43 protein-coding genes and 2 pseudogenes (1 of these 45 only partly in view) are annotated in these 42,841 nt (G+C 64.9%); 26 read left to right on the top strand and 19 right to left on the bottom strand.

Going from position 1 to position 42,841, the window contains the following annotated elements; translation table 11 throughout:
- The 9 genes and pseudogenes from FFS09_RS15725 to FFS09_RS15690 form a co-directional block, all read left to right on the top strand.
- Positions 1 to 111, top strand: a 111-nt coding sequence (locus tag FFS09_RS15725; protein ID WP_502703735.1) for an ABC transporter ATP-binding protein C-terminal domain-containing protein, incomplete at its 5' end; no start/stop codon positions are given.
- A 26-nt stretch (positions 112 to 137) separates the two neighbouring features.
- Positions 138 to 1,067 carry a branched-chain amino acid ABC transporter permease gene (locus tag FFS09_RS15720; protein ID WP_137919833.1) on the top strand — a complete coding sequence of 310 codons (930 nt, stop codon included), beginning with the start codon at positions 138 to 140 and terminating at the stop codon, positions 1,065 to 1,067.
- 30 nt (positions 1,068 to 1,097) lie between these two features.
- Positions 1,098 to 2,174: a branched-chain amino acid ABC transporter permease gene (locus FFS09_RS15715; protein WP_137919832.1), complete on the top strand. Its 1,077-nt coding sequence runs from the start codon at positions 1,098 to 1,100 to the stop codon at positions 2,172 to 2,174.
- A gap of 60 nt (positions 2,175 to 2,234) precedes the next feature.
- A complete protein-coding gene (locus FFS09_RS15710; protein ID WP_137919831.1) occupies positions 2,235 to 3,560 on the top strand; it encodes an ABC transporter substrate-binding protein in 1,326 nt (441 codons plus the stop codon).
- 49 nt (positions 3,561 to 3,609) lie between these two features.
- On the top strand, positions 3,610 to 4,419 hold the full coding sequence (locus FFS09_RS15705; protein WP_137919154.1) for an ABC transporter ATP-binding protein: 810 nt from the start codon (positions 3,610 to 3,612) through the stop codon (positions 4,417 to 4,419).
- 31 nt (positions 4,420 to 4,450) lie between these two features.
- Positions 4,451 to 5,698 (top strand): phenylacetate--CoA ligase family protein, encoded by a 1,248-nt coding sequence (locus FFS09_RS15700; protein WP_137919830.1) that lies wholly within the window; start codon positions 4,451 to 4,453, stop codon positions 5,696 to 5,698.
- 98 nt (positions 5,699 to 5,796) lie between these two features.
- Positions 5,797 to 6,024: pseudogene (locus tag FFS09_RS31145) on the top strand (TetR/AcrR family transcriptional regulator); the annotation flags it as partial.
- Positions 6,025 to 6,167: 143 nt separating this feature from the next.
- On the top strand, positions 6,168 to 6,491 hold the full coding sequence (locus FFS09_RS31140) for a hypothetical protein (RefSeq protein WP_252374390.1): 324 nt from the start codon (positions 6,168 to 6,170) through the stop codon (positions 6,489 to 6,491).
- Positions 6,470 to 6,847, top strand: coding sequence for a molybdopterin cofactor-binding domain-containing protein (locus tag FFS09_RS15690; RefSeq protein WP_252374387.1), 378 nt, complete (start codon positions 6,470 to 6,472; stop codon positions 6,845 to 6,847). The genes FFS09_RS31140 and FFS09_RS15690 overlap by 22 nt, the downstream gene beginning before the upstream one ends.
- A 117-nt stretch (positions 6,848 to 6,964) precedes the next feature.
- Here FFS09_RS15690 and FFS09_RS15685 read toward each other — a convergent pair whose 3' ends face one another.
- Positions 6,965 to 7,945: a Bug family tripartite tricarboxylate transporter substrate binding protein gene (locus FFS09_RS15685; RefSeq protein WP_137919828.1), complete on the bottom strand. Its 981-nt coding sequence runs from the start codon at positions 7,943 to 7,945 to the stop codon at positions 6,965 to 6,967.
- 30 nt (positions 7,946 to 7,975) lie between these two features.
- Positions 7,976 to 8,533, bottom strand: coding sequence for a MarR family winged helix-turn-helix transcriptional regulator (locus FFS09_RS15680; protein ID WP_137919827.1), 558 nt, complete (start codon positions 8,531 to 8,533; stop codon positions 7,976 to 7,978).
- A 100-nt stretch (positions 8,534 to 8,633) separates the two neighbouring features.
- Here FFS09_RS15680 and FFS09_RS15675 point away from each other — a divergent pair, with 100 nt between their 5' ends.
- From FFS09_RS15675 to FFS09_RS15660, 4 genes are all read left to right on the top strand, one after another.
- Entirely contained in the window at positions 8,634 to 10,274 is a 1,641-nt protein-coding gene (locus FFS09_RS15675; RefSeq protein WP_171020049.1) for a UGSC family (seleno)protein, read from the top strand.
- Between the two features lies 1 nt (position 10,275).
- Entirely contained in the window at positions 10,276 to 11,199 is a 924-nt protein-coding gene (locus FFS09_RS15670) for an NAD(P)/FAD-dependent oxidoreductase (protein ID WP_171020048.1), read from the top strand.
- Between the two features lie 112 nt (positions 11,200 to 11,311).
- On the top strand, positions 11,312 to 12,292 hold the full coding sequence (gene trxB / locus FFS09_RS15665) for a thioredoxin-disulfide reductase (RefSeq protein ID WP_137919824.1): 981 nt from the start codon (positions 11,312 to 11,314) through the stop codon (positions 12,290 to 12,292).
- Between the two features lie 114 nt (positions 12,293 to 12,406).
- Positions 12,407 to 13,546, top strand: a complete 1,140-nt coding sequence (locus FFS09_RS15660; protein ID WP_137919823.1) for a porin — start codon at positions 12,407 to 12,409, stop codon at positions 13,544 to 13,546.
- 75 nt (positions 13,547 to 13,621) lie between these two features.
- Here the strand turns inward: FFS09_RS15660 and FFS09_RS15655 are convergent.
- Positions 13,622 to 13,939 (bottom strand): annotated as a pseudogene (locus FFS09_RS15655) (S-(hydroxymethyl)glutathione synthase); the annotation flags it as partial.
- A gap of 39 nt (positions 13,940 to 13,978) precedes the next feature.
- A complete protein-coding gene (locus FFS09_RS15650; protein ID WP_137919822.1) occupies positions 13,979 to 15,088 on the bottom strand; it encodes an S-(hydroxymethyl)glutathione dehydrogenase/class III alcohol dehydrogenase in 1,110 nt (369 codons plus the stop codon).
- 163 nt (positions 15,089 to 15,251) lie between these two features.
- On the opposite strand from FFS09_RS15650, the gene FFS09_RS15645 reads away from it, so the two are divergent.
- Positions 15,252 to 16,259 (top strand): GlxA family transcriptional regulator, encoded by a 1,008-nt coding sequence (locus tag FFS09_RS15645; RefSeq protein WP_137919821.1) that lies wholly within the window; start codon positions 15,252 to 15,254, stop codon positions 16,257 to 16,259.
- A gap of 20 nt (positions 16,260 to 16,279) precedes the next feature.
- Here FFS09_RS15645 and FFS09_RS15640 read toward each other — a convergent pair whose 3' ends face one another.
- Entirely contained in the window at positions 16,280 to 17,218 is a 939-nt protein-coding gene (locus FFS09_RS15640; RefSeq protein WP_137919820.1) for a LysR family transcriptional regulator, read from the bottom strand.
- Between the two features lie 116 nt (positions 17,219 to 17,334).
- Between FFS09_RS15640 and FFS09_RS15635 the strand changes: the two genes are divergently transcribed.
- The 6 genes from FFS09_RS15635 (at position 17,335) to FFS09_RS15610 (ending at position 22,336) form a co-directional block, all read left to right on the top strand.
- A complete protein-coding gene (locus FFS09_RS15635; RefSeq protein ID WP_137919819.1) occupies positions 17,335 to 18,321 on the top strand; it encodes an FAD-binding oxidoreductase in 987 nt (328 codons plus the stop codon).
- A 10-nt stretch (positions 18,322 to 18,331) separates the two neighbouring features.
- On the top strand, positions 18,332 to 19,378 hold the full coding sequence (gene gtdA / locus FFS09_RS15630) for a gentisate 1,2-dioxygenase (RefSeq protein WP_137919818.1): 1,047 nt from the start codon (positions 18,332 to 18,334) through the stop codon (positions 19,376 to 19,378).
- 39 nt (positions 19,379 to 19,417) lie between these two features.
- On the top strand, positions 19,418 to 20,113 hold the full coding sequence (locus FFS09_RS15625; protein ID WP_137919817.1) for a fumarylacetoacetate hydrolase family protein: 696 nt from the start codon (positions 19,418 to 19,420) through the stop codon (positions 20,111 to 20,113).
- A 65-nt stretch (positions 20,114 to 20,178) separates the two neighbouring features.
- The gene (locus tag FFS09_RS15620; protein WP_137919816.1) at positions 20,179 to 21,444 is read left to right on the top strand and encodes an aromatic ring-hydroxylating dioxygenase subunit alpha; all 1,266 of its coding nucleotides are present in this window, start codon (positions 20,179 to 20,181) and stop codon (positions 21,442 to 21,444) included.
- Complete coding sequence (locus FFS09_RS15615; RefSeq protein WP_171020047.1) at positions 21,441 to 21,929, top strand: aromatic-ring-hydroxylating dioxygenase subunit beta; 489 nt, start codon at positions 21,441 to 21,443, stop codon at positions 21,927 to 21,929. The genes FFS09_RS15620 and FFS09_RS15615 overlap by 4 nt, the downstream gene beginning before the upstream one ends.
- 14 nt (positions 21,930 to 21,943) lie before the next feature.
- Positions 21,944 to 22,336, top strand: a complete 393-nt coding sequence (locus tag FFS09_RS15610; RefSeq protein WP_137919815.1) for a non-heme iron oxygenase ferredoxin subunit — start codon at positions 21,944 to 21,946, stop codon at positions 22,334 to 22,336.
- A gap of 118 nt (positions 22,337 to 22,454) precedes the next feature.
- On the opposite strand, the gene FFS09_RS15605 is transcribed toward FFS09_RS15610, so the two are convergent.
- The 5 genes from FFS09_RS15605 to FFS09_RS15585 are packed head-to-tail and all read right to left on the bottom strand — an operon-like array spanning position 22,455 to position 28,148.
- Positions 22,455 to 24,089 carry a class I adenylate-forming enzyme family protein gene (locus tag FFS09_RS15605; protein WP_137919814.1) on the bottom strand — a complete coding sequence of 545 codons (1,635 nt, stop codon included), beginning with the start codon at positions 24,087 to 24,089 and terminating at the stop codon, positions 22,455 to 22,457.
- Between the two features lie 2 nt (positions 24,090 to 24,091).
- Positions 24,092 to 25,072, bottom strand: coding sequence for a Bug family tripartite tricarboxylate transporter substrate binding protein (locus tag FFS09_RS15600; RefSeq protein ID WP_137919813.1), 981 nt, complete (start codon positions 25,070 to 25,072; stop codon positions 24,092 to 24,094).
- Between the two features lie 30 nt (positions 25,073 to 25,102).
- Positions 25,103 to 26,347 (bottom strand): thiolase family protein, encoded by a 1,245-nt coding sequence (locus tag FFS09_RS15595; RefSeq protein WP_137919812.1) that lies wholly within the window; start codon positions 26,345 to 26,347, stop codon positions 25,103 to 25,105.
- A complete protein-coding gene (locus tag FFS09_RS15590; protein ID WP_137919811.1) occupies positions 26,344 to 27,336 on the bottom strand; it encodes a fumarylacetoacetate hydrolase family protein in 993 nt (330 codons plus the stop codon). Before FFS09_RS15590 ends, FFS09_RS15595 begins: the two co-directional genes overlap by 4 nt.
- Positions 27,333 to 28,148: a cyclase family protein gene (locus tag FFS09_RS15585; protein WP_137919810.1), complete on the bottom strand. Its 816-nt coding sequence runs from the start codon at positions 28,146 to 28,148 to the stop codon at positions 27,333 to 27,335. Before FFS09_RS15585 ends, FFS09_RS15590 begins: the two co-directional genes overlap by 4 nt.
- Positions 28,149 to 28,254: 106 nt before the next feature.
- On the opposite strand from FFS09_RS15585, the gene FFS09_RS15580 reads away from it, so the two are divergent.
- From FFS09_RS15580 to FFS09_RS15560, 5 genes are all read left to right on the top strand, one after another.
- Positions 28,255 to 28,941: a TetR/AcrR family transcriptional regulator gene (locus FFS09_RS15580; RefSeq protein ID WP_171020045.1), complete on the top strand. Its 687-nt coding sequence runs from the start codon at positions 28,255 to 28,257 to the stop codon at positions 28,939 to 28,941.
- 271 nt (positions 28,942 to 29,212) lie between these two features.
- Positions 29,213 to 30,472, top strand: coding sequence for an acyl-CoA dehydrogenase family protein (locus tag FFS09_RS15575; RefSeq protein ID WP_137919808.1), 1,260 nt, complete (start codon positions 29,213 to 29,215; stop codon positions 30,470 to 30,472).
- A gap of 22 nt (positions 30,473 to 30,494) precedes the next feature.
- Positions 30,495 to 31,514, top strand: a complete 1,020-nt coding sequence (locus tag FFS09_RS15570) for a zinc-binding alcohol dehydrogenase family protein (protein ID WP_137919807.1) — start codon at positions 30,495 to 30,497, stop codon at positions 31,512 to 31,514.
- 143 nt (positions 31,515 to 31,657) lie between these two features.
- Positions 31,658 to 32,638, top strand: a complete 981-nt coding sequence (locus FFS09_RS15565; protein WP_137919806.1) for a Bug family tripartite tricarboxylate transporter substrate binding protein — start codon at positions 31,658 to 31,660, stop codon at positions 32,636 to 32,638.
- A 34-nt stretch (positions 32,639 to 32,672) separates the two neighbouring features.
- Positions 32,673 to 33,521 carry a GntR family transcriptional regulator gene (locus tag FFS09_RS15560; protein ID WP_137919805.1) on the top strand — a complete coding sequence of 283 codons (849 nt, stop codon included), beginning with the start codon at positions 32,673 to 32,675 and terminating at the stop codon, positions 33,519 to 33,521.
- Here FFS09_RS15560 and FFS09_RS15555 read toward each other — a convergent pair.
- Genes FFS09_RS15555 through FFS09_RS15535 form a run of 5 tightly spaced genes read right to left on the bottom strand, consistent with a single transcriptional unit; the run spans position 33,442 to position 37,955 of the window.
- Positions 33,442 to 34,455, bottom strand: a complete 1,014-nt coding sequence (locus FFS09_RS15555) for a YeiH family protein (protein ID WP_137919804.1) — start codon at positions 34,453 to 34,455, stop codon at positions 33,442 to 33,444. The two genes, FFS09_RS15560 and FFS09_RS15555, sit on opposite strands and share 80 nt — an antisense overlap.
- A 10-nt stretch (positions 34,456 to 34,465) precedes the next feature.
- Complete coding sequence (locus tag FFS09_RS15550) at positions 34,466 to 36,094, bottom strand: 3-(methylthio)propionyl-CoA ligase (protein WP_137919803.1); 1,629 nt, start codon at positions 36,092 to 36,094, stop codon at positions 34,466 to 34,468.
- Positions 36,095 to 36,104: 10 nt separating this feature from the next.
- Positions 36,105 to 36,482 (bottom strand): hypothetical protein, encoded by a 378-nt coding sequence (locus tag FFS09_RS15545; protein ID WP_137919802.1) that lies wholly within the window; start codon positions 36,480 to 36,482, stop codon positions 36,105 to 36,107.
- Positions 36,479 to 36,934, bottom strand: a complete 456-nt coding sequence (locus FFS09_RS15540; RefSeq protein WP_137919801.1) for a hypothetical protein — start codon at positions 36,932 to 36,934, stop codon at positions 36,479 to 36,481. The genes FFS09_RS15545 and FFS09_RS15540 overlap by 4 nt, the downstream gene beginning before the upstream one ends.
- Position 36,935: 1 nt before the next feature.
- Positions 36,936 to 37,955, bottom strand: a complete 1,020-nt coding sequence (locus FFS09_RS15535) for a zinc-binding dehydrogenase (RefSeq protein WP_137919800.1) — start codon at positions 37,953 to 37,955, stop codon at positions 36,936 to 36,938.
- A gap of 105 nt (positions 37,956 to 38,060) precedes the next feature.
- Here FFS09_RS15535 and FFS09_RS15530 point away from each other — a divergent pair, with 105 nt between their 5' ends.
- Positions 38,061 to 38,996, top strand: a complete 936-nt coding sequence (locus tag FFS09_RS15530; protein ID WP_137919799.1) for a LysR family transcriptional regulator — start codon at positions 38,061 to 38,063, stop codon at positions 38,994 to 38,996.
- A 46-nt stretch (positions 38,997 to 39,042) separates the two neighbouring features.
- On the opposite strand, the gene FFS09_RS15525 is transcribed toward FFS09_RS15530, so the two are convergent.
- The 4 genes in view from FFS09_RS15525 to FFS09_RS15510 are tightly spaced (at most 49 nt apart) and all read right to left on the bottom strand, a layout consistent with a single transcriptional unit that may run on beyond the window.
- Entirely contained in the window at positions 39,043 to 40,047 is a 1,005-nt protein-coding gene (locus FFS09_RS15525; protein WP_171020044.1) for a Bug family tripartite tricarboxylate transporter substrate binding protein, read from the bottom strand.
- Between the two features lie 31 nt (positions 40,048 to 40,078).
- A complete protein-coding gene (locus FFS09_RS15520; RefSeq protein WP_171020043.1) occupies positions 40,079 to 41,146 on the bottom strand; it encodes a TauD/TfdA family dioxygenase in 1,068 nt (355 codons plus the stop codon).
- Positions 41,147 to 41,195: 49 nt separating this feature from the next.
- Positions 41,196 to 42,374 carry a zinc-binding dehydrogenase gene (locus FFS09_RS15515; RefSeq protein ID WP_252374386.1) on the bottom strand — a complete coding sequence of 393 codons (1,179 nt, stop codon included), beginning with the start codon at positions 42,372 to 42,374 and terminating at the stop codon, positions 41,196 to 41,198.
- 37 nt (positions 42,375 to 42,411) lie between these two features.
- Positions 42,412 to 42,841: the final stretch of a Rieske 2Fe-2S domain-containing protein gene (locus tag FFS09_RS15510; RefSeq protein WP_252374385.1), read on the bottom strand. It continues 767 nt past the right edge of the window; 430 of the gene's 1,197 nt are visible here — the last part of the coding sequence; its start codon lies beyond the right edge, outside the window; its stop codon occupies positions 42,412 to 42,414.

Raw genomic sequence — 42,841 nt, 5'->3', positions numbered from 1 at the left:
TCCGACCGCGTGGTGGTGCTGGACTACGGCAAGAAGATCGGCGACGGCACCCCAGAGGCCGTGCGCAACAACGAGGAGGTCATCAGTGCCTACCTCGGTACGAGTCACTGAACCGTCCCCTGAGCGAGAACAACAACATGGCTTTCTTTCTTGAAGCACTCCTGGGCGGCCTCATGGCAGGCATGCTCTATTCGCTCGTGGCCCTGGGCTTCGTGCTGATCTTCAAGGCCTCGGGCGTCTTCAACTTCGCGCAAGGCGCGATGGTGTTGTTCGCCGCGCTGGCCATGGCGCGCTTCTCGGAATGGGTCCCGCAGTGGACCGGCATCGAGAGCCAGGTATTGGCCAACGTGGTCGCTTTTGCATTGGCCGCTGCACTCATGTGGCTTGTGGCCTGGTTGGTCGAGCGGCTGGTGTTGCGCCATCTGGTCAACCAGGAAGCCGTGACCCTGCTGATGGCCACGCTGGGCATCAGCTACTTTCTCGACGGCCTGGGCCAGACGATCTTCGGCTCGAACATCTATCCCATCAACGTGGGCATGCCCAAGGACCCGCTGGTCCTGTTCGAGAGCACGTTCGATGGTGGTGTGCTGCTCAACCTGGAAGACATCTACGCGGCCAGCGTGGCCGCTTTGCTGGTCGCCGCGCTGTCGCTCTTTTTTCAGAAGACCGCCACGGGTCGCGCGCTGCGCGCTGTGGCCGACGACCACCAGGCGGCGCAGTCGATCGGCATCCCGCTCAACCGCATCTGGGTCATCGTCTGGTTCGTTGCCGGTGTCACCGCTCTCGTGGCCGGAATCATCTGGGGTTCCAAGCTGGGCGTGCAGTTCTCGCTCACCACGGTCGCCCTGCGCGCGTTGCCGGTGGTGATCCTGGGCGGCCTCACGTCCGTGCCCGGCGCCATCATCGGCGGCCTGATCATCGGCGTGGGCGAGAAGCTCTCCGAGGTCTACCTCGGACCCTTCGTGGGGGGCGGCATCGAGATCTGGTTTGCCTATGTGCTGGCGCTGGTGTTCCTGCTGTTCAGACCGCAGGGCCTCTTCGGTGAAAAGATCATCGACCGCGTCTGACACACAAGAACAAAGCAAAGAAGGCACACCATGCTCTATCGTGAAAACGGTCAGTTCAAGACCTCCTACGGCACCGACCAGCAGATCTTCCCGATCGCGCAAGACCGCTGGCTGATCTGGGCCCTCATCGCCTTGGCCTTCATCGGTGTCCCGATGCTGGCGGATGAGTACCTGCTGCGCGCCATCCTGATTCCCTTTCTGATCATGTCACTGGCGGCGCTGGGCGTGAACATCCTGGTGGGCTACTGCGGCCAGATCTCGCTCGGCTCGGGCGCCTTCATGGCCGTGGGCGCGTACGGCGCCTACAACTTCTTCATGCGCCTGCCCGGTTTGCCGCTGATCCCGGCGCTGATCCTTGGCGGCTTGTGCGCCATGGCCTTTGGCATCCTGTTCGGCCTGCCGAGTTTGCGCGTGCGCGGCCTGTACCTCGCGGTGGCCACGCTGGCCGCGCAGTTCTTCGCCGACTGGATGTTCCTGCGCATCAAGTGGTTCACGCTGGACACGCCCTCGGGTTCGGTGTCGGTGTCCAACCTGCAGGTGTTTGGGCTGTCGCTGGAGAGCGCGGCGGCCAAGTATGTGTTCTGCCTGGCGGTACTGGCGGTGATCGCGCTGCTGGCCAAGAACCTGGTGCGCAGTGCGATTGGCCGCGAGTGGATGGCGATCCGCGACATGGACGTGGCCGCCGCCGTGATCGGCATCCGCCCGATGTACGCCAAGCTCAGCGCCTTCGCGGTCAGCAGCTTCATCATCGGCGTGGCCGGGGCGCTCTGGGCCTTCGTGCACCTGAGCGCCTGGGAGCCGGCGGCCTTTTCCGTCGACGTCTCGTTCCGCCTGCTCTTCATGGTGATCATCGGTGGCCTGGGTTCCATCATGGGCAGCTTCTTTGGCGCCGCCTTCATCGTCGTGCTGCCGATCTTTCTCAACCAGGTTCTCCCGGCCGCCGGGGCGCTCGTGGGCGTCGAGATCTCCACGGTCGCGGTTTCGCACGCGGAGTTCATGGTCTTCGGGGCCTTGATCGTCTGGTTTCTGATCGTCGAGCCCCATGGGCTCAGCAAGCTCTGGTCACTCGGAAAACAAAAGTTGAGGATCTGGCCGTTTCCTCACTGACAACCTGGGGAGGTTGACGAATCCGGCCACGCGGAACTTACACAACATCTGGAGACACCCATGAAGAAAACCTGCGCGACGTTCGCGACGGTATTGGCAATGCTCGCCTCGAGCCTCTCAACCAACGCTATCGCCCAAGACAAACAACAGTATTTCCCCTTGCTCACCTTCCGCACGGGCCCGTATGCGCCCAGCGGCTCACCGTGGGCGAACGGCTTCGTCGACTACTTCAAGCTCGTCAACCTCAAGGGCGGCATCAACGGCGTGCGCGTTGCGTGGGAGGAATGCGAGACCGGCTATGCCACGGACCGGGGCGTGGAGTGCTACGAACGCTTGAAGGGCAAGAACGGCGGCGCCACGGTCTTCCAGACCATGTCCACCGGCATCACGCTGGCCTTGACGGAACGCGGCATGGCCGACGGCATTCCCATCCTCACGCCGGCCTATGGCCTGAGCGAGAGCGCCGACGGGGAGGTCTTCAAGTGGAGCTTCCCCATCGGGGGCAGCCACTGGACGTCCGCCGACACGCAGATCCAGTATGTCGCGCAGAAGGTCGGTGGCCTGGACAAGCTCAAGGGCAAGAAGATCGCCCTGCTGTACCACGACAGCCCGTATGGCAAGGAAGCGATCCCCGTGGTGACCGCGCGCGCCAAGAAACACGACTTCGAGTTGACCACCATCCCGGTGTCGCATCCCGGCGTGGACCAGAAGGCCGCGTGGTTGCAGATCCGTCGCGCGCGCCCCGATTTCGTGCTGCTCTGGGGTTGGGGCGTGATGAACTCCACCGCGCTGAAAGAAGCCCAGTCCACCGGCTTCCCGCGCGACCGCGTGGTCGGTGTCTGGCCTTCCGGCTCCGATTCCGACGTGAAGGAAGTGGCGGGTGCCACGGGCTACAGCGCCGTGCTCGCGCTGCCCGGCCCGGGGTTTGATTCCGCCATCGCCAAGGAGGTGCGCGAGAAGTTGCACGCCAAGGGCCAGGGCTCGGGCCCGAAGGAAGAGGTGGGCGAGGCCCTGTACATGCGCGGCTTGATGAATGCGATGGTGGCCGTGGAGGGCGTGCGCCGCGCGCAGGAGAAGTTTGGCAAGGGCCAGGTGATGACGCCGGCCCAGGCCCGGTGGGGTTACGAGAACTTGCAGATCAATGGCAAGCGACTCGCGGAGATCGGCATTGCCGATGTGATGCAACCCCTGGCCACCACCTGCAAGGACCACATGGGCCCATCCGCGGCGCGTGCCTACACATGGAATGGTTCCAAGTGGGCGGTGAGTTCCGAGTGGCTGCACGCGGACCCTGCGGTGCTCGATCCCCTGATCAAGACCGCGGGCGACAAGTACGCGAGCGAGAAGAAGCTCACGCGCCGCGTCGCGGCCGATTGCCAGAGCTAAACCGAACCGTGGCGGCTGGCGTGCCAGCCGCCATTCGCAAGGAATCCCCATGAGCACACCCACCACCGTCCTGAATGTCAACGGCATCGAGGTCATCTACAACCACGTGATCCTCGTGCTCAAGGGCGTCTCGCTCAATGTGCCCGACGGCAAGATCGCGGCCATCCTCGGCGGCAACGGCGCGGGCAAGACGACCACGCTGCGCGCCATCTCCAACCTGCTCAGAGGCGAGCGCGGCGAGGTCACCAAGGGCAGCATCGAGTTGCGTGGCGAGCGCATCGAGAACCTGTCTCCCGCCGACCTCGTGCAGCGCGGCGTGGTGCAGGTGATGGAAGGGCGGCACTGCTTCGCCCACCTCACGATCGAAGAGAACCTCATGACCGGCTCCTACACGCGCAAGAGCAAGGCCGAGGTCGCGGCGAACCTGGAGAAGGTCTACACCTACTTCCCGCGCCTGAAGACGCGGCGCACCAGCCAGGCCGCCTACACCTCGGGCGGTGAACAGCAGATGTGCGCCATCGGCCGCGCGCTCATGACCAACCCCAGCGTGATGCTGCTCGACGAGCCCTCGATGGGCCTGGCGCCGCAGATCGTGGAGGAGGTGTTCGAGATTGTGAAGGACCTGAACCACAAGGAGAAGGTCACCTTCCTGCTGGCCGAGCAGAACACCAACATGGCGCTGAAGTACGCGGACTACGGCTACATCATGGAGAGCGGTCGCATCGTGATGGACGGCGTGGCCAGCGAGCTGCGCAACAACGAGGACGTGAAGGAGTTTTATCTCGGCATGGGTGGCGGTGAGCGCAAGAGCTTCAAGGACGTGAAAAGCTACAAGCGCAGGAAGCGCTGGTTGGCCTGAGCATTCAACACATCCCTGAACGGGTCTTTTCATGAACGAATTCTTCGACGCCCTCGAGACCCGATCGCCCGAACAGCGCGAGCGCGAACAGATGGGTGCCCTGGCAGATCAGGTGGCGCATGCCCAGCAACACAGCACCGCCTTCGCCGAGATCCTGAGCGGCGTCAACGCGGCAGCGGTGAACAGCCGCTCGGCCTTGGCGCAACTGCCCGTCACGCGCAAAACCGAGCTGATCGAACGCCAGAAGGCCCTGCGCGCCCAAGACCCCTTCGGTGGTTTCTCGGCGTTGCGTAGGGGTCCGGCCATGGGCCGCGTGTTCGCCAGCCCCGGCCCGATCTACGAGCCCGAGGGTGCCACGCGCGACTACTGGCGCGTCGGCCGCTGCCTCTATGCCGCGGGCTTTCGCACCGGCGAGCTGGTGCACAACGCCTTCAGTTACCACATGACCCCGGGCGCCTTCATCTTCGAATCGGGCGCCCATGCCGTGGGCTGCACCGTGTTCCCGGCCGGGACCGGACAAACCGAACAACAGCTGCGGGCCATTACCGAACTCAAGCCAGAGGCCTACACCGGCACGCCCAGCTTCCTGCGCATCCTGCTCGAGAAGGCGCAGGCCGAGGGCGTGGACATCGGCAGCCTGCGCAAGGCCGTGGTGGGCGGCGAGGCGCTGCCGCCCAGCCTGCGCGACTGGTTCACCGAGCGCGGCGTGGCGGTCTACCAGAGCTATGTCACCGCCGACCTCGGGCTCGTGGCCTACGAGACGCCGGCGCGCGAAGGGCTGGTGGTCGATGAAGGCGTGCTGGTCGAGATCGTGCGCCCGGGCACCGGCGAGCCCGTGCCCGACGGCGAGGTCGGCGAGCTGGTGGTCACCACCTTCAGCAAGGCCTACCCGCTGATCCGCTTCGGCACGGGCGATCTCTCGGCCATCCTGCCCGGGGCCTGCCCCACGGGGCGCAGCGCGCCGCGCATCAAGGGCTGGATGGGCCGAGCCGACCAGACCACCAAGGTGCGCGGCATGTTCGTGCACCCCTCCCAGGTGGCCGACATCGCGCGGCGGTTTCCGCAGGTGGCCAGGGCGCGCCTGGTGGTCAGCGGCGAGATGGCCAACGACCAGATGTGCCTGCGCGTGGAAGCCAGCGAGGCCGACGGCGGCCTGCAGCAGCAGATCGAGGCCGCCGTGCGCGAGGTCACCAAGCTGCGCGCCCAGGTCGAACTGGTCCAGCCGGGCTCCCTGCCCAACGACGGCAAGGCCATCGAGGACAACCGCAGCTACGCCTGAAGTCCAGGCGCTCGCGCGCATGCCACGAGATGGGTCTCTGCCGTGACCGCTCGCGTCGATGGTAGGCTTGAACATCTTCATCGACAGCCCGAGATTCCATGCCATCCAGGACGACGCGTTCCAGTGATTCTCCAAAGCAAGAGCCGCGGCGAGCCAGTGGCCGTCCATTCGCGGACGCCACGGTGGGGCGCGACACCATCCTTGATGCCACGGTCCGTCTGCTCAAAAGCCGAACACCCGAGCAACTGAGCATCTCGGAAATCGCGACCGAAGTGGGGGTGACGCGCACGCTGGTGCGCTACTACTTTTCGGATCTGAGGGGGCTGTTGGGCGAGGTCACCGAGCTCCTCATGAGCGAACTGCAGGACCGCATGGGGAAGGCGCTCAAGATGCGGGGAACGGTCACGGAGCGCGTGCACCAGCGTTTGCTGCTTCGGCTGGAATTCATGCGCGAGCACCCGCAGTTCGGGTGGCCGCGTACACCAACGCCGAGGGCCGTGCGTTCGACATCGCAGGGAGCACCGGCATGTCGCAGGCATTGGGCCGCAACCTCACGCCCGGCCAGGCCTTGGCCATCGACGCCTTCCGATCGGCCGGCATCGGCGGTGGGTACCGATTCGAAACGCTCCCGATTTCCATCAACGCCCTGCTCACGCGATCGACGCTGCAAGTGGGTGCGGCCCGCAGCGCCATGAATGCCGCGGACGTGGGCCTGGCCTGGAGTTCAACGTCTACACGGGACGGGGGGAAAGCTTCCAGACCTTCGTCGCGATGGTCATCGAGCTGTCGGTAAGACAGGGCACGGTGCGGGTGCGGCGCGCCGTCTGTGGCATCGATGCGGGGCGCGCGGTCAACCCGGGCTTGATCAAGGCCAACGTGGAAGGCGGCATCGGCTTCGCCTTGACCAACACCTTCAAGAGCAAGCTGACCTTCAGCAAGGGCGCGGTTCAGAAGAGCAGCTTTCACGACTACCCCTTGCTGCAGCTGGCCGAGATGCCGCGCGTGGAGGTGACCCTTCTGGAGAGCGACCGACCGCCCCAGGGTGTGGGCGAAGTGGTCCTCGGGCCCACGGCGCCTGCCGTGGCGGTGGCCATGTTCCAGGCCACCGGCCGGCGGTTCCGCTTGATGCCGCTGCCACAAACCGTGTAGTTCACACCAAGGGACGAAGTGCCTCCACGGCGCTTCGTCCCATGCAATTGCGCAACCAGTCCAGGACGCTTGCCGCATCCCCCACCGGTGCAGGCCGTGGCTCAGCGTCGAGAGCGGCTACTCCTTCTTGTAGCCGATCTCGGTAACGACTCGGCCCCACTGCTCATACGAGGTACGCAGCGACTTGGCAAAGCTCTCCGGCGTGGATGAGCGCGGTTCCCAGGCACCCTTTCTGAATTCCTCCTGGACCTCCGTTGATGCAAGTGCCTTGGTGATCGCGTCATTCAACCGTGTGACCACGGGTGCCGGAAGGTTCGCCGGGCCGAAGAACCCGATCCAGCTCTCGATGTCCAGTCCGGTGATGCCCTGCTCCCGCATCGTCGGCACATCGGGCAGCAACGGTGAACGCTGCGCTGCTACCGTGCCAATGATGTTGACCACGCCGGCCTTCACCAGCGCCAGTGCCGAGGGCGCCGTGGCGAACTGCAGCTGGACCTGCTGGCTGTAGAAATCCTTGCCCACGTCGTTCGACCCCTTGTAGGGAATGTGCACCATGGCCAGTCCAACTTGCTTGGCGAACATCTCACCGAACAGATGCGACGATGTTCCCGTACCGAAGGAGGCGTAGTTCAGTTGGCCAGGATGCGTTTTTCCGTAGGCCACCAGTTCCTTCACGCTGCGCACCTGCATGTTCTTGTGCACGACGAGGACCAGCGGTCCCAGCCCGCCCATCGATATGGGCGTGAAATCCCGGAACGGATCGAAGCTGATCTTCGCCATGGTGTGCGGCACCTGGGCCAGGGCTGAAGATGGTGCATACAAGATCGTATGCCCGTCGGGCGCGGACTTGGCCACTTCCATATTGGCGATCGTCATGCTCCCGCCCGGCTTGTTCTCCACCGTCACGGGCACGCCGAGGTCTTTGGACATCTGCAGACCCAGCACGCGTGCCTGCGCGTCTGACGGTCCGCCGGCCGGCAACCCCACGATGATGCGCAGCGGCTTGCCACGAATGGGGAAGTCGGCCGCGTGTACCGCACCGACACAAGTGGCTGCAACCACAAACGCTTTCGTGAGCGCAATCTTCCAGCAGTTCATCTAGTCTCCATTTTTTTGGGCCATCGAGGATCAAGAGGTATCGGCCAGGTCATCCTCTTGCAGCAATGCGGCAGTGAGCTTGCTCAGTGCCGCGTCGAGCGCCACGCGCTCGGATTCGTTCAACAGACACAGCAACCTCGCCTGCTCCTTGAGCGCGCGCGGCAGCACACTTCGCATCAGCTTGCGGCCGGCGGGCGTGATCGCCACGATGCGCCGCTTGGCATGCACCGGATCGGTGTGGCGCTCGGCGAGGCCTCTCTCGAGCAGAAGCGCCACCGCGCGGCTGATCGCCGCCTTGTCCATCAGGCTGGCCGAGGTCAGCTGACGCATCTCAATCGAATCGTGGCGGGAGATGCGCGACAGCACCCGCCATTCGGGTTGCGAAAGACCAGCAGGCTCCAGGTAGGCACGGATCGTCAGCCGTTGAACCAAGGTGTTCAGCCGACCCAGCCGGTAGCTCAGATAGTCCTCCATGGCGATGCCTTCACCGCTCTCGGACACCTCGCGCCAAACGGAATCTTTTCTGTTTTCCATATTCATTGTTGCTTTCTCAACATAAACATTAGAGGCTTTCTTTCTTTCAGTCAATCTATTTTTTCCTATACAGATGCCATGGTACAAACCCTGATGACAACATCATTTGCGCAAAATAACCTATCAAGTGTTGTTTCATCAACATAAGATCATCATGAGCCTCCTACGCGTTTACGACCCCACTGGCTACCCACCCTCCATCACACGCAAAACGCCTGCGCCGCGCCCGGACAGCCTGGATGGACGCACCGTCTATCTTGTAGACAGCCGCTTCGACGACTCGGCCAAGTTGCTGGAACAGATGCAAGTCTGGTTCGCCCGCCACATGCCCAGCACGACGACCAAGCTGGTCCAGATGGCCAGCTATTACGGCAAGGACGATCCGATTCTGTGGGAAGAGATCAAGGGGGCCAATGGTGTCGCGATTCTCGGCGTAGGCCACTGCAGTACCTGTGCGCCGGCTGTTTCGACGCATGCCGTGACCTTGGAGACGCGCTATGGGGTGCCCGCCGTCGCGGTGCACACCGACAAGTTCGTGAAGGTCGTCCAATCCACTGTGCGCATGGCCGGCCTGCCGCAGGCAGCGCTCGTCTTCGTGCCGCAACCCGTCATGGGCCGCACCGAGGCCGAGTTGGCCGCCTATGTGAACGGCCTGGACCCGCATACGGGCCGCCCCGTCATGCGGGAGGTCATGGAGGCTTTGACCGCCGGCCTGCGCGAACCGCGGGCCGAAGAACTGAAATACGAGCGCAACACCGCCCGATGGCTGGAACCCGCAGACGAAGAGAGCCTTCACGCACTGTTCCTGCAGAACCGCTGGACCGACCAGTTGCCCATCGTCTTGCCGACGGAGGAACGTGTGGCGGCCATGCTGGCCGCCACACGCCGCAAACCCGACGAGGTGGTCGGCCGTTTGCAGCCCACGCCGAACCGCGGCTTGTGGGAATTCACGGTAGAGAAGGTGGCCATCAATGCCGTCATGGCCGGCGCCAAGCCGGCGTACTTTCCTGTCATTCTTGCGCTGGCTGCCTCGGGTGTCACCGCGCGCGGCAGCACATCAAGTTCTGCCGCGGCCATGGTGGTAGTCAACGGGCCGATCCGCGCACAGATCGGCATGAATTGCGGCGTTGGTGCCATGGGTCCGTACAACCATGCGAACGCCACCATCGGCCGCGCCTATGGCCTGCTGTCGCAGAACCTGCAAGGCGGCTCTGTTCCTGGCGAGACCTACATGGGTTCATTGGGCAGCAACTACACCTACAACAGCATCACGTTCGCCGAAAACGAGGAGCGTAGCCCCTGGGAACCGCTGCATGTGCAAAAAGGGTTCGAGGCGCAGGACAGTGTGGTGAGCGTGTTCACGGGGTGCCGTTCTACCACCTTCAGCCTGGGCCTGCGCGAGCAGCACTGGCGCGAGCACGTCAAGGACATGCTGCTGGGCACCGATGCGATCACCGCCCCCACGCTGCTGCTGGACCCGATCGTCGCGCGCCAGTTCGTCGAGCGCGGCGGCTTCAACACCAAGCAAGCGTTGATCCGTTGGCTGCACGATACCGCCACGATGCCCGCCAAGCGCTATTGGGATCTGCAATTGGTGCAGAACTACATCTACCCGCGCGCCACCTTCGGCGACGAGCCCGTGGCAAGCCGGTTGAGGGCAGCTCCTGAACAAGAGATTCCGATCTTTGTGGAGAAGGACATTAACGTGATCGTGCTGGGTGGAGAGGCCAACGGCTACTGGCAAATGATGGGCGCCAAACACCAGGCTTCCGTCAACATCGATGACTGGCGCTGACATGGAAAAGTTCGATATTGCCGTCATCGGCGCCGGGGCCGCCGGACTGACAGCTGCGGCCTTCGCCGCGCGCGACGGTTGGCGCGTCGCCGTTGTGGAGGCCATGACCGCAGGCGGCCAGGTCAGCAACGTCGATGCGATCGACAACTACCCTGGCCTTCCTGCGGGAACGCCGGGCTACGAGCTGGGTCCGCTGCTGCAGGAGCAGGCCGCCGAAGCCGGGGCCGAGTTCGTGCTGGATACCGTATTGCGCGTGGACGGCGATGGCGACGACTACCTCTTGGCGCTGAGCGAGGGCCACCTTCGCGCCCGCTGCGTCATCGTGGCGGCCGGTTCGACCAAGCGCCGTCTGGGCGTCCCCGGCGAAGACCCCCTGTGGGGGCGCGGGGTCTCGCAGTGTGCCTCTTGCGACGGACCGCTGTTCCGCGGTCTGCGGGCCTGCGTGGTCGGCGGCGGTGACTCGGCCTTGCAGGAGGCCCTGCATCTGTCGCGCCACGCGAGCCGTGTGACGATCGTGCATCGCGGTGCGTCGTTCCGTGCGCAGCACGCTCTCGTTGCGAAGCTTCATCAGGCCGACAACGTCGACGTGCGCTTCAACACCACGGTCGAAGAGATCACGGGCGATTCCTCCGTCACGGGCGCGCGCCTGCGCGACACCGCAACCGGTGTGGACCAAGTGCTTGACGCCGAAGGGGTGTTCGTGTTCATCGGGCTCAGGCCCAACACCGCATTTCTGGGGCAACTGGCAGACCTTGATGGTCAGGGCCGAATCTCGGTCGATGCCCACATGCGGACATCGCGCCCCGGCATCCTGGCGGCAGGCGACATCCGCAGCGATTCCGCAGCGATGCTCGCGGCGTCGGCTGGGGATGGCGTCACGGCGGCACGGTCAGCCACAGCGTACCTGCGCAGGCGCGCCTCGTGACCGCCACCGACACCTCGACCTGAACAGCCAGTGCCGCGCCAGCCGCGCCCTGTGTGCGGCAGCGGACCGTGCAAGCCATCGAATCCAACCTACGAACCTGGCATCACCCGTCATGCGCACATCGACAGTCCACCCCACATCGTCGCGTCACGCGCGAGTCTTGATCCTCGGCTCCGGCCCCGCTGGCTACACCGCTGCCCTCTACGCCGCTCGCGCCAACCTCAAGCCCTTGCTGATCACCGGCACGGCCCAGGGTGGTCAACTCATGACCACCACGGAGGTGGACAACTGGCCTGCCGACGTGCAGGGGGTCCAGGGTCCAGACCTCATGCAGCGCTTCCTGCAGCACGCCGAGCGCTTCGACACGGACATCGTGTTCGATCACATCAACGTGGTCGACTTCTCCAAGCGGCCATTCACGCTCACCGGGGACAGCGGCACGTACACCTGTGACGCCCTGATCGTGGCCACCGGCGCATCGGCCCGGTACCTTGGCCTCGCGTCAGAGCAGCAGTTCATGGGCCGGGGCGTCTCCGGCTGCGCCACCTGTGACGGCTTCTTCTACCGCAATCAGGACGTTTGCGTGGTCGGCGGCGGCAACACCGCGGTGGAAGAAGCGCTCTACCTCTCGAACATCGCGCGCAAGGTGACCTTGGTGCACCGCCGCGACAAGTTCAAGGCCGAGCCCATTCTGATGGACAAGGTCGCCGCGAAGGTGACCGCCGGCAAGATCGATCTGCAGCTGTTCCACACGCTGGACGAGGTGCTGGGCGACGACAGTGGCGTCACGGGAATCCGCATCAGAAGCACGAAGGACGGCATGCAAAAAGATGTCCCGCTGCAGGGCTGCTTCATCGCGATCGGACACAGCCCGAACACGGACTTGTTCCAGCGGCAGTTGGACATGAGGGACGGCTACATCGTCACGCGCGCGGGCCTGCAAGGCTTCGCAACCATGACCAGCGTACCGGGCGTCTTTGCCGCAGGGGATGTGCAGGATCACGTTTACCGACAGGCCATCACCAGCGCCGGTACGGGTTGCATGGCCGCGCTGGATGCGCAAAGGTTCCTGGAGCAAGAGGTCGCGCTCTAGGCCCACCGCCCCTCTTGTTTTCCCGCCCGCACTGCCTGTTTCTACAGGCGGGTGGGCTCGCTTACGCCAGCGTGGCGCCTGGCACTTGTATTCATCAACCTAGGAGACAGAGACATGCACAAGAATCCCCACATCCTCGGCTTCGGCCTCGCGCTGGGCCTGGCCTGCGGCGGCGCCGCAGCGCAATCCAGCGTCACGCTCTACGGCGTTGTCGACCTGGGCATTCAGCACAGCCGGGCCGGAGGCGTCGGCAACACCACGCAGATGATCAGCGGCGGCAACGCGACCAGCCGTCTCGGCATTCGGGGCCGGGAGGACATGGGCGATGGCCTGTACGCGGGCTTCAACCTGGAGAGTTCGCTCAACGCCGACTCCGGCACCGGCCGCCCTTCCAACACCAACAACCAGGCCAGCGGCGCAGGCACGAACAGCGCAGGCCTCACGTTCGACCGCATGGCCTTCGTGAGCCTGGGCCATGTGCGCTACGGCGAGCTGCGGATGGGCCACGACTTCATGCCGCACCACTACAACAGCATCGTGTTCGACCCGTTCTCGGCTGTGGGCGTCGCGCGCGCCGGCAATCTCACGCTCTCCGCCGTTGGCAGCGGGCCGCTGTTCACCACCGTCACCGGCAGCAACACCGCCAGCTACTGGCTGCCCAAGGACATGGGGGGTGTCTACGGCATGGCCATGGTCGGCCTTGGCGAAAACGCGGCGGGCTCTCCCAACGAGCACGACGGCAACTTCGTCGGTGGCCGCCTGGGCTATGCGACCGGACCGTTCGACATTGCCGCCGCCGTGACCAGGACGCGCTATGCCATCACGCCCACGCTGGGCGACTACACGCATGCGAATCTGGGTGCCAGCTGGAACGCCGGTTTCGCGAAATTCTTCGCGCTGTACAACGTGGTCAGGATAGAGCAGCAGGCCGGCGACGTTCGCAAGCAGACCGTCGAGCTGGGCGTGCAGATCCCCATCACGGCGCAGAGCCGCATTCGCGCCAGCTACTTGCGCCTGGACGACCGCAGCAGCGCCGCGCTGGTCAATGCCAACGGCTCGCAGCGCAACGGCAACGACGCGCGACAGTTCGGCGTGGGCGTCGTACACGACCTGTCCAAACGCACGGCACTGTATGGCACCTATGCCAAGTTGCAGAACCGCGGCCAGGCGACCTACGTGCCCAGCGCCGCGCGTGCCCCGCTGGCCGGGCGGAACGTGTCCGCTCTGGAGCTGGGCGTGCGCCACGCGTTCTGACACTTCAGCAGAAGAGGCCCATGAGAAGTCGGCAACGCATCACTGGCCTGGCCGGGAGCACGACGTTGTAGCCCCTCAAGCTTCTCTGTACATGCCCTTTGATTTCGCCGCCTGCATGGCCAGCAGGTCCATCAGCACCGGGCTCAGGCAGTCGTAAGGCGTCAGGCCTTTGTCGAGGAGCGTCCGACGCACCTCGGCCATCCGTGCCGGCGGCGTGCCGCTCTCGATGATGGAAGACACGAAGGCGGCGAAGCCGGGGCCTTCCCAACCCGTGTCTTTCGAGAGCTCGGTGTGGATGAAATCCAGGCCGTGAAACGCGTGGTCCTTGTTCTCGATGCGCCCGTACAGGTGCGTGCCACAGGCCGTGCAGGCGTGGCGCTGGATGGGCGCCTTCTAGTCATGGGGTGTCTCCTTGAATGAATGGTTGACGGTTCAGAAATGCACCACCGTCCGGATCGACTTGCCTTCGTGCATCAGGTCGAAGGCTTCGTTGATCTCGCTGAGGTTGCGGGTGTGTGTGACGAACGGCGCCAGTTGAAGATCGCCCGCCATCGCGTCTCGCACCATGCCGGGCAGTTCGGTGCGCCCCTTCACGCCGCCGAATGCGGTGCCGAGCCACTTGCGGCCGGTGACCAGCTGGAACGGCCGCGTCGAGATTTCCTTGCCTGCGCCGGCCACGCCGATGACGACGGACTGACCCCAGCCGCGGTGCGCGCATTCCAGCGCCGCGCGCATCACGTTGACGTTGCCGATGCATTCGAACGAATGGTCCACGCCCCATCCGGTCATCTCCACAATGACCTGCTGGATCGGCTTGTCGAAGTCCTTGGGGTTGACGCAATCGGTCGCGCCGAAGGTCTTGGCCAGATCGAACTTCGAGGGGTTGGTGTCGACCGCGATGATGCGGCCGGCCTTGGCCAGCTTGGCGCCCTGCACCACGGCCAGGCCGATGCCGCCCAGCCCGAACACGGCCACCGAGTCGCCCTCCTGCACCTTGGCGGTGTTCTTGACCGCACCCAGACCGGTGGTCACGCCGCAACCCAGCAAGCAGACCTGCTCGGGGTTGGCTTGCGGGTCGATCCTGGCCAGGGACACCTCGGCCACCACCGTGTACTCGCTGAAGGTGGAGCAACCCATGTAGTGGTAGATGGGCTGGCCGTTGTACGAGAAACGCGTCGTGCCGTCGGGCATGACGCCCTTGCCCTGCGTCGCGCGCACGGCCACGCACAGGTTGGTCTTGCCGGACTTGCAGAACAGGCACTCGCCGCACTCGGCCGTGTACAGCGGGATCACGTGATCGCCGGGCTTCACACTGGTGACGCCTTCGCCGACCTCGACCACGATGCCCGCGCCTTCGTGGCCCAGGACGACGGGGAACAAGCCCTCGGGGTCCTCGCCAGACAAGGTGAAGGCGTCGGTGTGGCACACGCCGGTGTGGGTGATCCTGACCAGCACTTCGCCCTTCTGTGGTGGGGCGACGTCGATCTCGACGATCTGCAGCGGTTCTCCGGCCTTGAAGGCCACGGCGGCACGCGATTTCATGGTTCTGTCCTTGTGGTTGACTCGTAAAAGAGCACGCACAATATCGGCGACGGCCCACAAGCGATACCCATCGGCGCGTGCTTCGCACCGTGTTGGCCGCAGCGTCCAGCAGATTGGCCGAATCGGAACGGCCCGACCGACCAGGAAACGAATCCATCAAAACATGAACGACCCACTGCATTCCTCGCCCATCCGGGTCGATCTTGTCGTGTATCCGGGGTTCAAGGCGCTCGAGGCCGTCGGCACCATGAGCGTGTTCGAGTACGCCAACATTCACCTGGCGCAAGCCGGTCGCCCACCCGGCTACAAGGTGAGGATCGCGTCGACGCGGGTGGGTACCGTCGCCTCGGACCTGCTGATGTCGCTGGAAGCCACGAAGGCGGTGGACACGAACGATCTTCCCGACATCGCTGTCATCGTGGGGGCACGTTCCATTGAACAAGCGCTGGCGGCGAACCAACCCCTGGTGGAATGGGCCCGCAACGTGGCCCCCCGGATGGACCGGCTGGTCGGGCTGTGTTCGGGCAGCTTCTTCCTCGCGGAGGCGGGGCTGCTGGACGGTCTGCGCGCCACCACACACTGGAGCGCCGCGGGTCTGCTGCAGCGCAAGTTCAAGGACGTGAAGGTCGACGCCGACGCGATCTACATCCGCGCCGGGCATCTCTGGACATCGGCTGGCGTGACCGCCTGTATCGACCTGGCACTGGCACTGGTGGAAGAAGACTTTGGCCGTGCCCTGGCCTTGGCCGTCGCTCGCGATCTGGTCGTCTACTTGCGGCGCCCGGGTGGGCAATCTCAGTACAGCATGCACCTGGCGAGCCAGAACACGGTCCATCCAGGCATCCGCGAGGTTCAGGACTGGATTCTCTCCAACGTGGCGACGCCGATGATGCTGAGCGAGCTGGCGAAACGCGCGGCCATGAGCGAGCGCAATTTCCGCCGCGTGTTCATGAAGGAAGTGGGCATCGGGCCGAACCAGTACATTGACGCGGTCAGGCTCGACAAGGCCTGCGTGCTCCTGCAGGACGGTGACCTGCCCTTGAAGTCGGTCGCGGGCCGCATCGGATACGCCTCCGAACAGTCGCTGCGCAAACTGTTCCTGAAGCAATTGGGCGTCACCGCCGAGGAATACCGGGTGCGCTTCAGCAGCGCGCGTCGACATTCCGCTTGAAAGGCATGGGCTTGGGCCCGCTACTCCTTTTGCATCGAGGGTCGGCTGGCGGTGACATCGTCGGCAAAGAGATCAAACACCACGCCACGCAGCCATTGGCTGGCTGGTGAACGGTGGGCCTTGGCGTGCCAGAACGCGTTGATGGCAACATCCGGCAGCTTGACCGGATGTTGAACATAGGAAAGGCCGAACGGCTTGGCCAGCTTTTGCGCCAACCGTTCGGGCACGGTGGCAATCAACTCCGTGCTTTGCAAAATGTGCCCGACGCTCACGAAGTGCGGGACCGTGAGGCGGATCGGTCGGTCCACCCCGGCCCGGCGGATGAGCTCGTCGACCTTGCCATGGCCGGTGCCCGCCGACACGACCACCAGGTGCTCCGCCGCACGAAAGTCGGCGATCGACAGCTTCTTCTTGTCGAGCGCATGGCCCTTGTGCATGAGACACACATACTTCTGATGGAACAGCCGCCGCTGGAAGAATCCGGCCTTGAGTTGGGGCAGCAGGCCAATGGCCAAGTCGACCTTGCCGGACTCCATGTCTTCACGCAAGTTCACGGCCGTGTTGCGAACGGTGTTGAGATTCAGGCCAGGCGCTTCCCGGCTGAGGCGCTCGATGAGCGCCGGTAGAAAAACGATCTCGCCGATGTCCGTCATGCCGATCGAGACCGAGCCCTTGGCTTTGGCGGGGTCGAAGCGGATTTGTTGGTTCAATCCACTGTGGATCATCGCCAAGGCGTAGCCCACAGGCTCGGCGAGCTGCTCCGCGAAGGGGGTCGGGACCATGCCCGAAGGGGTGCGCAGAAACAGTTCGTCGCCCAGCAAACGCCGCAATTTGGCGAGCGAGTTGCTCACCGCCGGCTGGGTCAGTCCGAGGTTGTCCGCGACCTTGGCAACCTTGCGTTCCACCATGAGTTGCTGGAACAAAACGAGCTGGTTGAGGTCGATGTCGGTGAGTTCCATGGGCTGTCTCCTTCATCATTCTCAGTGATGATCTGTATTCACGCGATTCTATTGGCTGATTGGCTGCGGCGCGAGATCATGCGATCCCCACCGCACATAGACCCTCCGGTCACGCCATGGAAGTCCTTGTCCAACCCCTCAATCGCATCGTGCAGGTCGAGCCTGGTGCCAACCTCCTGGAAGCGCTGCGCGCTGCCCAGGTCCCGATGTCGTACTCGTGCATGGCGGGCCGGTGCGGCACCTGCCGGTGCAAGCTGTTGGCCGGCGACGTGCTGGAAGGTGGTGTCGACCAGCAGCGGCCCATCAATGGCGGTGATGCGTATGTATTGGCCTGCCGCACCTACATCACCGAGCCTTGCACCATCGAAATTCCGGAGCCCGACGAGGTCGTGGTTCACGCAGCGCGCATCGTCAAGGCCACGGTCGTCGAACTGGAAGACCTCACCCATGACATCAAACGCCTGGTGCTGAAACCGGCGAAGCCGATCGAATTTTCACCGGGGCAGTACGTACAACTGCAATTCACCCCCGACCACGCGCGGCCCTACTCGATGGCCGGTCTCAGCGACGACGGCATGTTCGAGTTTCATGTTCGCCTGGTATCCGATGGACGTGTGACCCGCTACATCGCCGATCAACTGAAGGTCGGCGATGCGGTGAAGGTGAGTGGCCCGCTGGGCTCCGCCTACCTGCGGCGTAAGCACGAGGCGCCCATTCTTTGCGTGGCGGGCGGGACGGGACTTGCGCCGATTCTCTCGATCCTGCGGGGCGCCATCGAGGGGGGCATGCGCAACCCCATCCACCTGTATTTCGGCGTTCGATCTCCCAAGGATGTGTATGGCGTCGAGCGGCTGAACGCACTCCAACGGGTGCATCCGGCGTTGAAGGTCCATGTGGTCGTGAGCGCGGGCGGTGATCCCGCCACGCAGCGGTGCGGGCTCGTGACGCAGGCCATCGAGCAAGACCTGGGTGATCTGGACGGTTGGCGAGCCTATCTGTGCGGGTCTCCGCCCATGGTCGAGGCCGCCACGCTGGTGGCCAAGACAAAAGGCATCGCGCCAGAGCATGTATATGCCGACGCGTTCTACACCCAAGGCACCTGAGGAGACCCACATGGAAGCCACCGCCACCCAGCCACAACGCCACACGGAGCGCGAGGCGTACTACGCGCGCATCGGCCAACACAGCATGACACCGCTGTGGGAGGTTCTCGGGGCATTGGTCCCCCCTCAACCGCGCTCTCCGATAGAACCCGCGCTCTGGCGTTATGCCGACCTTCGACAGCACGTGATGGAAGCCGGGCGTCTGATCACCGCGGAAGAGGCGGAGCGTCGGGTGCTCATTCTTGAGAATCCCGCGCTTCGGGGCCATTCGTGCATCACGCAGTCTTTGTACGCAGGGCTGCAACTCATCATGCCGGGCGAAGTGGCACCGGCGCACCGCCACACACAGTCCGCCTTGCGCCTTGTTCTGGATGGCGAGGGGGCCTACACCGCCGTGGACGGCGAGCGCACGACCATGCGCCGCGGCGACTTCATCATCACGCCCGCCTGGACCTGGCACGACCACGGCAATCTCGGCAACGAGCCCGTGGTGTGGCTGGACGGCCTGGACATTCCTCTGGTGCGGTTCCTCGACGCCGGATTTGCCGAGAAAGGCGAAGCCGAGTACCAGGCCGTCGTGCGGCCTGAGGGCGATGCACTGGCGCGCTACGGCGCCAACATGGTGCCTGTCGATTTCTACCAGCAGCCGGTCGAGCCCACCCGCTTGTTTGTCTACCCCTGGGAGCGCACCCTCGCGTCGCTCAAGGCCATCTCGGCAGGACCACCCGACGCGCACTTTGGCCACAAGCAGCGCCACATCAATCCGGCCACGGGTCGATCGCCCATGCCGACCATGGCGGCTTTCTCGCAGTTGATCCCGGCCGGCTTCGAGACCCGCCCCTACCGCTGCACGGACGGAACCGTCTATGTGTGCCTGGCGGGTAGCGTTGAAGCCTGCATCGAGGGCGTGACCTACCAGATGCACGAGAACGATGTGGTGGTCGTTCCCTCGTGGCACAGCGTGCAGTTCCGAGCCGGCGCCGAGACGGTGCTGTTCAGCTATTCCGATCGCCCCGTCCAGCAGGCATTGGGGCTGTGGCGCGAGCTCCGCGCCTGAGCCGGCGATTTCCTTTCAACGACCACGACACCAGTCCCCATGAACTACACCATCCCTCCCGTCCCTGTCACCTCGCTCGCCGTCGCCGGCATCGCAGAGCGCTTCCCGGTCAACCGGATCTTCTGCGTGGGCCGCAACTATGCGGCGCACGCCCGCGAGATGGGGAAGGACCCCGACCGCGATCCCCCCTTCTTCTTCATGAAACCGGCCAATGCCGCGGTCGACGCTTCCGTGCCGGTGAGCATTCCGTACCCACCAAAGACCACCAATTTCCATCACGAGATCGAGCTTGTGGTCGCCATCGGCAAAGGCGGCAAGAACATCGCCGCAAGCGACGCGCTGGAGCATGTCTACGGCTACGCCGTCGGCCTGGACATGACGCGGCGCGACCTGCAGCTCGATGCCCGGGACAAGGGCCGTCCGTGGGAGTTCGGCAAGTCGTTCGCGTTGTCGGCCCCGATCGGCGCGATCACTCGCGCCGCAGATGGCGGTCATCGGGAAGAGGGCGCCATCAGCGTCACGGTCAACGGAGGCGTTCGCCAGTCGTCCGATATCACCAAGCTGATCTGGTCGGTGTCCGAATGCATCGCCTACCTCAGCGAATACGAAACGCTCGAGCCGGGCGATCTGATCATGACCGGAACGCCCGAAGGCGTGAATGCGGTTGTCGCGGGCGACGTGATGCAGGGCGATATCGCGGGTCTGTCCGGCATCTCCGTCACGGTCGCGGCATGAAGTTCTGAGAGACGGTCAAGGCGGCCACAACGGCCCACAACGACTTCGATTCAAGGAGACAAGCGATGAACACATCGACCGGAACCTTTCCCGCCAGCATCCAATGGGAGTCCGAAGGCACGAGCCGAATTCCCTTCATGGCCTACACCGACCCGGCGCAACACAAGACGGAGCTGGAACGCTTCTTCTATACGAAGCACTGGAACTATGTCGGGCTGGAAGCCGAGGTGCCGAACGCGGGTGACTTCAAGCGCACCGTGGTCGGCGAGCGCTCGGTGATCATGGTGCGCGACGCGGACGGTGGCATCAGCGTGGTCGAGAACGTGTGTGCTCACCGGGGCATGCAGTTCTGCCGCGAACGCCACGGCAACAAGAAGGAGTTCGTGTGCCCCTACCACCAGTGGAGCTACACGCTCAAGGGCGACCTGCAAGGCGTGCCCTTCCGGCGCGGTGTGAAGCAGGACGGCAAGGTCAACGGCGGCATGCCGGCCGACTTCAAGACCACCGACCACGGTCTGAACAAGCTCAAGGTGGCGACGCGCGGCGGCGTGGTGTTCGCAAGCTTCGACCATGAGATCGAATCGCTCGAGGCGTTCCTCGGCCCGACCATCCTGTCCTATTTCGACCGTCTCTTTAACGGCCGGAAGCTGAATATTCTGGGCTACAACCGGCAGCGCATTCCCGGCAACTGGAAGCTGATGCAGGAGAACATCAAGGACCCCTACCACCCGGGCTTGTTGCATACCTGGTTCGTCACCTTTGGTCTCTGGCGCGCCGACAACAAGAGCGAGTTGAAGATGGACGCAAGGCATCGGCATGCGGCCATGATCTCGACGCGCGGACAGTCGGGGAAAGCCGACCAGGTGACGCAGGTGTCCAGCTTCAAGGAAAGCATGGAACTCAACGATCCGCGCTTCCTCGACATCGTGCCCGAGCCATGGTGGCAAGGGCCGACGGCCGTCATGATGACGATCTTTCCGAGCGTGATCCTGCAGCAGCAGGTCAACAGCGTCTCCACACGCCACATCCAGCCCGACGGGCATGGCTCTTTCGACTTCGTCTGGACCCATTTCGGTTTCGAGGACGACACCGAAGAGATGACGCAGCGCCGCCTGCGGCAGGCCAACCTGTTCGGCCCTGCCGGCTTCGTGTCGGCCGACGATGGCGAGGTGATCGAGTTGTCGCAGATGGGCTTCGAGCAGAAGCCCTACCACCGCACGCTGGCCGAGCTCGGTGGCCGCACCGCCGAGGAAACCGACCACATGGTGACGGAGACATTGATCCGTGGCATGTACGAATACTGGCGCGAAGTGATGGAGGCCGACGCATGAGCACCCCTGTCGACATCGGCTTTGCCGACTACCTGCAGCTCACCCAGCTATACGCGGACTACGCCCAGGCCGTCGATTCCGGCAACTGGGATCTCTGGCCCGAGTTCTTCACCGACGACGGCATCTACAAGCTGATACCGCGCGAGAACCATGAGCGCGGCTTCCCGCTGGCAACGCTGTTCTTCGAGAGCAAGGGCATGTTGAAGGACCGCGTTTACGGCATCCGGGAAACGCTGTTCCACGACCCGTACTACCAGCGCCACTTGGTCGGCGCACCGCTGATTCACAAGGCCGAGGCCGATCGTTTCGAGGCCGAAGCCAATTACGCGGTGTTCCGCACCAAGCTGTCGCAGGAATCGACCGTCTTCAATGTCGGCCGCTATATCGACGTGGTCGTGCGCACGCAGCAAGGCCTGAAGTTCGCGTCGCGGCAATGCGTGTACGACAGCGAAATGATCCCGAACTCCATCATCTATCCGATCTGATCGGGAGAACCACCATGAGCGATACCCCAACTTCCCCCGACTGGTTCGATGCCGCTGCCGAGGACGCAGTGCCCGAGGACGACGTGATCGGCGTGGACGTGGCCGGCCGCGACATCGCCCTCTACAAGGTCGAGGGCAGCGTCTACGCGACCGACAACACCTGCACCCACGGCCAGGCGCGTCTGTGCGACGGTTTCCTGGAGGGCCATGAAATCGAATGCCCACTGCACCAGGGCAAATTCGATGTCCGTGATGGCCGCGCCACCTGCGCGCCGAGTGTCGTGGATGTGCGCAGCTACCCGGTCCGCATCGAAGGCGGGCGCGTCTTCCTGCACATGAGCCATCGCCTTTCAAGCGGAGCTTCTCCCGGAAGCGTTTTCGGGCAAGGTGACCCTTCCCCTGGATGACCCATCGCCAAGGGGATCGCGGCCGGTACGTAACCTTGTGCAATCGCCGCAAGCGTCGCGGCCTGCTCACGCGCGAAATCGCGGCTGTTGGTGCTGGATCTATAAGGCGCCGGCCATGTCACCGAGTGGTTGGGCTGGTCATTGACGTCGATGGAGGCCAGCCGAATGCGAGATCCGGTCTGTCCGTGAGGATCTGGCTCAGCACGCGGGCCAGGGGCTTCTCCGAGGCTGTCTTTGGTATGGCGTCCAAAGGCAGCACCTGCTGCAGGACCACGGGCCGGGTCAAGGCCGCGTGAAGGGCCGCGACAGCGTGCTTCCCGTTGACAGCCGACGCCTGCTTGAAGACGACCGCCGCCACCACGTCCGACTCCCCGGGGACGCGAGACGCTGCGGGCACCCCGAACACGAAGACGTCATCGACCAGCGCCGTTTCGGCCAATGTCTTTTCAATGGACGCGGCGTCGATGAAGTCGCCATTGCGGCGGATACCGTGTCCCATGCGAAAGTCGAAGAACAGCCAGCCGTTCGCATCGGCATGCACCACGTCGCCGGTCCACAGCCATCCGCCGCGGCACTTGGCTTCGGACGCTTCGGGATCGTCCACATAGGACACCTGGAAAGGCGTGCCGTCTGACGAGCGGATCAGCAGCTGGCCACGCTCCCCAGGTGCCACGTCTTGCCCCGCGTCATCCACGATGCGCGTGCTCAGCGCGGGTGGCGGCTTGCCGATGCTGCCGATGGGGCCGACCCCTGGCGGCTTCATCGTGAGGCCTCCCTCGGCGGTACCGTAGAACTCGAGCAGGCTCACGCCGAAACGGTGCTCGAAGTCATTCCAGATGGCGGCAGGCATGCCGGCAGAAACCACCAGGCGCACCTGATGATCGCGATCGGCAGGCGTTGGGGGGTCGCAGTAGATGGCGGTTGTCATGCCACCGAGCAAGGTCAGGCTGGTGCACCGGTGCTCACGAACCGTGCTCCACATCCGGCGCTTGCTGAACCGCCGCGAGAAGACCACCGGCAGCCCGCGAACCAAGGCCGCGCCCAGTGTCACCAGCTGGGCGTTGGCATGTGTCAGCGAGAGTCCGGAGTACAGCGTGTCACCCGGGCCGTACCCGAAGGCCATGGCCGCCATTCGGGCTGTGTCGGTGAATTTGCGGTGGCTGTACGCGATGCCTTTGGGGTTCCCGGTGGTTCCCGAGGTGAAGAGGATCTGCATGTCCTCATCGGCGGGACGGCGAAGCGCGGCGAGTTCCGACGACACCGTGGCCGCTTGCAGGCTGCTGAAAGGGGCCACACCCTCGGCAGGGGCCAGGGATGGGTCGTCCAGCACGGTGATCAAACGCAAATCGGGACAGGCGTCGCGCACCGCCAACGCACTCTGCAATGCTTGCGGCTCCGCCACCAGAAGCGAGCAACGGGTTTTGGTCAGCATGTAGGCCAGCCGCTCGGGGGGCGTGCGTGGGTCCATCGGAACCAGCGTGAGTCCGATGATGCCGCTGGCGATCAGCATCTCCACGAATTCCGGGTGGTTGGCCATGAGAATGGCCGCCCGTTCACCCTGGTGAAAACCTTGTCGGGACAGGCCTGCAGCAAGCCGTGTGGCGGCAGCCCACAGCTGCGCATAGGTGCGATGCTCGACACTTTCCGCGTTCGGGGCGGCATGGTCGACGAAGGTCAGCGCCAGGTCATCGCCGCGCTCGCGCGCCAGGGTCTCCACCAGATCGGCGATCGTGTGCATGGTCGCTAGTGCCATTCTCAGTCTGCCTTGATGCCTTTTTCCCGGATCAGCTTGCCCCACTGCGCAGACTCCTGGGTGGTCAACTGGTCCAGCTCGCCCGGCGTCGATCCTTGGGGGTCAATCCCCATGTCACCGAGCCGCTTGCGCAGTTCGGGCTCCTGCAGCGTGGCCTGGATCGCGCGAGACATCTGGTCCACCGCATTCGCCGGCGTGCCAGCAGGTGCCCAGACGGCGTTCCAGCCGGTGAGCTCAAAACCTGGCACCGATTCTTTCAAGGTCGGAACCGCAGGCAGTGCGCTCATCCTGGTGCCCGTCGTGACCGCCAAGGCCTTCACCTTGCCACTGCGCACCAGAGGAACGGCCGATGACTGCGTTTCGATCTTGACGTGGATCTGATTGGCCATGAGGTCTGTGTTGGCCGCCGCGCTCGTGCGGTAGGGCACATGCAGCAGATCGATCCCGGCGCGTTGCTTGAGCAGCTCCATGCCCAGGTGGGGGGCACTGCCATTGCCAAAGGACGCATAGGCCAACGCACCAGGATGGGCGCGAGCATGTTTGATCATGCCCGCCACATCGTCGAAAGGCACTGTCGTGCTGGCGATGAGCACATAGCCCCCCTTGGATATCAGGCTCACCGGCGCGATACCGCGCACCGGGTCGTAGGGGAGCTTGGTGTAGATGTGCGGATTCATGGTCAACAGCTGGTTGAATCCGAAGAGAAAGGTGTAGCCGTCCGGTGCTGCGTTCAGGGCTTTGTCGGCGCCCAGGATGCCGGAGGCGCCCGGGATCGGTTCGACCACGATGGGTTGACCCAGGCGCTGCCCCAGCCGATCGCCGATCAACCGGGCCATGACATCCGGGCCGCTGCCCGCGCCGGCGGGAACGATCAAGCGGATGGGCTTGCCGGGCCAGGTGGTTTGTGCCAACAGGGGCGATGCCACCGCGATGCCGGCAAGACAGGCCAGCACATGCCGGCGGTTGAGAAGAGTGCGTTTCATGTCGTGGTTCCTTTGGGTTCTTGAAGGTTTTCAGTGGCTGCCAGTGCCCAGGAGCGTCACGCATGCGACGGCCTCCTCGTTGCCGAGGAATCCGCCGCCGTTCTCTGCGAGTGCCACCCGTGCGCCGGCGACCTGGCGCAAGCCCGCCTGTCCGCGAAGTTGTTGGGTCAGCTCCACCAGCTGCATCAAACCGGTGGCGCCGATGGGGTGACCCTTGGATTCGAGCCCGCCCGATACGTTGACGGGAAGCGCGCCGCCGAGCGTCGTTGCACCGGATTCGGCGAAGCGTCCGCCTTCGCCTTGCGCGCAGAAGCCCAGCGCTTCTGTTTGAAGAATTTCCCCGAACGCGGTGGCATCGTGCACTTCCGCAACGTCGACATCATCGGGACCGAGGCCCGCGCGTTCATAGGCCGCATACGCGGCCCTTCGCGTGATCGCCAGGTCGACATCTTCATCGCGGCGGTTCAAGCCACTGACCAACTCACACGCCAGCACGTCAACGGGCGCGGCGGCAGACAGCTTGCGCAGCCCGTCGGCGTTGCAGACGACCACCGCCGCGGCCCCGTCGCCGATCGGGGCGCACATCGGAAGGGTGAGCGGATAGGTGATGGCACGGGCCGCCAACACCGCGTCGATGGACCAGGCATCGCGGTACTGGGCGAGCGGGTTTTGGACCGAGTGGGCGTGGTTCTTGGCCGCCACGCAGGCCAGCTGACGCTGCGTGAGACCATGGCGCTGCATGTGGTTCACGGCAAGCGCGGCATAGATGTCCATGAAGACGCTTCTGTCCGTTGGAGGGACCGTGGCCTCAGGGGTGCCGGCCGCGGCCTGGAGCGATGCCAGATACGCCAGCAGTTCGTCGCGGCGCGTCACGTCGAACCCACCGCCAAAGACCTCGAAGGACTTTTGCTTGTTGGCGTCGTACAGCTTCTCGGCGCCCACGGCGAGCGCGATGTCGGTGCTGCCCGCGCGCACGCTCTGGCATGCGAGCCAGAAGGCGGTCGAGGCGCTGGCACAGGCATTCTCGACGTTGACGATGGGCACGCCAGCGATGCCCAGTTCGCGCAGAACGACCTGGCCGGCCACCATGTGCTGGCCTTGCAGGTACGAGGCCGCCACATTGGAAAAATACGCCATGCCCACCTGCGCCCCGGTGGCCCCCGCATCCGCCAGCGCCGCGCGCACCGCCGTTGCGGTGAGCTGGTGCAGCGTGGTGTCGGGAAACTTCCCGGTGGGTGTCGTGCCGACGCCCACGATGTAGACCGCGGCGCTCATGCGCCGTCTTTCTGCGTGGAGCGGGACGCGACGATCGTGTTGTCCAGTATGCCGATGTGCTCGGCTTCCAGCTCGATCCGATCCCCCGGCTGCAGCAGCCGACCGGTCTCCACACCGCAACCCCGTGCGAACGTGCCCGATGCAAAAACCTCACCCGCGTGCAAGGTGCAGGACCGGCTGGCGTAGGCGATCAATTCTTCAAAGCCGAGTTCCATGCTGGCCGTGCTGTCCACGGTCTGCGTCTCCCCGTTGAGTCGCGAAGTGACACGCAGCTTGTACAGGTCGGGCAACTCGTCCAGCGTGACGATGCACGGACCCAGCGAATAGGCGCCATCGAAGTCCTTGCTCTTGCCCGCGGGTTGGCCTTCCGCCGCCTGCACGTCGCGGGCCGTGAAGTCGTTGAACAGGGTTACACCCAGAATGAAATCGCGCGCCCGGTGTTGGGAGATGTCCTTGCCCGTGCGGCCCATCACGATGGCGAGTTCCAGTTCGTAGTCGAGTTTCTGCGCAAAGGCGGGCCATTCGATGGCCTGGCCAGGCCCGGCAAGATTCAGCGGGTTGGCGGTGTAGAAGCGCGGCACGCTGAACCAGTTGGCGGGCAGGTCCAGTTGACCTTCTTGGCGCGCCGCCTCCAGGGCCGCCGCGGGATCGGGGCTGGCCTGCGCGCGTTGACGCGCACGCATTTCGAGGAAGAACTTCGGGTGCGCGGTCATCGTGCCCCAATCTCGCATCAGGGGCGGGCGTTCGAGCGGCGTCAGCAACGCATAGCCACCGGGGGGCACTTCGTTCGCGTTCCCGGGCCGGTGTTCATCGGCATCGCGGCGCGCCTGCACGAGCGCGTCTTCGCCACCTGCGATGAAGGCGGCCATGGACGAAAAGCGGGTGTCACCCGCATGTCGGGTGGTCAGGCAGAGGATGGCTCCATCGCCCTGAAGGACGCCGAGTCGGGGCGGCTGCTTGGGCGTTGTTCGGTACGTGACGAGTTTCATGGCGTCTTCTGGTGGTCGGGGAGAAAGGCGACCGCACGGGCGGGCGCGGCGCTGGTGCGCGCAAGCTTGATCGGAAAGAAACCGACATGGAAACCACTGGCGGGAAGCGCCTCCAGGTTGCAGAGCTGCTGAACGATGAAGGCCTCGCGCTCCGTGATGGCCTTGTGCGCGTCCCAGAGGTACTGGCGGTCGCCGGTGCGGTGGAAATCCGCCGCCATCGTGGCAAACGGTCGATCCCAACCCACAGCGTCGGTGCCCAACACCTTGGCGCCCAGGCCCGTGAGATGCAGCGTGCTGTCGCGCGTCATGCCGGGGTACTGGAAAAAGCCAGGCTCCCCGATCCGAAAGCGTTCTTGCCCGGTGCGCAGCAACACCGCATGGCCGGCGATGTCGCTCACGCCCGCCGCGTCCATCGCCTCTTTCAGCATGGCCGGTGTGATCGCACCGCAAGGCTCCACCATGGAGCGCAAGTCGAGCACGACGCCCGGGCAGTAGAGCTCGTCCAATGAAATCTGATCGATCGTCCGGGCCGGTTGGCCAGCACAGCGGGAGCCACTGTGCATCGGCGCGTCCACATGCGTGCCGCAGTGCGAAGACATGTCCGTCAAGACCTCCGACCCCCAGCCTTCCCCGTCCGGGAGGTCTTCGTATGTGCAGCCGAAAAACGCGCAGAAGCGGTCCTTGCCTTCGGCCGCGTCGGGGCGCTGGTATTCGATCCTGGGGGCGACAACGCCGGCGGCTGCGCGCAGGGGTGGTGGCAGAAGGTCGCGGTCCTGGGGGTCTAGCAGTGTGCTGAGGTCGATAAGTTTCATGTTTATACGTCCGTGTAATTTGAGTTTATACGGTCGTATGATTTTCTGTCAACAGGCAAAATGGCCCCACCGATTTGAGCGCTCGACCGCGAGCGCGGGAGAGCACATGGCCACGAAGAAATTAAGCCCGACCGTCAGACGCAAGCGCGCGCAGGACGTGGGCGAGTCAGAACGCCCCAATACGCAGGAGCTGATCCTGGATGCGGCGGAGCAACTGTTCGCGGCCCAGGGTTACGGCGGGACGAGCATCCGTCAGATCGCGGAAGCTGCCGGGGTCAACCTGGGCATGTTTCACTATTACTGGGGCTCCAAGCAGGTGCTGTGTCGCGCCGTGCTGGAGCGTCGCCTCGGGCCCATCATGGCGGAGCGGATGGCTCGGCTCTCCGCCGCTGTGGAGACGAACGCCCCCATCGAAGAGCTTCTTCTCGCTGCCATGGAGCCTTCGCTGCGCGTGACGGGCGCCGCCCCCGAGCAGCGCGACGCGTTTCGAAGCTTCTATGGCCGCATGCTTGCCGACCCATCACCCGAAATGCGCGAAGCGATGGGAGCGATCGTCGACGGGTTCGCCCAGGAATTCATGAAGGAGCTGCACCGGCGTTGCGCACACATCGACGACAAGGAGTTCTACTGGCGCATGGTGTTTCTCTTTGGCGCCTTCTTTTACGCACACAACGCCCACGATCGAATACTGACGTTGCTGGGTGCGGAGTTCACGGCCCCACCGATTGAAGATGCCGCGCAGTATCTGGTGCGCTTTGTCGTGGGCGGTCTGCAGGCGAAGCCACTGGCATAGGCGAACCGGCGTCTGAGGACATCGAGGCCTCGAGGGTTGCGCGCTTCGAAAAACGGTGTGGTCGGGTCTGCTGCGTCGCCGTGGCGACATTAATTCAATTTTTGTCGCTCAAAAGACAGCCCGTGGGCGAAGCGGTTCTGACAATGGAAGAAAGCGAGGCGATCCATGGTGGTCACTGCTTCAACACCTTCTCTCTTTCCCTGCGTCGCGACGGGCCTGGCGTTTTGCCTGTGCCCGCTGAACCCCACCCGCATCACCCACTGGAGCCACGATGAATTTCGACTACACCGACAAGGTCAAGCACATGCGCGAGCAACTGCTCGCGTTCATGGACGAACACATCTACCCGAACGAAGCGCGCTTCTTCGAGGAAATCGCGGCCAACCGCGCCAAGGGCAACGCCTGGATTCCCACGGCCATCATCGAAGAACTCAAGCCCAAGGCGCAAAAGGCCGGGCTGTGGAACCTGTTCCTGCCGCGCAGCCCGCGCGCGCCACAAGGCCTGTCCAACCTCGAATACGCCACGCTGTGCGAGATCATGGGCCGCGTGCCGTTTGCCGCCGAGGTCTTCAACTGCTCCGCGCCCGACACCGGCAACATGGAAACCTTCGAGCGCTACGCCAGCGAAGAGCTCAAGGACCGATGGCTGGAGCCACTGCTGCGCGGTGAAATCCGCTCGGCCTTCCTGATGACCGAGCCGGACGTGGCCTCCAGCGACGCCACCAACATCCAGTGCACCATCGAACGCGATGGCGACCACTACGTCATCAACGGCCGCAAGTGGTGGTCCTCCGGCGCGGGCGACCCGCGTTGCGCGGTCTACATCCTCATGGGCAAGACCAACCCCGACGCACCGCGCCACTCGCAACAGTCCATGGTCATCGTGCCGGCCAACACCCCGGGCATCACCGTGGTGCGGGCGCTCTCGGTGTTCGGCTACGACGACGCGCCGCACGGCCACATGGAAGTGCTGCTCAAGAACGTGCGCGTGCCGGTGAGCAACATCCTGCTGGGCGAAGGCCGTGGCTTCGAGATCGCACAAGGCCGCCTGGGCCCGGGGCGTATCCACCACTGCATGCGCTCCATCGGCATCGCCGAGCGCGCGCTGGAACTGATGTGCAAGCGGCTCAACAGCCGCATCGCGTTCGGCAAACCCATCTCCGCACAATCGGTGTGGCACGAACGCATTGCCGACGCGCGCTGCCGCATCGAGATGGCACGCCTGCTCACGCTCAAGGCCGCGTACATGATGGACACGGTGGGCAACAAGGTGGCCAAGGCCGAGATCGCGATGATCAAGGTGATCGCGCCCAACATGGCCTGCGACATCATCGACATGGCCATCCAGGCCCACGGCGGCGGCGGTGTGAGCGACGATTTCCCGCTCGCCTACGCCTACGCCGTGCAACGCACCTTGCGCTTTGCCGATGGCCCCGACGAGGTGCACCGCGCGGCGATCGCCAAGCTGGAACTGGCCAGGCACATGCTGGTGAAAACCGAAGTCGAGATGCCGGTCACGCGCGGCGGCTGAGCGGGCCAGCGAAGGCGCGACCATGAAAGCCGTTGGCTACCCGAAACCCCAGCCCATCGACCACCCCGACGCGCTGATCGACATCCAACTGCCCGAGCCCGTGGCCTGCGGCCGCGACCTGTTGGTCGAGGTCCAGGCCGTGTCGGTCAATCCGCTGGACACCAAGGTGCGCAAGCGGACCGCGCCAGACGAAGGCCAGGCGCACAAGGTGCTGGGCTGGGACGCCAGTGGCACCGTCCGTGCCGTGGGGCCGGAGGTCACGCTGTTCAAACCCGGCGACCGCGTCTGGTACGCCGGCTCGATCGCGCGCGCCGGCACCAACAGCGAGTTGCATCTGGTCGACGAACGCATCGTCGGTCACATGCCGGCCTCGCTCGATTTCGCGCAGGCCGCCGCGCTGCCGCTCACCGCCATCACCGCCTGGGAGATGCTGTTCGACCGCTTCGGCGTCGCGCCCGGCAAACAGCCCACCCACCAGAGCCTGCTCATCATCGGTGCAGCGGGTGGCGTCGGCTCCATCCTCACGCAGCTGGCCGCGCGGCTGACCAGCCTCACCGTCATCGGCACCGCGTCGCGGCCCGAAACGCAGGCGTGGGTGAAAGAACTCGGCGCCCACCACGTGATCGACCATGGCAAGCCCCTGACCGAAGAACTTCGGCGCATCGGCTTTGCCACCGTGGGCCTCATCGCGGGCCTGACGCAGACCGATGCGCACTTCGACCAGATCGTCGAGGCCATCGCACCGCAGGGCAAGTTCGGGTTGATCGACGACCCCGCGTCGATGGACATCAAGAAGTTCAAGCGCAAGTCCGTGTCGGTGCACTGGGAGCTGATGTTCACCCGTGCGCTGTTCGGCACCGACGACATGATCGGCCAGCACCGCCTGCTCAACGAAGTGGCCGCGCTGGTCGATGCGGGGCTGATCCGTACCACGCTGGCCGAGCACTTCGGCCCCATCAACGCCGCCAACCTGAAGCGCGCCCACGCGCTGATCGAGTCGGGCAAGGCGCGCGGCAAGGTGGTGCTGGAAGGCTGGGACTGAACGCAGGCGAAGGTTTCAAAGCGTCGGTACGGCAGGGCGCCACTCAGAAGTTAATGTCGACATAAATGCATTTGCATGATAAGGTCATCAGCGCTTCTTCCGCGCGCGCGTTGCGCGCGACTTTTGAACACTGAAAGGCCTGTATGACCCGCGTCTCTTTCGCCGCCGTCTTCTTCTCGCTCGTGGCCGCCGTGTGGTCGCCACAGGCTGCCGCGGCGGATGCCTGGCCTTCGCGGCCCATCCGCCTGGTCATTCCTTCCGCGCCGGGCACCGGTTCCGACCTGGTGGGGCGGGCGATGGCCGAGCGCCTGAGCGCGGCGCTCAAGCAGCCCGTGTTTGTGGACAACAAGCCCGGCGGCAGCGGGCTGATCGCCACGCGGGCCGTGATGTCGGCCCCGGCCGATGGCCACACCTTGCTGTACACCAATGCCTCGTTCACGGTGATGCTGGCCGCGATGAAGCCGGATCTGGGCATCGATTTCAACAAGGACCTCACGCCCATTGCCCTGACCGTGGTGGGCGGCGTGTTCCTGCTGGTCAACCCGGCTTTTCCGGCGCAGAACCTCAAGGAACTGATCGCCGAGGTCAAAGCCCATCCGGACAAGTACACGTACGGGAGCTGGGGCATCGGCTCCAACGGCCACCTCACCATGGAATGGCTGAAACGGCAGACCGGCATGAAGACCGAACACGTGGCCTACAAGAGCATGGGGACGATCCTCACAGAGATGAGCACCGGCATCCTCCAGATCGGCTGGACCGACCCGGTGTCCTCCGTGCCCTTCATTCAAACGGGTCGGGTGAAGGCCATTGCGGTGAACGGCACGGTGCGCACGCCGCAGTTGCCCAACCTGCCGACCATGGGCGAGCAGGGCTACCCGTTCCGGCCGCTGGGCTGGCACGGCATGTTCGCGCCAGCGGGCACGCCACCTGCTATCGTGGAGCGCATCCACGCGGAAGTGAACCGCGTCCTGGCCACGCAGGAACTTCAGGCGCTCCTGGTTCGCATGAACCTGGAGCCGACGCCGGTCTGGACCACGGAACAATTCCGGGCCATGATGGCGCGCGACCTCGAAGATTGGAAGAAAATCGTGACCGAGGCGAACATCAAAGCAACCGATTGAGCACGCCATACCGCGTGCGGGAAGAACCTTCTTAATGGCCAGGCAAAAAACCACCAACACCCCTGACCTGAGCACACTGCTCACACCCCAGACCCCGATCATGGTGGCGGTAGAACACGCCATCCTGCGTGGACACGAGTGGTCCCACGCGGCCGCGCCCGTCGCCGAGCAGATCGCGGTGCGGCTGGCCGGTGTGATCACGATGGACCTCATCCACGCCGGGCAACGGTTGCTGGAGAAGGACATCAGCGAGGTGCTGCACGTGAGCCGCGCACCGGTGCGCGAGGCGCTGCGCATTCTCGAGCGCGAGCGGCTGGTCGAGTTCCAGGCGCGGCGTGGCGCCATCGTCACGGAGCCCGACGCCAAGGACCTGCGCGACATCTACGTGGTGCGCAGCGCGCTCTACACGATCTTCCTGCGCCAGCTGATGGAGCACCGCCCGGCCGATGTCGATGCGGTGTTTGAAAAGCACATGCCGCGCATCGCCAAGGCCGCCGAGCAGCAGGACGTGGATGTCTACACGCTCGAGAGTTTTCTGTTGAACATCGCGCTGCTCGATCTGTCCGAGAACCGGCTGATCTCGGACCTGCTCGCCTCGATCTCCTTGCGCACGCTGCGCTATGTGCGCCTGGGCCTGGCTGCGGACCCGGACCGCATCGCCACGGCGATCGAGTCCTGGCGTGCGCTGCAACGTGCCGTGGCCCGGCGCGACAACGACAAGGTGCTGCAGATGGCGACCAACCGCATCAACGCCTCGCGCGATGCGGCGGTTCGCGCCATCGTGACCCCGCCGCCGGCGCCGGTCAGCCGTAAAACCGCATCAGCCCCAGCACGATCACAGCCATCAAAACCGTCTCGAAAAACATCAGCGCCACGGGCTTGACGCCCACGCTCATCAATTCCCGGATCTGCGTTTTCACGCCGATCGCGGCGATGGAGGCCACCAGGAACCAGCCCGAGAGCGAGGCGCCCGCGGTGGCCACCTCCTTGGGAATCCAGCCCAGGCTGTTGATCACCACCAGCACGGCGAACACCACCGCGAACCAGGGCAGCAGCGGCGGCTTCGTGCCGCCCTCGACCGTGCCCGTGCGGGCCCGCATCAGCATCACGGTCAAGGTGATGACGGGCAGCAGCATCGCCACGCGCATGAGTTTGACCACGGTGGCGGTGTCGCCGGTTTCCTTGGACATGCTGTAGCCCGCGCCCACCACCTGGGCCACGTCGTGGATCGTGCCGCCGAGGAAGACGCCGGCCTGCTGGGGGTCGAGCCCGAGCCAGCGCGCGATGATCGGGTAGAGCACCATGGCCAGCGTGGACAGGACGCTTACGCCGATCACGGTGAAGCTGAGCGCCTTTTCGCGCTGGGGGTGGGGCGGCATGGCCGCGGCCAGTGCCAGCGCCGCCGACGCGCCGCAGATGGCGGTGGCGCCGCCCGAGAGCAAGCCGAAGGTGCTGCGAAAACCCAGCATGCGCGCCACGCCGATCGAGATCAAGATTGTGAGCGCCACCGAGACCACCACCCCCGCTACCGGTTGCCAGCCCAGCGCCGAGATGTCGGCGAAGGTGATGCGCAGGCCCAGCAGGGCGACACCCCAGCGCAGCACCGTGCGGCCCATGAAGGACACGCCGGCCGCGCAGGTGGTCTCGGTGGACAGGAAGTTCATCGAGACGCCGAGCAGCAGCGCGAACAGCATCATGGGCGCGTGGTAGTGCCCGGCGAGAAAGGCGGCCGCCGAGGCGATCACTGCACAGGCGACCACGCCGGGAAAGAGTGCCTGAGCGCGCGCCCAGGGAAGGCCGAGGGAAAAGGTGGTCATGGCGAGGCTTTCAAACGGTGGGCAACTGATGACCGCGGAACTGGTCCCGCAGCTGTGACTTGAGCATCTTTCCGGTCGTGCCCAACGGGATCTGATCGACGAAGACCACGTCGTCCGGGGTCCACCACTTGGCGATCTTGCCGCCGTAGAACGCGAGCAGTTCGTCGCGGCTCACCGACTTGCCGGACTTGCACTGGACCACCAGCAGCGGGCGCTCGTCCCACTTGGGGTGCGGCACGCCGATGCACGCGGCCATCTCCACCGCGGGGTGCGACATCGCCACGTTCTCCAGGTCGATCGAGCCGATCCATTCGCCGCCGGACTTGATCACGTCCTTGCTGCGGTCGGTGATCTGCATGTAGCCCTCGGCGTCGATCGAGGCAACGTCGCCGGTGGGGAACCAGCCGTCCTGCAGCGGTGAGTTGTCGGTGTTCTTGAAGTAGCGGTTCAGCACCCAGGGGCCGCGCACGACGAGGTTGCCGGAGGTCTGGCCGTCCCAGGGCAGGTCCGCACCGGTGTCGTCCGTGATCTTCATGTCCACGCCAAACAGCACGCGGCCCTGCTTGGCCTTGACCTGCAACTGCTGTTCAAGGTCGAGGCCGTCGTGCTGCAACTTGAGCGTGGAGGCCGAGCACAACGGGCTGGTTTCCGTCATGCCCCAACCGTGCATCACGTCGATGCCGTGACCGCGCTCGAACGCCGCGAGCATGGCGGGCGGACACGCGGAGCCACCAATGCCCACGCGCTTGAGGTGGTTGAACTTCAGCCCGTTCGTTTCGACATGCGCCAGCAGGCTTTGCCAGACCGTGGGCACGCCGCAGGTGAAGGTGGCGCGTTCGGCTTCGAAGAGCTCGTACAGGGACTTCCCATCCAGCGCGCCGCCCGGAAACACCAGCTTGGCACCGACCATGCTGGCGGTGTAGGGCAGGCCCCAGGCGTTGACGTGGAACATCGGCACGACGGGCAGCACCACGTCGCGTGCGGACAGGTTGTGGTAGTCGGGCAGCGCCGCGCCGTAGGTGTGAAGAAGGGTCGAGCGGTGGCTGTAGAGCACGCCCTTGGGGTCGCCCGTGGTGCCGCTCGTGTAGCACAGCGACGACGCGGTGTTCTCGTCGAACGTGGGCCATTCGTAGCGGTCGTCCTGCGCGTCCACCAGCTCGTCGTAGCAGAGCAGGTTGGGCAGGGTGGTGGACGCGGGCATGTGCGCGCGGTCCGTCATGGCCACGAAGGTGGTGACCGTCTTCAGGCGCGGTGCGATCGACTCCAGGATCGGCAGGAAGGTCAGGTCAAAGAACAGCACCTGGTCTTCCGCGTGGTTCGCGATCCAGGCCAGCTGGTCCGGGTGCAGCCGCGGGTTGAGCGTGTGCAGCACCGCGCCCGTGCCGGACACCGCAAAGTAGAGCTCCAGGTGGCGGTAGCCGTTCCAGGCCAGCGTGCCCACCACCGTGCCCGGCGCGACGTTCAGCGTGCCCAGGGCGTTGGCCAGGCGCCGGCTGCGGGTGGCCATGTCGCGGTAGGTGGTGCGGTGGATGTCGCCCTCGACCCGGCGCGACACGATTTCCTGGCTGCCGTGGTGCCGCTCCGCGTGCCGGAGCAGCGAGGAGACCAGCAGCGGCTGGTCCATCATGAGTCCTTGCATCGCGGTCTCCTCAGGCGTAGGGGGTGGGTGCGCTGCGGGCGCGCTGGCCGATGGCGGCCAGCAGCACGAGCGCACGAGCGCCGGCTTCGCGCCCGCCCTCGGCATCGCCGCGCACAAAGATCGGGCGCATTTCCTCGATCTCGTCGAGCTGCGCGAGCAGCTCCTTTTCGACGATCGAATATTTGCGCAGCGTGTTCACGACGCACATCGAGGTGTGGACGATGTCTTCCTTCTCGGTGCTCACGCCGTGGCAGTGCAGGGCGTAGTTCGCCCAGTGGGTGCCGGCGAGCATCGCGGCTTCCAGCTTGATTTCCCAGTCGTCGTCGGTCAGCAAGGCCGCCGAGCGCTCGATGCGTTCGGCCCTGATTCGATGGTCCTCGGCTTTCATGGATTCCTCGCGGAGATAGCTTGGGTGAAGATGGCGTTGGCCGTGGCGAAGGCCTGTTCGCATTCGTCGACGATGGCCTGCGTCGGCTGGCGGTCGCCGCGCAGGCAGGGGTCGCGGTGCTCTTCCATGGCGTGCAGCGCGGCCTCGAGTTGCTGGATGTGCTCGGGCATCACGCCCGGAATCGCCGGCCAGCCGACGTGGCTCACATCGCCGGGGCCCCGCAGTTCGCGCCGGAAGCTGCCATCTGGCTGCGGCACGAAGTGCACACCCGGGAAGGTGGAGAACACGCGCTCTTCGCTGGTGATACCGGCGGCGTGCAGCGTGGCGTTCCACATGTTGGTGCCGGCCGTCAGGCCGGTCCAGTACCAGAGTTCAAAATCGCGCAGCGGATCGAGGCGTGCGCGCAAGCCGCTGAGGCGGCGCACCTTGTCCGCATGAGAGGCGATGTTCATGTCAGGCCCCTGCCACCGGCGCGGCCACGGGCGCATCGGCCGCCACGCTTGGGTCCACGGCCAGCACGATCTTGCCCACGTGCTGGTCGGTCTCCATGTAGGCGTGGGCTTCGGCGAGGTCTTCCAGGCGGTAGACGCGGTCCACCGGCAACTGGATGCGGCCGGCTTCCAGCAGCGGCAGCGTGTCGCGCGCGCAGGCCTCGATGCAGGTGAGGCGCTCTTCTTCGGTGCGCGTGCGGAAGGTGGCGCCGATCAGCTTGAGGCGCTTGAGCCACAGCTCGGTCATGTCGAAGCTCGCCACGGCCCCCCCCATGCGGGCGAGGTTGACGAGGCGGCCCTTGACCGCGAGCGACTTGATGTTGGCTTCGAAGACCGGCGCGCCGACCATGTCGATGATGATGTCCACGCCACGCCCATCGGTCGCGGCCAGCACGGCCGCGGCCTGGTCTTCCGTCGACACGTCGATGGGGTGTGTCGCGCCGTAGGCCTTCAGGCGCTCCGCCTTGTCGGCCGAACGCGAGGTGGCGAAGACCTTGCTCGCGCCCATCAGGGCGGCGAGCTGGATCACGGCCAGGCCCACGCCGCTGGCCGCGGCGTTCACCAGCACCGTTTCGCCCGCGCGCAGTTCGCCGTTCACGACCAGCGCGTCGTGCGCGGTGATGAAGACGTTGGGGAAGGCCGCGGCTTCGGCCCAGCCGAGCGTGCGCGGCACCGGCATCACCGCGCGCGCGGCGGCCAGCACGTATTCGGCTTGCCCGCCGCCGCCGTGGCCCGCGACGTGGTCGCCGACCTTCACCTGCGTGACATCGGGGCCGACGCTGTGCACCACGCCAGCGAATTCGACACCGGTGGTGCGCGGGCCGCCGGCCTTGGCGTCACGGACCATCTTGATCTCGCCGCGGTTCAGGCCCGAGGCCATGACGCGAACCACCACCTGACCGGGGCCGGGCGTGGGCAGGGGCACGTCCTGGTATTCCAGGTGACCGCCTTGCGGGCCGGGGACGATTCTCATTGCTTTCATGGGGTACTCCTGTTCGTTGGATGGATGGAAGTCAGTTTATCATGCGACATGTCTCATGTCGACATTAATCTAATATGATGGAGTCACGGTTGTTATGCTGTGCCGATGACCCCGCTCACACTGGCCGATCTGCGTGTTTTCTGCGCCGTTGCTGAAACCCTCAGCGTCACGCAAGCCGCGCAACTTCTCTACCGAACCCAGCCCGCCGTCTCACGGCAGATCGCCGAGATGGAGAAGGATCTGGGCGTATCGCTGTTCTTCCGGCGCGGACGCCGCCTGGAGCTGACACCGGCAGGCGAAGAACTGCTCGGGCGTTCGCAAGCCTTGCTGGAAGACGCCGGCGACCTGACCAAACGCGCGCAGCAACTCGCCACGGGCAACACGAGCGTGTTGCGCATCGGCGCCATGGCCAGTGCGCTGGAGAGTTTCTTTCCGTCCCTCCTGTTGGCGTTCGCCCGCGAATGGCCCAACGTGACCATTCGCGTCGTGGAGGCCGACGCACCCGAACTCGTCCATCTGCTGGAAACCGGCCAGCTGGACCTGGCGCTGACGCGTGACTACATGACAAGCCCGACGCTGGCGACCACCCGCCTGTTTCCGATGTCGTTGATCGCTGTGGTTGCCGCTTCGCACCGGCTGGCGGGGAAAGAGACCTTGGGGGTGCAGGACCTGGAGCGCGAGCCGCTGCTGCTCATGCACCCTGGCTCCGCCAGCCGCGTGCTCCTCAGCCGTGCGTGCCAGGCCGAGGGATTGACACTGCGGGATATCCGGATGGAAAGCCGAACAACGAACGCGCTGGTCACGCTCGCCGAAGGCGGTTTTGGCATCGCTGTCGCGATGTCGACGCTCCTCAGCCACCCGCCCAAGGCGCGCGTGATGCCGGTCCATCTTCGGGGCGAGCACCTGGGCATCTGGTACTCCGCGATCTGGCTGCGCCGCCGAACCGTCTCAATCCATGTCGACGCGTTCGTGAAGGCGGCGCGCCAACGGATGAAAGAGCACTTTCCGGGCGAGGGCTACGCTTTTCCAGGGCTCCCCTGAGGCGGCCACCGCTGCCCTCCGAGACCAGCGACAGCTTGGCCCCTGCTCATTGGGTCTCCAGGCCGGTGAGCTTGAACGCCTCACGCCACTTGACGATTTCGGCTTCCACGAACTTCGCCGTGCTCGCGGGCGTTGAATCGGTGACGGGACTGATGCCGTATCCCGTCAAGCGGCTCTGGAGGGAGGGCTTCTTCAAGACCTCGTTCAGTGCGTGGTTGAGCCGATCGACAATCTCCTTCGGCGTCCCGACCGGTGCCATGACCACATTCCATGTGCCGACGGAGAGCGGCAGCGAAGCGGATTCGGCCAGGGTGGGGATCTCCGGCGCCGCCGCGAGCCGCTTGTCGCTCATGACGGCGACCGCGTTCAGCTTGCCGCCCTTGACGAGCTCGCGCCCCAGGCCGAGCGACGCGCCGAGGAACTGCACCTGCCCACCGACCAGCGCCTGCATCGCCTCGCCGTTGCCCTTGTAGGACACGACGTTCGATGCCGGTACCTGGGCCGCGTGCAGGAACATCTCGACGCTGAGATAGGTCGTGCTCAGTCCCGCCGAGCCGTAGAAGTATTTCTGCGGATCGGCTTTGAGTTTGGCGATGAAATCACGCGCGTTGCCCGGCATGGAAGGGTGCGTGTACAGGATCACCGGCACGGTGCCGACCAAGGCGACCGGCTCGAAATCCTTCAGCGGGTGGTAGGGAACCTTCTTGTAGACCACCATGTTCAGCGCGTGCGTCGCGGCGGTTCCGAAGACCAGCGTGTAGCCATCGGGCTTGCTGCGCACCACGGCCTCGGTGCCGATCATGCCGGTGGCGCCGGCACGGTTCACGACGACGATCGACTGCCCCAATGCCTCGCCGAGGTCTTGAGACAGGGCGCGCGCAAAGATGTCGGTCTCGCCGCCCAATCCAAAAGGAACGATCAGCGTGATCGGCCGGTTCGGATACGGGGCCTGTGCCGACGCCATGACGGGCGCTGCCATGGCCGCGAGAGCCACGGACAGCGTTACGAGATGACGTCGGGCAGACGACAGAACGTTCAGGGGTTTCATCATGATGGGTCCTTCTCGTGGTGGGGGCAGCGGGTCAATGCGCGAGTTCCGCGGTGATTTCGGATGTGTCGAACAGCGGCGGGCGAGGGTGTTGTTGCCAGGCCGCCATGTCGGCATCCCGGTCCGCGAAGGGTGCAGGCACCCGGCTGAAAGCGGGTGTGCGCAGCCACAGGCGCAGCAGGTGCCGCTTGCGCTCGGTCTCGGGCCAGTCTTCGTAGTCACCGCGCGAATGCAGCACCACGTAGTTGTTGAGGAACTGCATGTCACCGGGCTCGAACGCCATGTCCAGGTGGAACGCCGGGTCGTTGCAAAGCGCGTCCATCAGGTCCAGTGCCTCCACCTGCGCGGCGCTCAGGCGCGGAACCTCCGTGAACCGCTGGGCTGACTCAATGTAGGTGCGGTTGTAGCGAACGAACAGCCGGCCATCCAGGTGGTTGAAGCACGGCGTTACATAGTACGGCTGTTGCCCGACGTTCTCTTCACCACGGCGGTCCACAAAGAAGGGGGCGCACATTACCTTCCACAAGTCGGGACGGCGGACCATGAATTCGTTGTGGATCGCGGCGGAACTGACGATGCGAGAGGCACCGCCCGATTTCGCCTTCTGCAGGCAGAGCAGCCCGACAACGTCGGTGGAGTCGTTGTGGAAGGGCAGGCGAAACCGCGTGTGGTAGCCGCGCGAGCGCACCTCGGTGTTCAGATTGCCGCCCAGATCGCGCACGTGGCCGAGCATGTCGCCCTGGGCGTTCTGTGCAAAGGCCGGCCCGAGGTGGGCACCGATGCCCCAGTAGATGAGTGCCGCGTCCGCCTTGGAATAGCGCTCGACGGGCAAGCCACGCAGCAGGACGAAGCCGCGCCCGTCTTCCAGCTCGCGCAGAACCGCCGCCATCTTCCGGGCGAAACCGGGGATGGCGAAGTCGTTCCTGGACAGCGCGGGGATGCCGATGGCCCGCGATTTGACGAACGCGAGTGCCGATTCGATTTCGGCGATATCGCTCGCCTCGAGATGAACGATCCAGTCGTCACGCCTGGAAAGGTCTTCGCCTTTCCAGGCGCTCGGGTGCGGGTCGGGCCGCGGTGGTGAAACGGGGTTGTTTGTCATGCGCTTGTCTCCTGGTTGTGGACGCGTGGGCGCCGTCCTCGTCATGCCGTCACGCGGTTTGCAATGCCACGTCCTTGCTCGGATTGATCAGGTATTTCTCGCCCGTCGCGTATCGGGCATAGGCCGATATGACCTCGGGCTGCAGGGCCTGCAGCAGCGAGATTTCCCGGGTGTACTGGTTGGCGAAGGTGGTCTTGACCTCGCGGGCGACGCGTTCCTTCAGTTGTTGCACGGCGGCGGGGCCGATCTTCTGCAGGAAGGGAAACAACAGCCAGCCGCCCATGCTCCAGGCCATGCCGAAGCTGCGCGTGAACGTCGTGGGACTGGTGTCCAGCCGTCCGTAAAGGTAGGCTTGCTTGTGCGTGGTGGAGCCATAGACGCTGTACGCCGTGGACTTCTGGTTCACCGCGGCCTCCATGCAGGAGAGGATCCGTCCGGCCAACTCGCCGCCGCCGGTGGCGTCGAAGGCAATGGTGGCGCCAGTCGCGGCGAGCGCCTGGACCAGCTCCTCGGTGAAGGTGGGTGCGCTGGAGTCGCACACATGCACGGCGCCGTCGGCCTTCAGGATGGCCGCTTGCGCCGGCCGGCGAACGATGTTCACCAGGCCCACCTTGTCTTTCACGCACAGCCGGTTCAGCATCCGCCCGAGGCTGGAGGCTGCTGCCGTGTGCACCAGCGCCGTGTGGCCTTCGCGCCGCATGGTTTCGACCATGCCCAGGGCGGTGAGCGGATTGACGAAGCAGGAGGCGCCCTGGGCGGCGGAGATGCCTTCTGGCAGCACCAGGCAGTCTTCGGCGCGCACGCACCGGAACTGCGTGTACATGGCGCCGCCGAAGACGGCCACGGTCTTGCCCAGCAGCGCCTGCGCGGCATCGGAGCTGCCTGCCGACACCACCACGCCCGCACCCTCGTTGCCCGGCGCCATGGATGCGTCCACCCGCGCGCTCACGGCGGCCATGGCCTTACCGGGGATGGTGGCCGTGAGGATCGGGTGATCCGCCGTGCCGGACATGCGTACCGTCCCAAGGTCGGCGCCTGCCAACAGGAGGCCGAGGTCGGACGGGTTGATGGGCGTGGCTTCCATGCGCACGACCACCTCATGGGGGCCTGGCGCCGGGGTCGGGAGACGGATCAGCGACAGCTCCAGCTCGCCGCTCTGGCGGACCAGCGAGCGCAATTGAAGACCTGTGTGGGGTGTGGGGGTGCTCATGCCGTGGTCTTTCTTCATGTGTGGTCGGATGAATGGATAGGGTGCTGAAGGCTTGTCAGGCCGCGGCCAGGCTTGCCGTTTCGACGGACTTGGACAGCACCGGCGCATCCTCGTTGCGCCGCCATGGCTTGGTTGGCTGGCCTGTGTTGATCGCCTCCATTTCCCGCCAGAGAATGCGGCGCAACATCGCGATGCCGCGGTCCGATGAGGCGAGTCGTTCGTTTGCACGGTCCGCGATGACGCCCTGTCCGACCAGGGTGACGTAGTCCTGCGCGCTGGTGAGGCAAATGAGGGGGTCCTCCGGGTACACGCCGGCGAAGAGTTCGTCGTGGTGGTCCGCGGCGTTGTAGCTCTCGCAGCCGGCGAAGTAGTTGCGCATGTCGGCATCGGCCGTCGGCGTGGTGCTCTCGACAGCAATCAGCGTCACGCGGTTCGTGTGCGTGTCGTCAATCGGCACCATGAAGTTCGACACCTCCATCCATGGC

This window comes from Hydrogenophaga sp. 2FB (assembly GCF_005503365.1).
GTDB lineage: Bacteria > Pseudomonadota > Gammaproteobacteria > Burkholderiales > Burkholderiaceae_C > Hydrogenophaga.
This window is presented reverse-complemented; position numbering and strand designations above follow the sequence as displayed.

Excerpts from the sequence above, each read along its gene's own strand:
- FFS09_RS15715 (WP_137919832.1), top strand. The coding sequence starts at position 1,098 with ATGCTCTATCGTGAAAACGGTCAGTTCAAGACCTCCTACGGCACCGAC.
- FFS09_RS15675 (WP_171020049.1), top strand. The coding sequence starts at position 8,634 with ATGAGCCTCCTACGCGTTTACGACCCCACTGGCTACCCACCCTCCATC.
- FFS09_RS15550 (WP_137919803.1), bottom strand. The coding sequence starts at position 36,094 with ATGCAAGGACTCATGATGGACCAGCCGCTGCTGGTCTCCTCGCTGCTC.
- FFS09_RS15640 (WP_137919820.1), bottom strand. The coding sequence starts at position 17,218 with ATGGAACTCACCGACATCGACCTCAACCAGCTCGTTTTGTTCCAGCAA.
- FFS09_RS15700 (WP_137919830.1), top strand. The coding sequence starts at position 4,451 with ATGAACGAATTCTTCGACGCCCTCGAGACCCGATCGCCCGAACAGCGC.
- FFS09_RS15660 (WP_137919823.1), top strand. The coding sequence starts at position 12,407 with ATGCACAAGAATCCCCACATCCTCGGCTTCGGCCTCGCGCTGGGCCTG.
- FFS09_RS15685 (WP_137919828.1), bottom strand. The coding sequence starts at position 7,945 with ATGAACTGCTGGAAGATTGCGCTCACGAAAGCGTTTGTGGTTGCAGCC.
- FFS09_RS15535 (WP_137919800.1), bottom strand. The coding sequence starts at position 37,955 with ATGAAAGCAATGAGAATCGTCCCCGGCCCGCAAGGCGGTCACCTGGAA.
- FFS09_RS15560 (WP_137919805.1), top strand. The coding sequence starts at position 32,673 with ATGGCCAGGCAAAAAACCACCAACACCCCTGACCTGAGCACACTGCTC.
- FFS09_RS15595 (WP_137919812.1), bottom strand. The coding sequence starts at position 26,347 with ATGAGCGCCGCGGTCTACATCGTGGGCGTCGGCACGACACCCACCGGG.
- FFS09_RS15670 (WP_171020048.1), top strand. The coding sequence starts at position 10,276 with ATGGAAAAGTTCGATATTGCCGTCATCGGCGCCGGGGCCGCCGGACTG.
- FFS09_RS15625 (WP_137919817.1), top strand. The coding sequence starts at position 19,418 with ATGAACTACACCATCCCTCCCGTCCCTGTCACCTCGCTCGCCGTCGCC.
- FFS09_RS15720 (WP_137919833.1), top strand. The coding sequence starts at position 138 with ATGGCTTTCTTTCTTGAAGCACTCCTGGGCGGCCTCATGGCAGGCATG.
- FFS09_RS15555 (WP_137919804.1), bottom strand. The coding sequence starts at position 34,455 with ATGACCACCTTTTCCCTCGGCCTTCCCTGGGCGCGCGCTCAGGCACTC.
- FFS09_RS15520 (WP_171020043.1), bottom strand. The coding sequence starts at position 41,146 with ATGACAAACAACCCCGTTTCACCACCGCGGCCCGACCCGCACCCGAGC.
- FFS09_RS15540 (WP_137919801.1), bottom strand. The coding sequence starts at position 36,934 with ATGAACATCGCCTCTCATGCGGACAAGGTGCGCCGCCTCAGCGGCTTG.
- FFS09_RS15710 (WP_137919831.1), top strand. The coding sequence starts at position 2,235 with ATGAAGAAAACCTGCGCGACGTTCGCGACGGTATTGGCAATGCTCGCC.
- gtdA (WP_137919818.1), top strand. The coding sequence starts at position 18,332 with ATGGAAGCCACCGCCACCCAGCCACAACGCCACACGGAGCGCGAGGCG.
- FFS09_RS15690 (WP_252374387.1), top strand. The coding sequence starts at position 6,470 with ATGGTCATCGAGCTGTCGGTAAGACAGGGCACGGTGCGGGTGCGGCGC.
- FFS09_RS15620 (WP_137919816.1), top strand. The coding sequence starts at position 20,179 with ATGAACACATCGACCGGAACCTTTCCCGCCAGCATCCAATGGGAGTCC.
- trxB (WP_137919824.1), top strand. The coding sequence starts at position 11,312 with ATGCGCACATCGACAGTCCACCCCACATCGTCGCGTCACGCGCGAGTC.
- FFS09_RS15530 (WP_137919799.1), top strand. The coding sequence starts at position 38,061 with ATGACCCCGCTCACACTGGCCGATCTGCGTGTTTTCTGCGCCGTTGCT.
- FFS09_RS15575 (WP_137919808.1), top strand. The coding sequence starts at position 29,213 with ATGAATTTCGACTACACCGACAAGGTCAAGCACATGCGCGAGCAACTG.
- FFS09_RS15585 (WP_137919810.1), bottom strand. The coding sequence starts at position 28,148 with ATGAAACTTATCGACCTCAGCACACTGCTAGACCCCCAGGACCGCGAC.
- FFS09_RS15590 (WP_137919811.1), bottom strand. The coding sequence starts at position 27,336 with ATGAAACTCGTCACGTACCGAACAACGCCCAAGCAGCCGCCCCGACTC.
- FFS09_RS15615 (WP_171020047.1), top strand. The coding sequence starts at position 21,441 with ATGAGCACCCCTGTCGACATCGGCTTTGCCGACTACCTGCAGCTCACC.
- FFS09_RS15635 (WP_137919819.1), top strand. The coding sequence starts at position 17,335 with ATGGAAGTCCTTGTCCAACCCCTCAATCGCATCGTGCAGGTCGAGCCT.
- FFS09_RS15565 (WP_137919806.1), top strand. The coding sequence starts at position 31,658 with ATGACCCGCGTCTCTTTCGCCGCCGTCTTCTTCTCGCTCGTGGCCGCC.
- FFS09_RS15570 (WP_137919807.1), top strand. The coding sequence starts at position 30,495 with ATGAAAGCCGTTGGCTACCCGAAACCCCAGCCCATCGACCACCCCGAC.
- FFS09_RS15610 (WP_137919815.1), top strand. The coding sequence starts at position 21,944 with ATGAGCGATACCCCAACTTCCCCCGACTGGTTCGATGCCGCTGCCGAG.
- FFS09_RS15645 (WP_137919821.1), top strand. The coding sequence starts at position 15,252 with ATGAACGACCCACTGCATTCCTCGCCCATCCGGGTCGATCTTGTCGTG.
- FFS09_RS15580 (WP_171020045.1), top strand. The coding sequence starts at position 28,255 with ATGGCCACGAAGAAATTAAGCCCGACCGTCAGACGCAAGCGCGCGCAG.
- FFS09_RS15605 (WP_137919814.1), bottom strand. The coding sequence starts at position 24,089 with ATGGCACTAGCGACCATGCACACGATCGCCGATCTGGTGGAGACCCTG.
- FFS09_RS15650 (WP_137919822.1), bottom strand. The coding sequence starts at position 15,088 with ATGAAATCGCGTGCCGCCGTGGCCTTCAAGGCCGGAGAACCGCTGCAG.
- FFS09_RS15545 (WP_137919802.1), bottom strand. The coding sequence starts at position 36,482 with ATGAAAGCCGAGGACCATCGAATCAGGGCCGAACGCATCGAGCGCTCG.
- FFS09_RS15525 (WP_171020044.1), bottom strand. The coding sequence starts at position 40,047 with ATGATGAAACCCCTGAACGTTCTGTCGTCTGCCCGACGTCATCTCGTA.
- FFS09_RS15515 (WP_252374386.1), bottom strand. The coding sequence starts at position 42,374 with ATGAAGAAAGACCACGGCATGAGCACCCCCACACCCCACACAGGTCTT.
- FFS09_RS15705 (WP_137919154.1), top strand. The coding sequence starts at position 3,610 with ATGAGCACACCCACCACCGTCCTGAATGTCAACGGCATCGAGGTCATC.
- FFS09_RS15600 (WP_137919813.1), bottom strand. The coding sequence starts at position 25,072 with ATGAAACGCACTCTTCTCAACCGCCGGCATGTGCTGGCCTGTCTTGCC.